At 40.6% G+C, this 46,201-nt stretch carries 42 protein-coding genes, 1 pseudogene and 3 riboswitches (1 of these 46 cut by a window edge); of the genes and pseudogenes, 33 read left to right on the top strand and 10 right to left on the bottom strand.

Annotated elements, in window-relative coordinates; translation table 11 throughout:
• The 9 genes from AC1DVK_RS12310 to AC1DVK_RS12270 all read left to right on the top strand — a co-directional run.
• Positions 1–124: transposase (locus tag AC1DVK_RS12310; RefSeq protein ID WP_328151323.1), on the top strand; the 124-nt coding region annotated here is incomplete at its 5' end.
• A 464-nt stretch (positions 125–588) separates the two neighbouring features.
• The gene (desA, locus tag AC1DVK_RS12305) at positions 589–1,635 is read left to right on the top strand and encodes a Delta(5) desaturase DesA (protein WP_477626571.1); all 1,047 of its coding nucleotides are present in this window, start codon (positions 589–591) and stop codon (positions 1,633–1,635) included.
• A gap of 94 nt (positions 1,636–1,729) precedes the next feature.
• Positions 1,730–2,851: a sensor histidine kinase gene (locus AC1DVK_RS12300; RefSeq protein ID WP_089361922.1), complete on the top strand. Its 1,122-nt coding sequence runs from the start codon at positions 1,730–1,732 to the stop codon at positions 2,849–2,851.
• A 12-nt stretch (positions 2,852–2,863) separates the two neighbouring features.
• On the top strand, positions 2,864–3,472 hold the full coding sequence (locus tag AC1DVK_RS12295) for a response regulator (protein WP_410863958.1): 609 nt from the start codon (positions 2,864–2,866) through the stop codon (positions 3,470–3,472).
• A 124-nt stretch (positions 3,473–3,596) separates the two neighbouring features.
• The gene (msrA, locus tag AC1DVK_RS12290) at positions 3,597–4,118 is read left to right on the top strand and encodes a peptide-methionine (S)-S-oxide reductase MsrA (protein ID WP_477626570.1); all 522 of its coding nucleotides are present in this window, start codon (positions 3,597–3,599) and stop codon (positions 4,116–4,118) included.
• 456 nt (positions 4,119–4,574) lie between these two features.
• Positions 4,575–5,270: a response regulator transcription factor gene (locus AC1DVK_RS12285; RefSeq protein ID WP_089361920.1), complete on the top strand. Its 696-nt coding sequence runs from the start codon at positions 4,575–4,577 to the stop codon at positions 5,268–5,270.
• Positions 5,267–6,622 carry a sensor histidine kinase gene (locus tag AC1DVK_RS12280; protein ID WP_477626569.1) on the top strand — a complete coding sequence of 452 codons (1,356 nt, stop codon included), beginning with the start codon at positions 5,267–5,269 and terminating at the stop codon, positions 6,620–6,622. The genes AC1DVK_RS12285 and AC1DVK_RS12280 overlap by 4 nt, the downstream gene beginning before the upstream one ends.
• 64 nt (positions 6,623–6,686) lie before the next feature.
• Entirely contained in the window at positions 6,687–7,235 is a 549-nt protein-coding gene (locus AC1DVK_RS12275) for a PepSY domain-containing protein (protein ID WP_284469294.1), read from the top strand.
• A 215-nt stretch (positions 7,236–7,450) separates the two neighbouring features.
• Positions 7,451–7,939, top strand: coding sequence for a tetratricopeptide repeat protein (locus AC1DVK_RS12270; RefSeq protein ID WP_477626568.1), 489 nt, complete (start codon positions 7,451–7,453; stop codon positions 7,937–7,939).
• A 248-nt stretch (positions 7,940–8,187) separates the two neighbouring features.
• On the opposite strand, the gene shc is transcribed toward AC1DVK_RS12270, so the two are convergent.
• The 3 genes from shc to AC1DVK_RS12255 all read right to left on the bottom strand — a co-directional run bounded on the left by shc (position 8,188) and on the right by AC1DVK_RS12255 (position 12,676).
• Positions 8,188–10,083 carry a squalene--hopene cyclase gene (shc, locus tag AC1DVK_RS12265; RefSeq protein ID WP_477626567.1) on the bottom strand — a complete coding sequence of 632 codons (1,896 nt, stop codon included), beginning with the start codon at positions 10,081–10,083 and terminating at the stop codon, positions 8,188–8,190.
• A 174-nt stretch (positions 10,084–10,257) separates the two neighbouring features.
• The gene (locus AC1DVK_RS12260) at positions 10,258–11,913 is read right to left on the bottom strand and encodes a M14 family metallopeptidase (RefSeq protein ID WP_477626566.1); all 1,656 of its coding nucleotides are present in this window, start codon (positions 11,911–11,913) and stop codon (positions 10,258–10,260) included.
• A gap of 361 nt (positions 11,914–12,274) precedes the next feature.
• Positions 12,275–12,676: a DUF1450 domain-containing protein gene (locus AC1DVK_RS12255; protein WP_477626565.1), complete on the bottom strand. Its 402-nt coding sequence runs from the start codon at positions 12,674–12,676 to the stop codon at positions 12,275–12,277.
• A 191-nt stretch (positions 12,677–12,867) separates the two neighbouring features.
• Between AC1DVK_RS12255 and AC1DVK_RS12250 the strand changes: the two genes are divergently transcribed.
• The 5 genes from AC1DVK_RS12250 to ltaS all read left to right on the top strand — a co-directional run bounded on the left by AC1DVK_RS12250 (position 12,868) and on the right by ltaS (position 19,826).
• Complete coding sequence (locus AC1DVK_RS12250) at positions 12,868–13,818, top strand: ABC transporter permease (RefSeq protein ID WP_477626564.1); 951 nt, start codon at positions 12,868–12,870, stop codon at positions 13,816–13,818.
• The gene (locus AC1DVK_RS12245; RefSeq protein WP_125159746.1) at positions 13,811–14,758 is read left to right on the top strand and encodes an iron chelate uptake ABC transporter family permease subunit; all 948 of its coding nucleotides are present in this window, start codon (positions 13,811–13,813) and stop codon (positions 14,756–14,758) included. Before AC1DVK_RS12250 ends, AC1DVK_RS12245 begins: the two co-directional genes overlap by 8 nt.
• Positions 14,752–15,510 (top strand): iron ABC transporter ATP-binding protein, encoded by a 759-nt coding sequence (locus AC1DVK_RS12240; RefSeq protein WP_477626563.1) that lies wholly within the window; start codon positions 14,752–14,754, stop codon positions 15,508–15,510. Before AC1DVK_RS12245 ends, AC1DVK_RS12240 begins: the two co-directional genes overlap by 7 nt.
• A 213-nt stretch (positions 15,511–15,723) precedes the next feature.
• Positions 15,724–16,668 (top strand): siderophore ABC transporter substrate-binding protein, encoded by a 945-nt coding sequence (locus tag AC1DVK_RS12235; protein WP_477626576.1) that lies wholly within the window; start codon positions 15,724–15,726, stop codon positions 16,666–16,668.
• Positions 16,669–17,855: 1,187 nt separating this feature from the next.
• Complete coding sequence (ltaS, locus tag AC1DVK_RS12230) at positions 17,856–19,826, top strand: lipoteichoic acid synthase (RefSeq protein ID WP_410862043.1); 1,971 nt, start codon at positions 17,856–17,858, stop codon at positions 19,824–19,826.
• 56 nt (positions 19,827–19,882) lie between these two features.
• Here the strand turns inward: ltaS and AC1DVK_RS12225 are convergent, their stop codons facing one another.
• On the bottom strand, positions 19,883–20,503 hold the full coding sequence (locus AC1DVK_RS12225; protein ID WP_477626562.1) for an RraA family protein: 621 nt from the start codon (positions 20,501–20,503) through the stop codon (positions 19,883–19,885).
• Between the two features lie 362 nt (positions 20,504–20,865).
• The gene (locus tag AC1DVK_RS12220) at positions 20,866–21,045 is read right to left on the bottom strand and encodes a hypothetical protein (protein WP_061465512.1); all 180 of its coding nucleotides are present in this window, start codon (positions 21,043–21,045) and stop codon (positions 20,866–20,868) included.
• Between the two features lie 119 nt (positions 21,046–21,164).
• On the opposite strand from AC1DVK_RS12220, the gene AC1DVK_RS12215 reads away from it, so the two are divergent.
• The 6 genes from AC1DVK_RS12215 (at position 21,165) to AC1DVK_RS12190 (ending at position 28,205) form a co-directional block, all read left to right on the top strand.
• Entirely contained in the window at positions 21,165–21,494 is a 330-nt protein-coding gene (locus tag AC1DVK_RS12215; protein WP_318682446.1) for a DUF948 domain-containing protein, read from the top strand.
• A 486-nt stretch (positions 21,495–21,980) separates the two neighbouring features.
• Positions 21,981–22,502, top strand: coding sequence for a YhcN/YlaJ family sporulation lipoprotein (locus AC1DVK_RS12210; protein ID WP_410862047.1), 522 nt, complete (start codon positions 21,981–21,983; stop codon positions 22,500–22,502).
• A gap of 228 nt (positions 22,503–22,730) precedes the next feature.
• Complete coding sequence (locus AC1DVK_RS12205) at positions 22,731–24,239, top strand: spore germination protein (RefSeq protein WP_410862048.1); 1,509 nt, start codon at positions 22,731–22,733, stop codon at positions 24,237–24,239.
• Positions 24,240–24,262: 23 nt separating this feature from the next.
• Positions 24,263–25,363 (top strand): GerAB/ArcD/ProY family transporter, encoded by a 1,101-nt coding sequence (locus AC1DVK_RS12200; RefSeq protein ID WP_410862049.1) that lies wholly within the window; start codon positions 24,263–24,265, stop codon positions 25,361–25,363.
• Positions 25,360–26,442: a Ger(x)C family spore germination protein gene (locus AC1DVK_RS12195; protein WP_477626561.1), complete on the top strand. Its 1,083-nt coding sequence runs from the start codon at positions 25,360–25,362 to the stop codon at positions 26,440–26,442. Before AC1DVK_RS12200 ends, AC1DVK_RS12195 begins: the two co-directional genes overlap by 4 nt.
• An 83-nt stretch (positions 26,443–26,525) precedes the next feature.
• A complete protein-coding gene (locus AC1DVK_RS12190; RefSeq protein ID WP_089361906.1) occupies positions 26,526–28,205 on the top strand; it encodes a glycoside hydrolase family 13 protein in 1,680 nt (559 codons plus the stop codon).
• Positions 28,206–28,253: 48 nt separating this feature from the next.
• Here the strand turns inward: AC1DVK_RS12190 and AC1DVK_RS12185 are convergent, their stop codons facing one another.
• Positions 28,254–29,705, bottom strand: coding sequence for an amino acid permease (locus tag AC1DVK_RS12185; RefSeq protein WP_410862052.1), 1,452 nt, complete (start codon positions 29,703–29,705; stop codon positions 28,254–28,256).
• Between the two features lie 96 nt (positions 29,706–29,801).
• Positions 29,802–29,987: riboswitch (Lysine riboswitch) on the bottom strand.
• Between the two features lie 254 nt (positions 29,988–30,241).
• Complete coding sequence (locus tag AC1DVK_RS12180; protein WP_477626560.1) at positions 30,242–31,252, bottom strand: LacI family DNA-binding transcriptional regulator; 1,011 nt, start codon at positions 31,250–31,252, stop codon at positions 30,242–30,244.
• A 402-nt stretch (positions 31,253–31,654) separates the two neighbouring features.
• Between AC1DVK_RS12180 and AC1DVK_RS12175 the strand changes: the two are divergent.
• Both AC1DVK_RS12175 and rodA read left to right on the top strand, forming a co-directional pair.
• Positions 31,655–31,938, top strand: a pseudogene (locus tag AC1DVK_RS12175) (metal ABC transporter permease); the annotation flags it as partial.
• A gap of 116 nt (positions 31,939–32,054) precedes the next feature.
• Positions 32,055–33,227 carry a rod shape-determining protein RodA gene (gene rodA / locus AC1DVK_RS12170; RefSeq protein ID WP_089361904.1) on the top strand — a complete coding sequence of 391 codons (1,173 nt, stop codon included), beginning with the start codon at positions 32,055–32,057 and terminating at the stop codon, positions 33,225–33,227.
• 80 nt (positions 33,228–33,307) lie between these two features.
• On the opposite strand, the gene AC1DVK_RS12165 is transcribed toward rodA, so the two are convergent.
• The gene (locus AC1DVK_RS12165) at positions 33,308–33,643 is read right to left on the bottom strand and encodes a spore coat protein (protein ID WP_089361903.1); all 336 of its coding nucleotides are present in this window, start codon (positions 33,641–33,643) and stop codon (positions 33,308–33,310) included.
• A 13-nt stretch (positions 33,644–33,656) separates the two neighbouring features.
• Complete coding sequence (locus tag AC1DVK_RS12160; RefSeq protein WP_061465500.1) at positions 33,657–33,935, bottom strand: hypothetical protein; 279 nt, start codon at positions 33,933–33,935, stop codon at positions 33,657–33,659.
• 149 nt (positions 33,936–34,084) lie between these two features.
• On the opposite strand from AC1DVK_RS12160, the gene AC1DVK_RS12155 reads away from it, so the two are divergent.
• Positions 34,085–35,002, top strand: coding sequence for a proline dehydrogenase family protein (locus tag AC1DVK_RS12155; RefSeq protein ID WP_410862055.1), 918 nt, complete (start codon positions 34,085–34,087; stop codon positions 35,000–35,002).
• Between the two features lie 48 nt (positions 35,003–35,050).
• Here AC1DVK_RS12155 and AC1DVK_RS12150 read toward each other — a convergent pair whose 3' ends face one another.
• Entirely contained in the window at positions 35,051–35,182 is a 132-nt protein-coding gene (locus tag AC1DVK_RS12150; RefSeq protein WP_089361901.1) for a YuzL family protein, read from the bottom strand.
• A 209-nt stretch (positions 35,183–35,391) separates the two neighbouring features.
• On the opposite strand from AC1DVK_RS12150, the gene AC1DVK_RS12145 reads away from it, so the two are divergent.
• The 10 genes from AC1DVK_RS12145 to AC1DVK_RS12100 all read left to right on the top strand — a co-directional run.
• Complete coding sequence (locus AC1DVK_RS12145) at positions 35,392–37,776, top strand: 3-hydroxyacyl-CoA dehydrogenase/enoyl-CoA hydratase family protein (protein ID WP_477626559.1); 2,385 nt, start codon at positions 35,392–35,394, stop codon at positions 37,774–37,776.
• A gap of 70 nt (positions 37,777–37,846) precedes the next feature.
• Entirely contained in the window at positions 37,847–39,025 is a 1,179-nt protein-coding gene (locus AC1DVK_RS12140; RefSeq protein WP_289336868.1) for an acetyl-CoA C-acetyltransferase, read from the top strand.
• Positions 39,026–39,096: 71 nt separating this feature from the next.
• Positions 39,097–40,884: an acyl-CoA dehydrogenase family protein gene (locus AC1DVK_RS12135; protein WP_477626558.1), complete on the top strand. Its 1,788-nt coding sequence runs from the start codon at positions 39,097–39,099 to the stop codon at positions 40,882–40,884.
• Positions 40,885–41,025: 141 nt separating this feature from the next.
• Complete coding sequence (locus tag AC1DVK_RS12130; protein ID WP_089361897.1) at positions 41,026–41,382, top strand: arsenate reductase family protein; 357 nt, start codon at positions 41,026–41,028, stop codon at positions 41,380–41,382.
• A 95-nt stretch (positions 41,383–41,477) separates the two neighbouring features.
• Positions 41,478–41,861: a glycine cleavage system protein GcvH gene (gene gcvH, locus AC1DVK_RS12125; protein ID WP_061465494.1), complete on the top strand. Its 384-nt coding sequence runs from the start codon at positions 41,478–41,480 to the stop codon at positions 41,859–41,861.
• Positions 41,862–41,953: 92 nt separating this feature from the next.
• A complete protein-coding gene (locus AC1DVK_RS12120) occupies positions 41,954–42,319 on the top strand; it encodes a toprim domain-containing protein (protein ID WP_061465493.1) in 366 nt (121 codons plus the stop codon).
• Between the two features lie 3 nt (positions 42,320–42,322).
• Complete coding sequence (locus AC1DVK_RS12115) at positions 42,323–42,631, top strand: thioredoxin family protein (protein WP_061466285.1); 309 nt, start codon at positions 42,323–42,325, stop codon at positions 42,629–42,631.
• Between the two features lie 148 nt (positions 42,632–42,779).
• Positions 42,780–42,885, top strand: a riboswitch (SAM riboswitch).
• 99 nt (positions 42,886–42,984) lie between these two features.
• On the top strand, positions 42,985–44,295 hold the full coding sequence (locus AC1DVK_RS12110) for an O-acetylhomoserine aminocarboxypropyltransferase/cysteine synthase family protein (RefSeq protein ID WP_477626557.1): 1,311 nt from the start codon (positions 42,985–42,987) through the stop codon (positions 44,293–44,295).
• 118 nt (positions 44,296–44,413) lie between these two features.
• Positions 44,414–44,525, top strand: a riboswitch (SAM riboswitch).
• Between the two features lie 164 nt (positions 44,526–44,689).
• Entirely contained in the window at positions 44,690–45,724 is a 1,035-nt protein-coding gene (locus AC1DVK_RS12105; protein ID WP_410862060.1) for a methionine ABC transporter ATP-binding protein, read from the top strand.
• On the top strand, positions 45,717–46,201 hold the 5' portion of the coding sequence (locus AC1DVK_RS12100) for a methionine ABC transporter permease (protein ID WP_477626556.1). Its footprint extends 184 nt past the window's final position; the window shows 485 of its 669 coding nt (coding positions 1–485); it begins with the start codon at positions 45,717–45,719; its stop codon lies beyond the right edge, outside the window. Before AC1DVK_RS12105 ends, AC1DVK_RS12100 begins: the two co-directional genes overlap by 8 nt.

Below are 46,201 nucleotides of genomic sequence, written 5' to 3'. Positions count from 1 at the left end.
TGGTATGCGTTGGACAACTTTAAGGGGACTTAAAAAATTGTCGATGCAGGCGATGCTTACTTTCGCTGCCATTAATTTAAAGAAGATGGCCAATTGGACATGGCGAGGTCCAAAAATGGCCTAACATAGTGGGCTCGTAGAGCCCCAATCTCCTAACTTCAGGCAAAAATTCAAAGGGAATCTCAAAAAGGGGTTCGGAATTTTTAATTCCGAACCCCTTTTGTCTACAAACTGGGATTCGCCAGATGGCGGATCTTTTTTTTGATCGAATATTTACTGCTTATTTATTTGGAATCAGGAATTTATGTGTGGATTGATTGATGGGACTTTGAGTGAATTTATCATTTTTTTAAGGGTGAAAATGATAATTAAGGAAAAAATACGTGTGAAAAGTGATGAAGTAGACAAGTATATGACATTTGTAATGCCAGCCAATTGACGTTTATGACTATAGAAGATCAATGATTATTCCTATACTTAAATAGAGAGTAAGATGTTAAACACCAATTATGGTATTCGAAATATGTAAGCTGAACCAATCCATTTAAACACTCCATGTTTCTATATAAAATTTATGAGGAGGAAATCATGAGTAATCAAAAACAATTAAGAAAAGATGTTGCCCCTTTTGAAAAATCCAATACTAAATCAAGTGTGAAGCAGCTTATAAATACATTTCCGCCATTTTTCCTGTTATGGTTTTTAGCTTATCAAAGCTTAACCATCTCATATTGGCTGACCCTTGCATTGGCCGTTTTGGCTGCAGGATTCGTAGTCAGGATTTTCATCATTTTCCATGATTGCTGTCATCAATCGTTCTTCAAAAGCAGAAAAGCGAATAACGTCCTGGGTACAATCAGCGGAATCGTCACATTATTTCCGTATGAGCAATGGAAGCATAGTCATTCCATACATCATGCAACAAGCAGTAATTTAAACAAACGCGGTACAGGAGATATCTGGATCATGACCGTTGATGAATATGTAGCCGCTTCATTCTGGGGACGTCTGGCTTACCGTTTATATAGAAATCCGATCGTCATGTTTGGATTAGGTCCATTCTATCTATTCCTTGTTTCGAATCGTCTGAATAAAAAAGGCGCAAAAAAGAAGGAACGCATGAATACGTATTTGACAAATGCCGCAATCGTGGTGATTTATGGTTTGTTATGCTTGGCTATCGGATGGCAGGCATTCCTGATGATTCAGGTACCGCTTCTTTTTGTAACTGGATCCCTGGGCATCTGGCTGTTTTATGTACAGCATCAGTTCGAAGATTCTTATTTCGAAGAGGAATCGGAATGGGATTATGTGAAGGCTGCCATTGATGGAAGTTCTTATTATAAACTTCCGAAGGTTTTACAATGGGTAACTGGTAATATCGGTTTTCACCACGTGCATCATCTTAGTCCAAGAGTGCCGAACTATAATCTGGAAAAAGTCCATGATTCCACCCTGCCTTTGCAGCAGGCAACGACAATCACCCTTAGTTCAAGTTTAAAATCACTTCGATTCCGCCTTTATGATGGGGAAAACAAGACGTTTGTAAGTTTTAAAGAGATAAAGGAACGTCTAAATGAGAAAAAATCAAAGTTGGAAATGAATAATAAACGTCCAAGTCTTCAAGGGAAATAAATAGTTAATCAAAAAACCATTCAATTTCCATTGGATGGTTTTTTGATTAAACACCTTAGTATATACTAGGAGAAAAAGAAATAGAGGCGGCGCCATGCAAAGTTGGTATCATATCTTTCCTAAGAACACAGGGCTGAGCCCTTATGTCTGGATCATTTTTTGTATCCTTCCTTTTTACTTCATTTTCAAATCTTCATCGATGTTGGAGACTGTCTTTGGAATCGTCATGATCATTTTGTTTTTCATATCATATGGTCTCTCATTCGTTTCGAAGGGATGGCCCGTATACGTATGGACGGCTATACAAATAGTCATATCCATATCCATGACCATATTTTTCAGCTACATTTACTTTTCACTCTTTTTAGCATTCTTTATTGGGAATGTTCAAAATAAGGTTGGCTTTTTCGTATTATATTCGATCCAGCTATTAGCCACCATCGTATCTGTCAATATTGGATTCATCATGAAAGACCCTACCTTCTTTTCGCAATTTCCCTTTATGCTCATTTGTGTAGTGGGCGTGATCCTTCTCCCATTCAACACATATAATCGGAATAAACGTGATAGGCTGGAAGAACAATTGGAAGATGCACATAAAAGAATTTCCGAGCTTGGCAAAATGGAAGAACGCCAGCGGATTGCCCGTGATCTACATGATACACTTGGACAAAAACTTTCTTTGATTGGCTTGAAAAGTGACCTTGCAGGGAAATTGATTGATTTAAAACCGGAGTCGGCTAAGAAGGAAATCAAGGATATCCGTCAAACGGCGAGGACGGCACTCAAGGAAGTACGGGAAATGGTGTCGGAAATGCGTGGGGCCAAGCTATGCGATGAAATCATCCGGGTCAAGCAAATATTGAAAGCGGCAGAGATAGACTTCAATTTGGAAGGCACAACGGAATTGCAAGATACTCCATTGCTTGTTGAAACGGTTTTAAGCATGTGCTTGAAAGAAGCTGTGACAAATATCGTCAAACATAGCTGTGCCGACTCATGTAATATCGTCATTGAAGAATTACAGACAGGAGTGACGATGAAAGTCCAAGATAATGGAGTGGGACTTTCACATAAATCAGAATTTTTTAAAGGCAATGGACTTCAAGGAATGAAAGAAAGGCTTGAATTCGTTAATGGCAGCCTGGATATTAAATCAACAGATGGAACTGCACTTTATATAAGGGTTCCGAATGCTATAAAAAATAATGGATAGGTGGGATTAACATTGATTAAAATCGTAATTGCTGAAGACCAAAGGATGCTGCTTGGCGCTCTAGGTTCTATCCTTGATCTGGAAGAGGATATGGAAGTTGTCGGAAAAGCGAGCAATGGGGAAGAAGCAATGAATCTCGTTAATCGTCTAAAGCCAGATATCTGCATTACGGATATTGAAATGCCAGTTAAAACCGGGCTTGATGTAGCGGAAGAGATCAAGGATCAGGGCCACCAATGCAAAGTCATCATTTTAACCACGTTTGCACGCCCTGGTTATTTTGAACGAGCCAGAAAGGCCGAGGTGGGTGGATATCTGCTGAAGGATAGTCCAAGTGAGGAACTGGCGAACTCGATCCGTGTCATCATGGACGGTCGGCGCATATATGCTCCTGAGCTGGTGGATATGGCTTTTGAAGAAGAAAACCCTTTGACTGAAAGAGAGTGTCAAGTGCTCCAATTAATTGCAGATGGTAAGAATACAAAGGAAATTGCCAGCCAGCTTTATCTGACCAATGGAACGGTCCGTAATTATATTTCGGTCATTCTTGATAAATTGGATGTAAGCAATCGCGTTGAAGCTATTGTAAGATTCAAGGAAAAGGGCTGGTCAAAAGATTGATCAAAGGGTACATCCCTTTTGGAGCGATTGGCTTGGAGGCTTCGTAAATCAAAAGACACAGTGTTAAGATTAGGATATGGTATATTAGATTTTATTACATATGTACAGGAAGGTGTTGACCATTATGCAAAAAGCTACATTTGCAGGAGGCTGTTTTTGGTGCATGGTGACACCATTTGAAGAACAACCCGGGATTGGGGGAATCATATCCGGTTATACAGGGGGACATGCTGAAAACCCTACTTACGAGGAAGTGAAGACGGGAACTACGGGACATTATGAAGTCGTCGAGATCACTTTCGATCCCCTGTTATTTCCTTATGAAAGACTGCTTGAACTATATTGGCAGCAAATCGATCCAACCGACGATGGCGGTCAATTCCATGACAGGGGAAGCCAGTATCGAACGGCCATCTTTTATCATGACGAAGCTCAAGAGAAACTGGCCATTGAAGCGAAAGAAAAGGTTGCAGCCAGCGGGAAATTCCGGAAACCCATCGTAACGGAAGTCCTTCCTGCCCAAACCTTTTATCCTGCCGAAGAATACCATCAAGGCTTTCATAAAAAAAACAAAGATGATTATAAAGCGGACCGTGCGAAATCAGGACGCGATGAATTCATTGACCAGCATTGGAACGGTGAATGAACTGGATCATTATTAAACGATCCAGTTCATTGACCAGCATTGGAACGGTGAATGAACTGGATCATTATTAAACGATCCAGTTGATTACAGGTATCGGCTCTCTTTCCGCTGACTGTCTGCCAAGCTTCCTCGCCGCAAGCGGCAGTGTGGTCTCGGCAAGCCAGTTATTCGGGATGAGGCCGTTCCGAACCCCATTTTGTCGACAAACTGTGACTATGGAAATATTCCATAGTCTTTTTATTATGGTTAGCCATTGATACTTAGGCTTAGCTATGGAGAAATTTTTAATGATTGTGAGGGTATGGTGTCTGTAAAGAACAACTTGGACTTTTCACATCCGATTCTTTTTTTTGACCTTTTAAAGTAATTATTTCATGGGATTTTTATGCAGAGTGTTCAATTTCTCATGATATTTTCATTTTTATTCAGTACACTAAGAGGTGGGTGGTGGTAATCATGAATAAAAGGATTTTAATAATAGAAGATGAAGAAAAAATCGCGAGGATCCTCCAGCTGGAACTTAATCATGAGGGTTATCTAACTGAATCGGCTTTTACCGGAAAGACAGGTCTGCAAAGGGCAGAATCCGAAGAGTGGGATTTAATCTTATTGGATGTGATGCTACCCGAGTTGAATGGCATAGAAGTACTTAGACGTTACCGGAAAAAGAATGGATCTACACCAGTCATTCTTCTAACCGCAAGGGATGCTGTACCAGACAAGGTGAATGGCCTGGACCATGGTGCGAATGATTATGTAACGAAACCGTTTGAGATAGAAGAGCTGCTGGCCCGGATCCGTGCTTGTTTTCGTACAAATGTACGTGAGAGCCAATCAGAAGGGAAAGCGGATGAACTTAAGGTCCATGATCTGCAATTGAGCCTTGGTACAAGGGACCTTCTCAGGCAAGGCAACAGGATCGAGCTGACTTCCCGCGAGTTCGATTTGCTGGTATATCTATTGCAAAATAAAAATCAAGTACTCTCAAGGGAGCAAATACTTACACATGTATGGGGATATGACTTTGCAGGGGATACGAATGTGGTTGATGTGTATATCCGTTATTTACGAAAAAAAATAGATTACCCCTTTGATTTGCAGCTCATACATACTTACCGCGGGGTAGGGTATAGCTTGAAGGAGCCGGTATGAAGATTCGGACGAAAATCCAATCGTACTCCAGTCTTTTTTTAAGCGTCATGCTTATATTGTTGAGTATCATCGTTTTAATCGCCTTTCTCTTGATATCTGTTGAGAGGGAAAGGGATCTGCTCGAAGATAAAGCTTCATTAATTGAAGAAAATATCCTGACGAAAGATTTGATTTCCGGTGATCCCGATTTAATGGAGCCGTATACCCCTGATGATGGAATGGTGCGGATATTTGGCACAGATGGAAGGTTGGTAAAATCGTTTACGGATGAAGAGGACCTTGAGGGGCTAGCGGTTAAATCCATTAATGAGAAAGGATTTGATTTTAGCAAAGCTGATGGGGATTACGTGTTGACCTACCGTTACGCATATCCCGAAGAAGGGAAGAAGCTAGGAATGATCGAGGTGACACAGCCGCAGGATACCCTCCTTGAAAATTTATCGACTCTTGCCCTCGTATTAGGTGGTGCATCCCTTTTTGTCATTCTTCTATCCATTTTTGCCGGTAAATGGCTGGCCAATCTAATCCTCAAACCCATATCGATCATGAGCGGGACAATGATGGAGATTGAGAAAAGCGGAGAATTCAAAAGGATACCGCTTTCGGATCAATCAAAGGACGAGCTACAGGTAATGGGGGTGTCATTCAACAGGATGATAGAAAGGCTTGAGCGGAATTATAACCGACAGCAGCAATTCCTTTCAGATGCTTCACATGAATTGAAAACACCGATTACGGTCATAGAAAGCTACTCCTCACTATTGAAACGCTGGGGAATGAAGGATGAGGCGATTCTGGAAGAGGCGGTGGAGGCAATCCATCATGAAGCCATCCGGATGAAACAGCTGACGGAACATCTACTTCAATCCGCTTCCCAAAGTGAACCTTCAAAGGATATTGAAGGAAAAGTCGAACTTATTTCGTTTTGTGAACAGATTGCCCAAACATTTAGAAGGACGGCAAACCGTGAAATAAAGATACAATCCGAGTTTAAGGAAATATATGCAATGGCCATTTCCAGCAAGCTTGAACAGGTGCTTGTCATCCTATTGGACAATGCCATGAAATATAGTGAATCGGATATACAAATCCTGATAAAACGGAGGGCTAATGAAATTTTCATTGGTGTTAAAGATCAAGGGGCAGGGATATCACCAGAACATCTACCGCATGTATTTGAACGTTTTTATCGCGTGGATTCATCAAGGGCAAGGAAAACGGGAGGCAATGGACTCGGGCTTTCCATCGCTCGAACACTTGTCGAGTCATTCGGAGGTAAACTGGAAATTCAAAGCGAAGTGGGAGAGGGGACGTTGGTGACTATTACTCTTTCTCATCAAATTCTAATCTAGCGCTCATGTTCGTTTCATGAATGATGTTTATTATTAAGGTAACAACTCAAAGGAGGAATTATTCATGAAAAAGCAGTGGGCTACGATAAAAGAAGGTATCATTCAAAAGAAAAAGGTAATCTTGACGGTTTCCATAGCTTCTGTATTGCTTTTCGGCGGTGCCGCTGGAACTGCGGTATATGCAGTCAATAAGAGTGCGTTATCTGAGGATGAGGCTATCAAAATGATTTCAGAAAAACTGGGCGGTAAGGTTACTCAATTTGAAAAGGATTGGGACCAGCCGATGACCTATGAGATGACCGTTAAAACGAATGAAGGCTATCAAGATGTAGAGGTCGATGCTGAAAAAGGAGAGATTCTTTCTCGGGAGATGGAAGACGAAGACGATGAGGATATGAGCACACAACAAGCAGTGGAAATTGCAAAAATCAGCATGGATCAAGCTGAAAAGATTGCCTTGAAAGAGGTGGAGGGTCAAGTGACGGATGCAGAGCTTGATTCAGAGAATGGCATACTTGTGTACGAGTTGGAGATAAACCAGGGACAAAAGGAATATGATGTAGTGATAGATGCCACTACGGGGAAAGTATTGAAAAACCAGTTGGATGATTAATCAATATCTAGAACTGAAATGTGTGAAGGATTTGCCAAGTGGCAGATCCTTTTTTATTCACAATGGCAATCTGATTGAAAAGTGAGGCCGATCCAGACTCCCATTTTCCTACATATAAATTTTGAATTACTCTTTCTCAGCCGATCTAAGAAGGTATTAAATGGGGGACTCGCGAATAGGGGCAATAAGGAATTTTATTCAATGGAGGAATGGCGATGGAGAGTTTAGAAAGGGCACTGATATTAAGGGGCAGGAAAGAATTCAAAAAATCCAATCAATTATTGATGGATTTGGCAAAGCAAAATCCAGAGGATGCAGTCATACAGTATCAGTGTGCCTGGAGTTTGGATATTCTAGGACTAGAGGTAAAGGCGGTGCTCCATTATGAAGCTGCCCTCAAACTAGGTTTGCCGGATGAGGACGCAAAAGGAGCCTACCTAGGGCTGGGGAGCACATATCGCACCATTGGGGAATATGAAAAATTAAAACGGACATTGGAAGCGGGGCTGGCAAAGTTTCCTGAGGATAGGGCTTTATTGGTATTCAGGGCCATGTCATTTTATAATTTGGGCCGACATGATCTAGCGATGGAATCCTTATTGAAAATAATTGCGGAAACCTCTAATGATCGAGAAATACAATCTTATGTAAAGGCCATAGAATTCTATAGTGATAAACTGGATAAAGTTTTCTTGGAATCGTAATCATTCATCCCCAAACTATCCACAAAGCGTGCATAAACAAGTCATTAATACATATTCGAAATGAATTAATCAACAAAATTCAACAAAAATGAAGGGAAATGTTTATCGATGACTTGTTTTTAGTCATTTTACAGGCAAAATAATGTGGATAACCTCGGGTTGTGGATAACTTTTCGTTGTTATTCACCCCTTTTCCACAGGTAATCCACATATTCACCTTTATATGATAAAAATCACTGAAAAAGCGATTAAGCATCCATGAATTTGTTTCTGTAGTGACTTAAGGCAAGTAGCGGGTAAATATAGCGATAGCTGTGATAATGGGTATACAAAACGCTTGCCATGAGCTGGCCTGCAGGATAGTCATTGGTCCAGTTTTCTTTTTGAGCTTCGCGGGTGAGATAGGTGATGCCCTTTTCAATTTCAGGTGTGGGTTTGTCAGATGTTGCAATCAACGCATCCACAGCCCAAGCCGTATGTGTCAGGGTACTGGTCCCGAGAGGCATATAATGCTGCTTGATGTCACTATAACAAGATTCACCCCAGCCGCCATCTTTATTTTGGATTTTCTTTAACCAGGAGATGGCCTTTTTGATGGCAGGATGTTCAGAGGAATGCCCTACGGCCTTCATGCCAGTCAGTGCCGACCATGTGCCATATAGGTAACATATTCCCCAGCGTCCGTACCAGGAGCCGTCCTGCTCCTGATTTTTCAAGAGCCAATCTACGGCCTTTTTGCTGACTTTCCCAGGTTTCTTCAAATTTGTATAGTTCCCTAGAAATTCAAGCGTCCTGCCTGTTAAATCAGCTGTCGACGGATCAGTCAAGATGTAATTTGATCCTTCGAAAGGAATGAGATGTACCCATTTAGGATCGCTTTCTCGTTCAAATGCGGGAAATCCTCCATCGTCATTTTGCATGGAAATTGTAAAGGCGACACCACGCTGCCAGCTGTCCAGATTATCAGGTCTTGTTTGCATTTGACCTGCAAGCGCCCGTAATGATGCCGTCGTATCATCTACATCTGGATTCATTGTATTCAAATCAGAGAAACCCCAGCCACCTGGGACCGCGTCAGGATTATGAATTAACCAATCTCCATACATATAATGCTGGCGTGACAGTAAATACTGATTGGCGGACTTTACAGTTTCATCTTTTGATGGCAGTCCGGCTTCTTGCAGGGCATAACTGATTAAGGATGTATTCCAAACATGTGCTGTTGTAAGTTGGATATGTGTGTGACCATCAACGGAACAGGACATTCCCTTCAAACCGGAAACAGCTTTTAGGATTACAGGATCTTTTTTCGAGTAGCCGGTTGAAAGTAGGGCAAAAATCATGAAAAAGGTAGGCCCAAAATAATTATACAACGTTCCGTCGGGTTCTAGCCGGTCGAGCATAAATCGTTTTGTGGTTTCTAGGGCCAAGGAATGAAGATAATCTGGATAACCAATTAAAGTTTTGACACCTGTTTGAAGTTTGGAAAAGAAGGAGCGGTATTCGTCGGTTCGATATTCCTTCCACACTTGCTCTTCAGACCGTTCCTCCCTTGTTTGATATAAATCTTTTAAACTAGGTGTGTTTGGGGACATGATCTGGAACCTTTTATGTCCTAGTAAAAGCAAAGGGACCATGGTGACACGGCCATATACGGATAGGTCATAAATGCTGAAGAAGAAGGTTGGCGGCAGTAATATAGCTTCGAGCGGGATCGGGAATAGGAGTGGCCATTTATATTGTCCAGTGATGGTGAGCATCATTTTAGTTAACATTTTGGCCTGTTTAATTCCACCCTTGGAAAGAATGAATTGTTTGGCTTTCCTCATATGAGGATCTTGTTTTTTTCGCAGTCCGCTATAAAGGAGACCATAATAAGCTTCAATAGTGACTGAAAGATTACCGTCTTTTTCATCATGGAAAAGTCTCCAAGAGCCGTTTTCCGTTTGTCTGCTTTCAATCCTTTTTACTAATGCCTCTATTAAAGAGGCATCTTCTATTTCTAAAACTTTAAGTAAAATAATCATATAGGCATCAGCTGTTATCCCAGTGTCAAAGGGATAATTCCAAGATCCATCTGCTGATTGGTCTTGTTTTAAGCGATGAATAAGGCGGTTCATTTCCAATTGCACATGCTGGTTCAAAGTCGTTCCCCCTCTTAAACACATCGTCCGTTTATATATATATTCAAAGACTCTCAACACATTCAAAAAATAAAGTCCGCCAATAGGCTTAAAAGTGAATTAAATAGGAGTTCAAAAATAAAACGCTTCAGCAACGAAAGCTGCTAAAGCGTTTTAGAAAGTAATCGAAATGCATTATTTAACTGGTAATGCTGATTGTTTCATGTAGCGGTAAATAGGTAATTCTCCGCCCTTAACAGCGGGAATGAAATTGAATGTCACGTAGCTGTCCATGCCTTCTGGTTCGAGGGCCAGGGAAATGAAGTTAGCGTCAGGTTGGTCCATGTTAAATACATAGGTTCCTTTTGGAAAAACCCGAGTTTTTGAAGTAACGGTGGTCGTGACTTCCCTTGTGGAATGTCCGCTTTCCAGTTCAGCGGAAACTTTTAGATCCTTGACCCTATAGTTTTCAACAGCTACTTTCATAGGTCTTTTTAGTTTTTTGACTTCTACTCCCAATAGCTGAAGTTTCTTGGCAATATCTTTATATTCGGGTGGAAGGATATAGGCTGTCGGACGATCTCTAACCAGCGTAGGGTAGGCAGCGGTAGAATCCAGCCAATCGATGGTGGTATCTACCTTTTTGGCTTTCGCTATATCGACCACTGTTAACCTTTGATTTTTCATTAATTTATTTTGGCTGGTGATGACAATTTTGTCATTATCATTTGCTTTTCTCCCTTTTTTCACCACTTCATTTTCCGCCTGCTTGACCACCTTTTTTACTTCATTGGCCTGATCAGCCGTCGTTTTAATGAAGGCAGCCTGAGCTGAAGCTTGTGCATAAACACGACGTTTGAAGTCAGTACGGCCGATATTGATACCCCTTGTTTCAATTAAATAGGTCATTGTATTTTTCAATCCGAGAGCGTTGCGACCGATGCGGGCTTCTGTGCTTCCTTCAGTAGCGGTAAGAATTCCAGTATCAGAAGTATCGAGTGTATAGTAATCATGATAGGAAAGCTTTTCTTTTTCCAATGCTTTGAAAACATTAGGTAAAAGCAGTTCATCGGATGCTTTTCGAAGCTGTTCCGGAATATTTAAATTCTTTGCAGATGAAATGAGCAGATCATAGGAAGCGATGGATCCATTTGCGCCTACCTTTTTAAGGGGAGCGGGGTTCACTGTATATTCATGTACATCAAGAATGACTTCAGGCCCATAATCATTGATGGTTTGATGAATAGTCTGTACTTCAGGATACTCCACTTTTAAATAGTCCCTATTCGCATCCATGTCATTTGCGGTAAAACGTTTGAAGTAATAGGAGCCATCTGGATTTACGCGTGGAACGATGGCAATGTTCACTTTATCGAGGACGTCACCAAGTTTTCCTTCGGCAAGCCATTGTGCAATGACTAATGTTGATTCACCTGAGGCGGGTTCATTGCCATGGATCTGACCTTGTATCCAAATCAATGGTTTACGGGAATCCTTATTGAGTTTTTTTGAATCCTTGCTGAAAAGAAGCATGGGGATGTCGCGTCCTTCTATTGATTTACCTATCGTCTTGACTTGGATGTTCTTATTTTTATGGGAGAGGGAATTGATATGACCAATCATTTCTTCTTGGCTCGTAAAAGCGATCTTGCCTTGTATAAAGGCAGGGGTCTTGAAAGAAACATTAGGTTCAGGGAAAAGGTAGGAGAGGTTATCAGGTTGAATATAGCTTGGACCATTTCCATAATAAGGGGTGAATTCTTCTGTCATTGCGATGGGGTTCTGGCTAGGCAATCCAGTGACAAGACCTAGGGTTACGAAAGAAACGATGGTAGGAATGATTTTTTTCACGGACGTCCTCCTATATATCTTTTTCCATAAATTATCATATATTAAGCTATATATACAGTATAACCGTAGGAACTAGAGAAAAACAGGAAGTATCTACTAGATCAATAAAGGCATTCCATGGCTTGCAGCCCAGTAAAACTCTCTCTGTCAAAAAAAGAGTGTGGATGTTTTTCGATTACATAAGGGAATGACTCTGATGCATAAACTTCCCAAGGGATTATCTTTCTAAGGGGAATGGTGGCAGAAAAAAAGTTAGTAATTACTTTTCGTAGTTATTCATCCCCTGGATTCTGTATACATAGAGGTAGATAGTTGAAATTTCCATAATAAAATACGGTTCAAGCAATTTGCTTGGCCCGTATCATTTCAATTCATCATATAACTGATTTAAAAGATTCCGTGCATCCTTGGCGTTCATTATCTGGCCATTCACTTTCGCATAGGGGGTTTGCTTACAAAGTTTACACTCACTTAAACATTCATATTCCTTATATTGAATCCTTGGATTCGCTAAGAATTTACCATAATCAGCAACCGTTTGTTCATCAAGGAAGCGGTCAAGATTATTTTGGCAAAATTCAATCTGGATTTTCCCTTTTTTTGTGAACACTTTAGATAGGAAGTTTTTCATCACATCGCTTCTTTCATTAGAAGAGTAAATATTTGTTATTATGATTTTATCACTTCCTGCAGCGAAATGCATGAGTGGTTCTTCCATTATCCGGAGTTTATCAAAGTAATTCCCTTGTATTTGTTGACACATGTCAAAGAAATGGTAGAATAAGAATGAATGATAATGATAATGAATCTCATTATCATGAATGTGAGAACCCTGTAACTATTGTCTCATGAACCTCATTTCAATAGGGGATTGTACAATAGTCTTTATTCATAAATTTTTAATTAAAAATATTATCGCTGTATTTACTGAGATAGGAAGAGTAGGAAATGTAGATGAAGATAAGATATTTAGTCATGTCGTTAATCGTTTTATCATTTACCTCATTATTCATTGGTGTAAAAGATATTACCCCCCTGGATATATTGGATCTAAGTGATGATAAAGTGCAAATCATGCTGCAAAGCCGTTTCCCCAGAATGATGACCATAATCATTGCCGGCGTGGTGATGAGTATAAGCGGTCTGATCATGCAGCAATTGAGCCGCAATAAATTTGTATCCCCTACGACTGCCGGTACCATGGATTCTGCAAGGCTTGGACTTCTTCTTGCCATTATCATTTTTCCATCGGCAGCACTTATTGAGAAAATGGCATTCGCTTTCATATTCGCTTTGGCAGGTACATTCTTGTTCATGAAAATTCTTGATCAAGTGAAATATAAGGATACGATTTTCATTCCATTGGTTGGTTTGATGTTTGGTAATATCGTCGGTTCCATCTCGACATTCTTTGCTTATAAGTATGATTTGATTCAAAGCCTCAACACATGGATGAATGGTGATTTCTCGATGATCATGTCGGGAAGGTACGAACTAATATATGTAAGTATCCCTTTAGTCATTCTCGCATACTTCTTTGCCAATAAATTCACTGTGGCAGGGATGGGTGAGGAGTTTGCTATTAATCTAGGGCTGAATTATAAACTTATAGTCAATTTTGGGCTGATCATCGTGGCATTATCCTCCACTGTTGTCCTGTTAACGGTGGGAACGATTCCTTTCATAGGATTGATCGTACCAAATATTGTATCCCTTTACCTTGGTGATAATTTGAAAAAGAGTCTTTCTCATACAGCGTTGCTAGGGGCAGTATTCCTATTGATCTGCGATATCCTGGGCAGGATCATCATATATCCATTTGAAATTCCGATTGGACTCGTGGTTGGTGTGATAGGAAGCGCCGTATTTATCTATCTGATAATGAGGAGAAAGGCATATGAATAATAAAAGTAAGATCATTATATTAGCTGTTCTGGCAGCAGCTTTAACGGCAGGTTACATATTTTGGGACCTTGGCCCGAATTGGGATTATGCACTGCCGAGAAGGGTCATAAAAATCATTGCCATCATCGTGGTAGGTTGTGCGATAGCCTTTTCAACAGTGATTTTCCAAACGGTTACGAATAATAAAATCCTGACACCAAGCATTTTGGGACTGGACTCCATGTATATGCTGATCCAAACTGGAGTGATTTTCCTCTTCGGTTCAACGCATATCATGATCATGAATAAAAATCTCAATTTCCTGGTTACACTTACGGCCATGCTTATTTTTTCCAGCCTGCTGTTCAAGTTCATGTTCAAGAAAAACCGAAATATTTACTTTCTATTGTTGATCGGTATCATATTCGGGACCTTATTCGGCAGCATGTCTTCCTTTATGCAGGTATTGATTGACCCGAATGAATTTCAAATGATACAAAATAAAATGTTTGCCAGTTTCAATAATGTCAACACTGACCTGTTAACATTAGCGATTATCCTCATGATAGCGGCAATGATATATTTTATGAGATTTTTGAAGTATTTAGATGTCATGTCACTAGGGAGGGACCAAGCCATAAACTTGGGTGTGGATTACGATTTTGTAACGAAACGGGTTTTAATCGTCGTCACGATTTTAATTTCCATTTCAACTGCCCTGATCGGTCCAATCACGTTCCTCGGATTACTTGTTGCAAATGTGGCTTATCAATTCATTAAGTCCTATCAGCATAAACATATCATCCCGGGTGCAATGCTGATTAGTGTGATTGCCTTGGTCGGCGGTCAATTCATTGTAGAGAGGATCTTTACGTTCTCTACCACCTTGAGTGTCATTATCAACTTTGTCGGCGGTGTCTATTTCATCTATCTTCTATTAAAGGAGAATAAATCATGGTAGAAGTGAAAAATTTATTCAAAAAATATAATAGTAAAACGGTTGTCGAGGATGTTTCCATTGAAATAACGAAAGGGAAAATCACATCTTTCATCGGTCCTAATGGAGCGGGGAAAAGTACAGTCCTTTCAATGATCAGCCGGCTCATTACCCGGGATTCAGGGGAAGTCCTGATTGAGGGGAAGGATATGGGGAAATTCAATAGCAATGAACTTGCTAAAAAGATTGCCATCTTAAAGCAGGCTAACCACATCAATATCCGTTTAACGATTCGTGAACTTGTCGCCTTTGGCCGTTTTCCTTATTCACAAGGTAAACTGACTAAAGAGGATTGGAAGTATGTCGATGAAGCGATTGAATATATGGAACTTGGCGAAATGCAGGATAAGTTTCTTGACCAGCTTAGCGGCGGGCAACAGCAGCGGGCATTCATTGCCATGGTTATTGCTCAGAATACGGAGTATGTACTTCTTGATGAGCCTCTGAACAATCTTGATATGAAGCATTCCGTCCAAATCATGAAGGTATTGAGGAGATTGGCCGATGAATTAGGGAAAACGGTCATAATCGTCATTCATGACATTAATTTTGCATCCTGTTATTCCGACTATATTGTCGCATTGAAGGATGGCAAGGTTGTTCATAATGGACCTACCGAACAAGTGATCAGCTCCGAAGTATTAAAGGAAATCTATGATATGGATATTGAAATCCAAAATATCAATGACAATAAGATCTGTGTGTACTTCACGTAAGAAAAAGCCATTTGGTTTTAAATTACTTCAGTATTCGTAGCCGTCTCAGATTCACTTCATACGCTCATTAGGCTGTTAAAAGTTGGCGGGCGCCCAAGGTTTTTAGCCGCCTCCTGTTTATATCCAGGGAAAGCGATGCAGGTGAATTCTGTGAAGGTGAGGATTCAATCTGTAATTTTAAATAAAAAAATACTTTTCGAGGTGACCATGATGATTAAGAAGTTATCTTTACTGCTTTTAGTTGCAATGCTGGCTGTAGTGGCTGTAGCTTGCGGATCAGTTAAGGAAAAAGAAGAATCAGGTACGAAAAAAGAAAGTGCTAAAAGCGAAGAATTTACGGTTAAGCACCTACTAGGCGAAACGAAAGTAAAAACAAACCCTAAAAAAGTTGTTGTATTCGATATGGGTGCTCTTGATACTCTAGATAAATTGGGTGTGAAAGTAGCAGCTGTTCCTCATGATGGCCTTCCAAAATATCTTTCTAAATATAAAGGTACAACTGAAAATGCCGGCGGTTTAAAAGAACCTGACTTCGAAAAGATCAACGAGATGGCTCCTGACTTAATACTGATTTCTGGCCGTCAAACTGAAGCATATAAAGAATTAAGTAAAATTGCCCCTACTGTTTATGTAGGTGTAGATACTGCAAATTATATGGAATCCTTTAAAGAAAATGTAACACTTTTGGGTAAAATCTTCGATAAAAAAGACGAAGCGGCTAAAGAATTAGCACGTGTTGATGAAAACATTAATGCTTTGAAAGAAAAAGCTCCGAAGGATAAAACTGGTTTAATCGTTCTTGCTAGCGGTGGAAAAGTAAGTGCTTATGGACCGGATTCAAGATTTGGAATTATCCATGATGTATTCGGTGTACCTGCTGTAGATGATAAATTGGAGGTATCTACACATGGTCAAAGTATTTCATTCGAATACATTGCTGAAAAGAATCCAGACTATCTATTCGTTGTAGATAGAGATGCGGTTGCCGGTGATGGAGCTGCAGCAAAAAAAACTGTTGAAAATGACATTGTAAAAAATACAAAGGCTTTTAAAGAAGGAAACATCATTTATCTTGATCCTAACTACTGGTACTTATCTGGCGGCGGTTTAGAATCTGTTGATGAAATGGTTAAAGAAGTTTCTAAAGGGCTTAAGTAATTAAATATAGTTTAAAAGCAAATCCTGCCCTCGATTTAGGACAGGATTTTTTTTATTTTTTATAATAAAGCTGAATGAAAGTATATATAATAACAAAGGGAAGAAAAGAAATCACTTAAGGAAACCAATAATGCCGGTTACAACAGCTTGTAAGGTCTTCACACTCAATAAAGGGAAAATGAATAGGACAAGGTTCATATTAGACCCTGTTGTAGCTGCTAGGGCTTATATGGGCGGCTACCGAAAGAAAATAACTCTTCAGCCAAACAAATAACAACGTAAAAAAAATAGTTTCTTCCTATTATAATGTCAACTGCATTGATGCTTGATGCAGTTTCTGGTTCCGGTCTGGTTTTAAATTGTAATTTAAGTGAACATTGGTAAATAGATTGGTAAATAATCTTAAAAACTAATACATGAACATTCATGAAAACTAAGAGTAATTGAATCTCCATCATACTAATTACTTCAAGTAATATAGGCAAATTTGGTGTCATTTACTATCAGGAGAAATTAATTCAATAAAAGTAGATCAACTGAAGTCAAGACGGGAATGATGTCGATATAACGCGAAATGAGTTTACGAAACAGGCCTCAAAAACTTTTGTTATTTTATGGGATTTTAACTTGAGAGGATGCAGTAAATGAACGGGTTAACTTAGCAGGCTTTTGGTTCTTACAGATGAATAGAAAGTGCGGGGGAGCGATGCATCAATGTAATCGTCAATCAAATTTCAGATGTCGAATTATCGGGAAAGAAATCCTCTAAACATCTAATAGCATTCAATGATTGAAGGTTTATATCTTTACATATTTTGTAATGTGCTGGTGTTTTTATAAAGAGTCGTTTATAATGATAAAAGCCTGAAGGAAGTTAAACTAAATAGTGACGGTGATCCACAGTAACCCAAAAAAGTTACGGTGATATTTATTGGATTAAGACATGGAATTCCTATATATTTGTTATAGAAAATCAAGACGGTCGAAACTCTGTTACTTTTTCAAAAGTTGTTCATAAGCTAAAGAAGTGTTCTGGATCATAAGGGTTATTGATGTGACAAAAGGTGGTTTGCACAGTCTTGACTATCTGATTGAAAGAATGCTATCATAAGGTTTCCGATTTTCCGTCTTTTGTAAGTATGTAAAAATTTATATAAATAAACCACTAGATTAATAGAGGTGAGAGCATGAATAATTTTCTTAAAAAAAGCCGGCATTTATTTGCAGATAACATACTAGGCTTTTTCTTTATTGCGGTAGTCTTGTTTTGGATAAAAACGTATATTGGATATCGAGTTGAATTCAACTTAGGTATTGAGAATGGACTACAACAGTTTTTGCTATTCATAAACCCGATTAGTTCAGCCATTTTATTCTTTGGGTTGGCATTACTGGCGAAAGGTAAAAAATCGTTTAAATGGATCATCGGATTGAACTTATTGATGTCCTTATGGCTATTCTTCAATATTGTTTACTACCGTTCATTTACCGATTTCATTACATTACCAACCTTGACACAAGTGCAAAATAATGCCGGGGATTTGGGACCGAGTATTTTAGAATTATTTAAATCCCATGATGTATTTTATTTCCTTGATACGGCACTTTTGATTGTGTTGTATAGTTTCAAAGACTTTAAAGTGGAAAACTTCAAAGTCAAACGCCGTACGGTTGGAATGATTTATCTTGCAGGGCTTGCAATTTTTGCTATTAATTTAGGACTTGCTGAAAAGGATCGTCCGCAATTATTGTCAAGAACATTCGACCGGAATTATATTGTCAAATATCTGGGTATGTTCAACTATACGGTATATGATGCCGTTCAGAATACTAAAACGTACGCTCAGCGTGCAACTGCAAATAGCACGGATATCGCGGAAGTGGTCAATTATACGAAGGCAACAAGCGCTGAACCGAACCCTAAGTATTTTGGTGCAGCAAAAGGTAAAAATGTCATATACCTGCATTTGGAATCCATGCAGAATTTCATGATCGATTATAAGTTGAACGGGGAAGAAGTAACTCCATTTCTAAACTCACTTGCACATGAGAAGTCAGATTTCATGTACTTTGATAACTTCTTCCATCAAGTAGGCCAAGGTAAAACGGCAGATGCTGAATTCATGCTTGAAAATTCCCTGTTCGGTTTACCACAGGGGGCAGCATTCACAAACCGAGCCCAAAATACGTATCAAGCGGCACCTGCGATTTTAGGAGAAAAAGGATACACATCTGCTGTTTTCCATGGTAATTACAAATCTTTCTGGAACCGAGACCAGATGTATAAGGCTCTTGGGTTCAATCAATTTTTCGATGCAAGCCATTATAATATGGAGAATAAAGAAGAAGTGCTAAGTTATGGTTTGATGGATAAACCTTTCTTTAAAGAATCGATTCCAATGTTAGAAACGCTTAAACAGCCTTTCTATACAAAATTCATAACGGTATCTAATCATTTCCCATATGCCATGGACCAGGACAAGGCAACAATCGGTAAGCAAACGACAGGTGATGCTTCCGTTGATAATTACTTCCAAACTGCACGCTACGCAGACGAAGCGCTTAGGGAGTTTTTCGTTTATCTGAAGAAATCCGGTCTGTATGATAACTCAGTAATCGTTATGTATGGCGATCACTATGGTATTTCGGAAAACCATAAAGAAGCCATGTCAAAAGTGCTTGGCAAGGATGTTGGCGCATTTGAGAACGCCCAATTGCAGCGTGTACCATTATTGATTCATGTTCCAGGTGTTAAAGGCGGGGAAATGCACCAATACGGAGGACAGATTGACCTTCTCCCGACTTTATTGCATTTGTTAGGAATTGAATCTAAAGATTATGTACAATTCGGTTCTGACTTATTGTCTAAAGATCATAATGAAGTTGTACCTTTCAGGAATGGTGATTTTGTAACACCAGATGTTACTTCCATTAAAGGAAAATACTTCGATACGAAAACAGGAGAACTGGTCAAGGAAAATGATGACATCCGCAATTATAAAAAGAGAGTTGAAAAGATGCTCAATTTATCCGACCAAGTGGTGAACGGTGACTTACTCCGTTTCTATACTCCAAAGGGTTTTAAGCCAATTAACCCTGCTGATTATGATTACACATATAATGAAGAAGGTTCAAAGGAATCCGATTCTGATAAATAAGCTGAAAAACAGGCAGGAAGCCATTGCTTCCTGCCTGTTTTTTTATATGCGTTAGATCATGCTTCATTGGTCATCATGGCAACATAATTTCTTATTTCTTCAGGCTTTCCCGCGTATTTTTCTGCACGCAGTTTATCTTTCATGATTTTATCCTTTGCTTTGATCAGGATTTCTTCACCCATGGATTGTGGCACGACAACGACTCCATCTATGTCCCCTATGATGATATCACCTGGAAACACTGTGACACCTCCACAGGAAATGGGGATATTAGTTTGCCCTACACCAGCCTTGCCACTTGAGGCAACCGTTGTCCCTTTACTGAAAACAGGGAAATTCATTTCTTTAATTGCTTCAAGATCACGAATGACTCCATCGACTACGAGACCGCCAATTTCCATGGTCTGCATCATGCCGACAACAAAGTCACCTGCTATTGCACGGTATGTATCACCTTTGCTGTCAACGACTATTATATCTCCAGGTCTTGCTTCGCCGATTGCTTTCAAGACGGCTGAATTATCACCGACGGGCATCTGTACGGTTAAAGCACGTCCGGCAAAATGAAACTTTTCTTTTAAGGGTTTAATCGCTGATTCCAGATTGTTCAATCCCTCCATTGCATCTGAAATGGCCGTGGTGGGCAAATTCCTAAACTGTTGAATGAGAGTATCCATGAATATGATTCCTCCTTGAAGGTTATGAATATAGTCTAATTATACACAAATTTCGTAATTTTCCATTTATTTTTGCTTATCGGTAAAATGGGAAATGTGATGAAGTTCTTCTGTCATAAGGGGGCAAGGCAAGTCAATGGTTTAATCAATCGATTGATTAAATTTTCATGTTCATGGAGTATCCTTTACACATCGCGTTTCCTACTTGTTCTGTATGTACTTCTATATAGCCTGTTTACTTCATTCGCCTATGTCATCAAGAGGGAAATATCTCAGTTATCCTGCCTCGAGCGACGGCGCAGTGAAGCGGTCCTTAAGTGGAACCGGTGTGAGGGAGATCACTAAAGAGTTTTCAGCAATCTTCAAAGCAGGAGCAAAACCAAGACGGAGGTTGCCAATGTAAGCCAAAGGGGGCTAAAAACTTCTGGATGAATGATCAAAAAAATGATTCCTGCTATAACGGCAGCCTGTTGTATGGTTATATGTCTAATGAAGTGTATTCCGGCTTTAAAACAGGCTTTAAGTAGAGGCATATGATTCATTTTCATTCCTCCTTTTTCTTTCAATAATATGACCAGGCATAAAAGAAAATACATGGGGATTCGTTTTCTGCTCAAGGATTACGGGTATAGTAAAGGTAAAATAAAAGGAGGAATCATAGGTGGTTATTGTATATATTAGTCTTGCCCTCTTTATCGGATCGATCATCTATTTCGCTTTTTTTGCTTTCAAAACATTTAAGGATTCCAAACCGACAATTGAAAGTGTGACTGAAACTGTTTCACGCATTCAGGCAAAAACGGATCAGATTAAATCAGAGACGGATCAACTCGCCATGACTCAGCAAGAAATCACAGAAGATGTTCAATATAAAAAAGAGGCTGTACAATATACGGTTGATGCCGCTAAAAAAACACCGGAACCTTTCAAAAATATTTGGTTTACCATAAAAGGCGACAAATGGAAGCTTAGAAATAAAAGTGATGCATAGGCGTTTGCCCGAATTTGGAAATGCACATGATATCGTAAAGTAATAAAAGATTTGTTGAAATTTTACCGGAATGGTTCAGGAGAAACGCGCAGGGATCTGCTTACACGGAGGGGAAAAAGCCCGAGAGGTTATGATTATGACCTATCGGGCTTTTTTTGTATTGGGAGAGGAAAAAGAGATGGCTTTGATTCAATTGTGATTGCGTGAATATTTAATATAGGCGATGAGTTTAAAATATAATGATTGCTGGCATGGTTATTAGTTTTTTTATCATCGGCGATAAAAATCATTGCATAGGGAACCCATTATGCCATTTGGACTCGAATAGGGGCTCCTGGGATCAGTTCTGGTAGGCATCATGTACGGTACGAGGTGCGTTTGGTGTTTTTTGGGTGAAGGTACTATCGGATTGAAAGTCACTTCTCATGAATAATCTATCCACTCCTCGTAAATAGTAATGTTAAACGTTTGAAAGGAGTGGAGAATATGAATTATAAGGCGATAGTATCAAGTGTGATGATGGTTTTAGTGATTACAGGTTGTTCTACTAATAATAAACAAGGTGCCAATGAAAATCTTGGCCTGAATCGTACGCATCAGGATAATGTAAAACATCCGACGAATGTAAGCGATACAAAGCGAAATATAAATAATGATAATGATAATAATGCAAACGATATGAGGGTCTCCGATGATATCTCAAATCGTGTTGAAGCCTTGAAGGAAGTAAAGGACGCCAGGGTCATCGTGACTGATAATAATGCATATGTTGGGGCAGTATTAAATGACGGCGGGGATAAAGATATCTCGAATGACCTTAAAGGCAGGATTGCAGATGCAGCAAGAGGAGCAGATCCATCGGTAGACAACGTTTATGTTTCGACAAACCCTGACTTTGTTCAAAGCATGCATAAGTATGCGAATGACATTCAGAATGGAAAACCCGTTGCAGGATTCGTTGATGAGTTCCGTAAACTTGTAACACGCGTTTTTCCAAGCCAAAAGTAATTGGCAAAGAGTTAAATGAATGAAGACGCAAAGGCTTATCCGTTAGATATCATGCTTTTTTAGGCATGGGATCCGGATAGGTCTTTTCCTATTTCAGGAAAAAACTAAAGGTAATCAGCAGCGAGTTGGTTTTTAGGATATCGGTGAATCATGACTAACTTTAAAGAGGGTGGTTACAATAATTGGGTAAACTAAAAAATTCAAGACAGGTAATGGGAGGCGGAATTAGTGAGGTTTTTTAAGGGAAGGAAGAAAACGGATGCAGCAGCCTTTCAGGTTACTTCCAAGGACTTTCAAGAACTTCTTAAAAAATTTGAAGCATCTAATGATTTTCTTACCTTCCAATTTCCGAATGAAGATGGCTATACCATCTCCTATTTCAGTTCACTGATTAGTGAACAACAGCTCCATGAACAAGTACTGGCTGTCATCTCTAATCAAACAAAGAAGGATCTTAAGCAATTAAAAAGCGATATTCCGATGGAAGATATGAAAGTGACGACTGATATAAACGTCATTCAAAGGTTGGTTTTGGCAGGATCGATCTTGATTCAATACAAGAAAGATGATGAAATGTGTTTGCTGATTCCTTGTGCTCACAGTGTGAAAAGGCAAACTTCCATACCCGAGTCGGAATATACAGTCGCTGGGCCTAAGGAGGCTTTTGTTGAATCGCTTGATACGAATTTGAATCTAATTCGCAATCGGTTACCCATTCCTGAATTGCAGTCCAAGGAATTTCGGGTTGGGAGCATCTCGCAAACCAGGTTAGTGGTGCTCTACATAGATGGGATTGTAAATCAACAGATCATCCATACAGTCATGCAGAGAATAGATGATATAGAGTATGATACGATCGTGGATATTTCGTTTGTAAACCAGATGATCACGGATAATCGGAATTCGATGTTTCCCCAACTGATTGATACGGAGCGGCCTGACCATCTGGCCAGTGTATTATCAGAGGGGAAAATAGGGATTATGCTGGATGGATCGCCTCATGCATTAGTTGGTCCCAACACCATCATTTCGTTCTTTTCTTCATTTGAGGATTATTTTCAAATTTGGAATCTTGGTACTTCATTCCGTTTGATTCGTCTTTTCGCAGTCCTGTTTTCCGTTTTATCTTCACCTCTGTATGTTGCCGTTTTAACCTATCATTATCTGGTGATCCCTACTGATTTGTTGCCAATCTTAATTTCATCAAGGGGAGTGATCCCTTTTCCGCCGATTTTGGAAGCGATCGTACTGGAAGGTACGATCGAATTGCTGAGGGAAGCAGCGGTTAGGCTGCCTGCTAAGGTGGGCTCTACCATCGGCATTGTTGGCGGTATAGTCATCGGTACAGCCGCTGTGGAAGCGGGATTTGTCAGTAATGTCCTATTGATGCTTGTCGCTTTGGCTGCCTTGGCTTCATTTACAGTGCCGATTTACCAAATCAGTAATACGATTCGCCTTATCCGCTTCCCTTTTCTAATTGCAGCGCAGTTATACGGACTGTTCGGATTAGCTTTATGCAGTGCATTCATTTTAAGTCATTTATTGAAATTGACTTCGCTTGGCAGTCCATACTTAGACCCTCTTTACCCGTTAAGGATTTATGACTTTAAAGATAGTCTAATTCGCCTCCCTTTTTCAAAGCAGACTAAACGCCCACAATTTCTGCGGACGGAAAAGCCACTAAGGATAAGGAGGAAGGAGGAAACTAATAACTCCCAAAGTGATATTGATGAATAAGGCGAAGAAAGCGGTGAAAATGTATGGAAGTCAAACCAAAGGAAACTAAACTAATATCTCCATTTTTTGTTTTTTTTCTCTTGCCAGGCATGCAGATCGGAGTAGGGGTATTGGGGTTTGAACGGATCATAGCGAAAGAGGCTGGTCAAGACGCTTGGATATCGGTCCTCATTTCAGGGTTAATCATAAATGTTCTGCTTTGGATGTGTTTCAAGCTTTTAGGCAGGGGCCCCCAAACACTGGATTTGGTTGCCATCCATAAAGATTTGTTTGGTAAATGGGTAGGAAATGCTTTCAACATTTTTTTCATCCTCTACTTTATAATGATCTCCATCATTCTTATCAGGACTTATTTGGAAGTCATTCAGGTTTGGATGTTCCCTGGTGTTAATGTCCTGATGCTATTAACCATCATTCTAATTCTCGTGTATAGTTTTGTGGTGGGAGGGTTTAGGGCCGTTACTGGTTTTTGTATAATCGGACTTATTATTGGATCGCCGTTATTACTTTTGAATTATTTCCCATTAAAGCACGCCCACTTTGAGAATTTGGGTCCTTTACTTGATCATTCCTTTTTGGAAATCATGAAGGCCTGTAAGAGAATGACCCTGAATTACCTTGGTTTTGAATTACTCCTGATCTATTACCCATTCATTAAAAAGCGTGAAGACTCTCAAAAGTGGGCCCACTTAGGTGCGTTGTTTACCATGTCGATATATTTAGTCTTCATTATTGTCTCGTTAGCCTACTATCATCAAGATCAGCTGAAAGATGTAATTTGGGCTACATTGACTTTATGGAAAATTGTGGACCTTCCATTCGTTGAGAGGTTTGAATATATAGGGATTTCCGTTTGGCTGTTCATGGTGCTGCCGAATGTTTGCCTAGGGGTTTGGGCAGCGAGCAGAACAGTAAAAAGAGTGTTTGGATTTAGACAGAAAAAGGTGTTAGTTTACATCCTGCTTATCATTTTAGTTTCTTGCTGTTTTTTGGATAACCGCTATAGAATCGATAGGTTTAACACAATCAGTTCGGAAATAGGTTTTTATATCGTTTATTTGTACCTTCCTCTCTTATTCATATGGCAGTCGATTGTCTATAAAGTTAGGAGTCTTAATCCATGAAAATCAAACTTCTCTTGATTACATTATGTTGTTTCATGATGACAGCGTGCGGGGTGGAGAAGCAAATATTAGAAGATATTTTAATTGCTGAAGTCGTAGGTTATGATGATGCCGGAGACAAAAAAGTGAAAGGAACGGTCGCTGTCAGCGTTCCTCAGCCTGGGGAAGAAGCAAAACTAAGTAGAGAAGTATATGAAGCGACCTCCCATAATATAAAGACTGGCCGCCAGCAAGAAAATGCAAAAACACCATTCCCGATTGTCGGCGGGAGACTGACAGTCATTCTCTATGGTGAACAATTGGCAGGTAAGGGCTTGAATGATTATATTGATACATATAGGCGTGACCCAATGGTGGGAAGGGATTTATATTTAGCGATCGTTCATGGCAAAGCGGAGGATGTAGTTAAAATGGAGCCGAGGTTGATTAAAACTCCAGGAGTCCAAGTGAAAGAGCTGATCGAACAGAATATCAGGACTAATTTGCCTGATGTAGATTTGCATAGGTATTTATATGCGTGTCATGGTAAAGGAATCGATCCGGTCATGCCCCTATTGGAAACTGCAGGAGACCATATACGGGTAAAGGGTATCGCCCTGTTTAAAAGGGACAAGTATATCGGTAAATATATCCCTTATCAGGACGGATTTTTATTCAAAGTCCTTAGTGAAAATTTTAAGCTGGGGAGTTATGAAATCAAATGGAAGGAAAATGACTTTTCAGATATCAATAACGTGGAATCACGTGTCCATTATGATATCAGGAATGCAAATCAAGACCCCGAAGTCAGGATTGAAGTGAAATTAAAAGCGAGTCTGCTTGAGGTCCAAGGTTATGACTTGGGTAAATCAGTCGACCTGAATAAAATAGAGGCCAAAGCAGAACATGTCATTGGTGAAAAATTAGATGAAATGGTAACCATGTTTCAGGAAAACAACATAGATCCGATTGCACTCGGTGATATCGCTAAAAGTAAAACAAGAAATTTCAATCAGAAACATTGGGAGGAGGCCTATCCTCATATTCCAATCGAGGTGGATTTGGATATTGAAATGATTCAAACGGGAATAGTAGAATAAAAGAAGAATATTCTGAAGTTTCGCCCTTTATAATAGGGGTATTGGTGTAATTATATCAATGCGGCTAAAGAGGGGGGAAAGGCATGGACAAAGCATGGTGGAAAGAGGCAGTTGTATATCAAGTGTATCCAAGGAGTTTCATGGATAGTGATGGAGATGGGGTAGGGGATTTAAACGGGATCTTTATGAAACTTGATTATTTACAGGAGCTGGGTGTGAACGTGATATGGCTATCCCCTGTTTATCAATCTCCCAATGATGACAATGGGTACGATATCAGTGATTATCAATCAATCATGACTGAATTCGGGACCATGGCTGATTTTGACAGGTTGCTGAAGGCGTTGCATGAACGTGGAATGAAGATGATGATGGACCTGGTGGTCAACCATTCTTCAGATGAACATTCGTGGTTCAAGGAATCCCGATCCTCTATAGACAATCCAAAGCGTGATTATTATATTTGGAAACCTGGAAGGCATGGGAAAGAACCAAATAATTGGGAGTCCATTTTTAAAGGTTCGGCATGGGAATATGATGAAGGAACAGATGAATATTATTTACACTTATTCAGCAAGAAACAACCGGATTTAAACTGGGAGAACCCTAAGCTCCGTGAAGAAATCTACAGCATGATGACTTGGTGGCTGGATAAGGGTGTCGATGGTTTTCGGATGGATGTCATCAACTTCCTATCAAAAGATCAGAGCTATTCAGATGGATCCATTCAGCATGGGAAGCAGTTTGGTGATGGAAGCCCCTTTTTCTTGAATGGCCCGCGGATACATGAGTTTTTACAGGAAATCAATCAACGGGCACTTTCAGGATATGACGTGATTACCGTTGGGGAGATGCCGGGAGTCACCCCAGAGGAAGCGCAATTGTTCACAGGGAAAGATCGTGGTGAATTACATATGGTCTTTCAATTCGAACATATGGATTTGGGGGGCGGACCAGAAGGGAAATGGAGTAACGAAAAGTGGAACCTAAGCGATTTAAAACGAATTCTTTCCAAGTGGCAGACTGGTTTGGAGGAGGATGGCTGGAACAGTTTATATTGGAACAATCATGATCAGTCCCGGATTGTCTCAAGGTTTGGAAATGATGGAGAGTATCGTATTGAAAGCGCAAAGATGCTTGCCGCCTGTCTTCATATGCTTCAAGGTACACCTTATATATATCAAGGGGAAGAGCTGGGAATGACCAATGTTGCATTTGAAAGCATTGATGAATATCGGGATATTGAAACGTTGAATTCATATGACGAACTCGTCAATTCGCATGGCTGGTCAAAAGAGCGGATGATGTCAGCCATTCACGCCCGAAGCAGGGATAATGCGAGGACACCGGTTCAGTGGAATGACTCCCGGAACGCAGGATTCACGAAAGGGACTCCTTGGATTAAGGTCAATCCCAATTTTCCCGAGATTAATGCAGAAAAAGCCTACAATGATCCAAATTCCATTTTTCATTTTTATAAAAGGCTTATCCAATTACGCAAAAAACATGAAATTGTCGTTTATGGCCGTTTTGAACTTCTCTGTCCAGATGATGAACGAATATTTGCCTATACGAGAACGTTGGAAGATGAAAAGCTGTTAGTGCTATGCAACTTTAAGGAGGAGCATGCCGCATATTCTTTGCCTGAAGAGCTAAATTCATATTCTGCTACAAGGCTGATCGGTAATTATGAACAGGGGGAAAAAGGAATCTCGAGAATGCCTCTGCGTCCATATGAATGTCGTGTGTATCATTTGAAATGAAAAAGGACCTGGTTTTCTCCGTTGGAGAAGACCAGGTCCTTTTTAGTATTATTTTGATTTAAGGTCACATTCCTCAAGAGGAATGACTTTCGTTTTATGTTTAATTTTATAGCCGAACCATAGGACGAAAAATAGAATTAAGCCAATGTAGGAAACGAACATTGAATTCCAGTCGATCCCATTACTGCTGAAAGCTTGATAGCCTTGTCCGATGATAATGATAATACATAGGACAAGGGCGAATATTGGCCCGAATGGGAAGCCTTTGGCCCGGTATGGTAAAGCATTCATATCAAGGCCTTGAGCTGCGTAGGCTTTGCGGAATCGATAATGGGCGATCGCAATCCCGACCCAGGTGACGAATCCTGCCATGCCTGAAGCATTCAATAACCAAATATAAACGACACCATCTCCGAAAAATGATGCTAAGAATGCAACGCAGCCAACTAAAGAAGTCACGATAAGTGCATTCACGGGTACTCCTCTTTTATCTAACTTGCCAAGGAATTTAGGTGCTTTCCCATCACGTGCCAAGTCCCAGAGCATACGGGTTGAAGCGTACATGCCTGAGTTACCGGCGGAAAGTACGGATGATAAAATGATCGCGTTCATGATGGATGCAGCAAATGCAAGGCCAGCCCGTTCAAATACGAGCGTGAAGGGACTTACGGCAACATCTTCACTCAATAAACGTGAATCCGTAAACGGAATGATCATTCCAATTACGAAAATGGCAAGGATATAGAATAAGATGATGCGCCAGAAAACGGATCTGATCGCCTTAGGGATATTCTTTTCTGGATCTTCACTTTCACCAGCCGTCACTCCAAGCAATTCTGTTCCTTGGAATGAAAAGCCGGCAGCCATGAATACACCTAGAATCGTGAAGAACCCTCCATTAAAGGGACCTTCGCCCATTGTGAAATTGGAAAAACCAATAGGGTCTTTTCCACCCATGATTCCGAGAATGATCAGGACACCAGTGATCAAGAAAATGACGACTGTCACGACTTTGATCATGGCAAACCAGAATTCTGCTTCCCCAAAACCTTTAACGGACATGTAATTGATAAGAAACATAGTGATTAACGCAATAGCACTCCAGATGAAGGAGGGAGTATCAGGAAACCAGAACTTCATAATTAAGACAACGGCTGCTAATTCAGCGGCAATGGTGATTGCCCAGTTATACCAGTAGTTCCATCCGATCGCAAAACCGAAAGACGGATCGACGAATTTGGATGCATAGACACGGAACGAACCGGCCACTGGCATGAATGCTGCCATTTCTGCAAGACTTGTCATTAAGTAATAAACCATGATGCCGATGACCGCGTATGCCACCAAGGCACCGCCGGGTCCGGCTGAATGGATGGCACCGCCACTTGCTAAAAATAAACCTGTTCCAATCGTTCCACCTAATGAAATCATCATTAAGTGCCGCGCTTTCAGGCTCCTTTTTAATTCAGTGGGGCTTGATGCTGATTGTGAATTTGGCAATTGATGTTACACTCCTTTTTATTGGAAGGGAACGAAATATAAAAAAACAGCAGTCGAAAAAGATCGACGGCTGTTTATAATAAACCCGTTTATCCTTCCGAAGATAGCTCCCCACGCTTTTTTGAAAAAACGTGACAGTGATGTTCCTGTTCGGTGACACCGCCAGCGAGAATATACATGGAATATACCCTAACTTCGGCAACTTATCCTTTCAAACGGAGTCTTGAATTTTCCAGAATCTCGTCCGTTCTACTTTTATAAGCTGCAGCCTCTAACTCATCGGTAAATGAGGAAGTATTCAATTTTCTTAAATCGTAACGCCAGCTTGTAATTGGCCGTACGATGGTACTCATGAAAAATTATGCAATCGCAAATAGAATGCTAGTAACTGAGTAAACTTTACTATATCAAAATTATAAAATAACTTCTGGGATATCGCAATGATTATTTTATGTGGTTATTTTTCCCTAGTTCTCGAAAGATTGGAAGAGGAAACGATATATAAAAGTAAAGCCATTCTGATAACAATACCGTTATTAAACGGTCCTTCTTTTTATAAGGGCGTAGTCCAATTTTACATGTTGGACCGATTCGGGATTCTCAAATAGATCCACTGCCATTTTTCCAATCCATTCCAGAGGCAAGGAAATGGTCGTGATGTCCAGCATCTCACTCAGGCCATCATTATTGAAGCCCAGAATGGCCACCTCTTCAGGTACCCTCATACCCGATTTCTTAGCGGTGAGCATGAATCCAGCAGCCGTGTCATCATTAGTGATGATGATGGCTTCAGGTTTGTTTATCATCGAATGCCAATCCTCAAACAACTTTACACCGTCTTTGATGTGATAACTGCCTTCAAACAACCATTCTTTATTGTTTATAAGTTGATGTTTACTCATGATATCGTTAAAGGCCTTTGTTCGCAGAGAACTGTTCCTGCTCTTTTTACGGCCGAGGCTGTATCCAATTTTCTTATATCCTTTAGAAATCACGTATTCAAGGGCACAGGAGAATGCTGCATAATGATCAATGCTGATGGATGAGAATTCAGCCTGGGCTGTATCCTCACATAAGATAATAGGTCCGTATTTTTGATAATCCAAGAGGATTTTCATTTCCGAAATTCTTGAACAAACGATAATGCCATCGAGTTGCTTCATTTGCAGCATATTCAAAGCCTGGATTTCTTTCTCTCTTTCATAATGGGTTTGAAAGATCACGATATGACACCCAATTGCATTTGCCTGTTTAGTAATTCCGTTAACGATTGCCCCGTAATATGGGTGATTGGTGAAGGGGATGATGATGCCGATAAGATTTGTTTTGCCTTTTGAAAGATGAATGGCGTTGATATTTCTCGAATAATTCAAGCGATCAATGGCTTGTAAAACGCTCTCTCTCTTATTAGGGCTTACATATGGATGATTATTCAATACACGAGATACTGTTGAGACAGATACACCAGCACATTGAGCAATTTCTTTAATGTTTGTCATGGGATCACCATTTTTTCTTTTTTTTATATTGTACCGTATGAAACCCATTTCAGAGCAAGAGAACAGAGCATGGCTGCTGAAGATTTCTTCAAATAAGGTCTTGTTCTGGTATGGGTTTCATCCTTTAAGATTGGTTTAAGTCTTAGAGGAGGAGGAGATCAGGATGTTCCAAACTTTAATCAGCCTGTTTGTACTTTGCGGAATCGAATTGGGATTGGCGTACTTGGCAGTTTCTTTAAAGCCGGAAAAATGATTGGCAATGCACATGGAATGCCAGATGCCCGTCGAGAAATCCGCGTTTACTCTTGAAATACACACGTTTACTCGTGAATTTCACGTCGTCCCATCATAAACATTAGAAAAAGCTCCCCTAGTTTATATTCACCATAAAAACTCTACAATATAAATTAACTTCATCATTACGTTTTATGTACTGAAGGAAAAGCACTCTCCATTTTAGTAGTTGGAATGTTCATCATACCTGCCGCAACGGCTTATCTGCTGACAGATCGGTTAAGTAGAATGATATTTTCAGTATAATGGTCGGGGTGTTAAATTAAGTCATCGGTTATAATTCAGCTGCCATTTTGGATGCCTCGATATCCGGTTGCATGGTTGGATTGGCCTTTCTCTTTTCCCCAAGCCATGGATTGGTCAGAAGTGTGCTGAAATTGGAGAAAATCAAAGGAGGCACATGCTTAAATTCCCCCTTTCTGCAGGCTCCATGCAGATAACTTCATGAAGCTTGTAAACTATTCTTCGATATAGTTGTGATTTTATTTGTTTAAAGTATAATGAATAAGTGTATTTAAAGATGTATCGCAGGAGCCTTTTTAAGGGAGAGTTAAGTATGGAAGAACAAAATAAATTTTCATCTCGAATAGATTTTTCTTTGGTCACAATATTGCTGTTATTATGCGTAGGAAGTTGCTTAGCAATCTATAGTGCCCAAACGACTGGACAGTACGCGGAAAACTTCTTAATCAAACAAATCTTTTGGTATATAGTGGGGATTGGAATCGTATTAGGGTTTATCACCCTTGATTCGGATCAACTGAAAAAAATTTCCTGGTATGCCTATGGATTCGGATTATTTTTGCTTTTATTGCTGATCCTAATGCCAGAAAGTGTAGTACCTAAAATAAATGGTGCAAGAAGCTGGTACAAAATTCCAGGAGTCGGTTCGATTCAGCCATCGGAATTCATGAAGGTTTTCCTGATCCTGGCATTAGCAAATCTTATATCAAACCATCATCTCAAAAACACGCTGAAAACGATTCAAACGGATATCTGGCTGCTTATTAAAATCGGTCTCGTTACAGGTGCCCCGCTAATGTTAATCATGCAACAGCCGGATTTAGGCACCGGGCTTGTCATCTTGTCAATCATGCTAGGAATGGTTTTCATATCAGGTATATCATGGAAGATTCTGCTGCCTATCATTTCGGGAGGAATCGCCGTGGCTTCCACGGTCCTATACTTCGTCCTTTGGAAGCCGGAGATCCTGGAAAAATACTTAGGGGTAAAAACCTATCAATTCGGCCGTATCTATTCTTGGCTTGATCCATATAATTATGCGAGCTCCGAGGGGTACCACTTAACCAGATCCTTACTGGCCATCGGCTCCGGCCAGACCACAGGTAAGGGGATAGGTGAGAGGGTAGTGTATCTCCCAGAGAGTCATTCGGATTTCATTTTCAGCATCATCGGTGAAGAATTCGGTTTCATCGGATCAAGCATCTTGATTTCCTTGTTTTTCCTATTGATTTACCACATAACAAAAACGGGAATGGACACGAAAAATAACTTCTATACATATATCTGTGTTGGCGTTATAAGCATGTTGACGTTTCACGTTTTTCAAAATATCGGCATGACGGTAGGCCTTTTACCGATTACGGGGATTCCACTTCCATTTATCAGTTATGGAGGAAGCTCGCTAATGGGGAACATGATGGCCATGGGCTTAATATTCAGCATTCGGTATCACTATAAGAAGTATATGTTTTCTACGGATATCTAAACATAAAGCCGGCCTCCCGTGGCCGGCTTTACTTGTGCAAAAAAAACAAAGGGAAGCAGAATCTCCCCCTGAATGTTTGCTTATTGAATGTTCGATCCAGGTGGGAACTGATTTTTATATCCGGAAAATTGTTGATACGATTGGCTTAGGCTCGGAGCCTGCGCCTTTTCTAAACTATACCAGCCTTTTTCGAACATAAGGTTATAGAGCTCACGCTGCATCTCCTGATTTTCTTTCGAAACGGAGAAAATGTCTTGGAATAATGCTTGGTTACTCATTTCATGCAAGGCAACGGAAAAGGAGTTACAAAAGTACTTTTCAGTTGTGAGCATATCATTTATAAAATCCCTGTCATTCATTTGAGGAGTCTTTGCTACAGGAGATTCTGGATTTTGGACTTTGTTTTCATTGGGCATCAAGAACCCTCCTTTACTGGTATTGTTGTTGAACCTGGTTTTGATCCGGATTCAAATGTTTCAAAATGGTATCGTAATGGCGTTGATGCATGAGTCCGCACCGATTTAACGCATCAATGATTTGTGGGTCCTTGCATTGAGTGGCAAAAAAATGTGCTTTTTTAATCGCATTCAGATTCCATGCAAGCATATCGGTTAAGTATAAGCTGTCTTTTACCGAAACCATTTCCGGTGGCTGTTTCATATAGCCGGTGGACTGCTGTTGGCTGTTAAACGAATTTTGCTGTTCCATCATTCTACCTCCTTCAGTGTTCTTTAAACGTATTTAAGTTCCCCTTCAAGAAATTTTTTTATTCTTGATTCTAAATTTCTGAAAATTGAATTAAATGGTAAAATAATCTTGTGCATCTATTTTCCGAAATGATTTGGAGGGGAATGCAGATGGAAAGAATATTGAGAAGTCTATTTCTTTTTTTATCAACGAACAAAAGCATGACAATGGCAGCGAAAAAATACGGATTACGGTTTGGGGCCTCGCGTTTCGTGGCAGGAGAAACATTGGATTTGGCCTCTGTTGTGATTGCAGACCTAAATAGGAAAGGGCTTGCTGTTACCATTGATTATTTAGGCGAATTCATAGAAGAGGAACAAGAAGCAAGGAAGATGGCAGATGAATGTATAGAAGCGATTCGCATGATTGGCAGAAATGAACTGGATTCACAGTTATCTCTGAAGCTAACCTCGATGGGCTTGGATGTATCCGAACGAGTCGCAATGAACAACATGCGGAGGATTTTAGCGGAAGCCAAAGCCCATAAGGTTTTCGTGACGCTTGACATGGAAGATTTTCCGCGCTGTCAGCCAACTTTGGATGTATTCAAAAACTTAAAGGCTGAATATAATGAATTGGGGACTGTCATCCAAGCATATCTGTATCGGACCGAAAAGGATATTGAGGAGCTGAATGAATACCATCCGAATCTAAGACTTGTTAAAGGAGCATATAAAGAATCAAGGGAAGTGGCTTTTTCCGAGAAAAAAGACGTCGATGAAAATTTCAAGAAAATTATCAAGAAGCATTTGCTGAATGGCAATTATACAGCCGTTGCCACACATGATGATAAAATCATTGATTATACGAGGGACTTGGTCAAAGGGGAGGGAATTCCCCAGGATCAATTTGAATTTCAAATGTTGTATGGCATACGTAATGAGAAGCAGCTTGAACTTGCTAAAGAAGGATATAAGGTTAGGGTGTATGTTCCTTATGGTACGGATTGGTATGGGTATTTCATGCGCCGCCTTGCGGAGAGACCGGCCAATATTGCTTTCGTTTTAAAAGGCCTTTTCAAGAAATAGAAAGCGAGAGCCGCCCCGGATAAGGGACGGCTGCTCTAATAGAAGGCTTTATTTTTTGAATTGATTGTTCTGGCTGTTCACTTTATTGATTCCATGTTGACGTTCACCGCCAGGTCCGGCATTGCCTTTTACGCTTGCTGCACTTACAGCTGCTTTAGAAGGATTATTTTTACTCTTCATTTTATAATTCACCTCCTGCCCGGTTATTTTTTACTGAACAGAGGAGAAATAACCAAAGTAATTTGGAGGAAAAAATATTTTTTTCCTGTTTAATCATTGCGGAATTTCCAAATTTATTCTATATTAATAATAAGAAAAAATATTCAAAATTTTTTGGATTAAAAATGAATGAGTATTCATTCAATATATTGCGTAAGGGGGATATAAACTTGGTTCGACAAATACGAAAGGCTGCTGTTCTAGGGTCAGGAGTTATGGGATCAGGGATTGCCGCACACCTTGCTAACATTGGCATTCCGACTTTATTATTGGATATTGTACCTCGTGAGCTCACAGAGGATGAAAAGAAAAAGGGTTTGACATTAGATAATGAACAAGTGCGTAACCGCATCAGCCAAACTGCGATTACTAAACTTTTAAAACAGAAACCAGCTCCGCTTTCTGCTAAGGGAAATATTGCATTGATCGAGGCAGGAAACCTGGAAGATGATATAAGTCGCTTAAAGGATGTCGATTGGGTCATTGAAGTGGTCGTTGAAAAACTTGAGGTTAAGCAAAGTGTATTTGCCCAGGTTGATCAGCATCGTAAACCAGGAAGCATCATTTCATCGAATACATCCGGAATCTCAATCGAAGCGATGGCAGAAGGCCGTTCGGAGGATTTTCAAAAGCACTTCCTGGGAACCCACTTCTTCAATCCACCGCGTTATCTTAAATTGTTGGAAATCATCCCTACTAAAGCTACTTCACCAGAAGTGCTCGAATACATGAAACGATTCGGAGAAGATGTACTGGGAAAAGGTGTCGTCGAAGCCAAGGATACGCCAAATTTCATCGCAAACCGCATTGGCACTTATGGTTTATTGGTCACTCTCCGGGAAATGCAAAAAGGCGGATACAGTGTCGGAGAAGTCGACTCGGTTACAGGACCGTTGATCGGAAGGGCAACTAGCGCGACTTTCCGGACACTTGATGTAGTTGGATTGGATACCTTTGCACATGTTGCCAAAAACGTATATGACCAGGTGGATGGGGAAGAAAAAGAAGTTTTCAAAATACCTGATTTCATGAATGAAATGCTTAAGAATGGGTGGCTTGGAAGCAAGTCAGGCCAAGGGTTTTTCCTGAAAAGGGGCAAGGAAATCCTTGAACTGAATCCCGGAACCCTTGAATATGCTGAACGAAAAAAATTAAAAACGCCTTCCATCGAAATGGCTAAACAGGCCAAGGGCTTGGAAAATAAACTGAAAGCGCTTGTTTATAGTGAAGACCGTGCTGGCCAATTGCTTTGGAACGTGCTGAATCCGGTGATTGTATATTCTGCCCAACTGCTTGGTGACATCGCGGATGACATAGTGGCAATCGACCAAGCGATGAAATGGGGCTTCGGCTGGTCCACTGGTCCTTTTGAAACCTGGGATGCGATAGGTGTAGAGAAATCGGTAGCCCGCATGGAAGCGGATGGCCTCACAGTTCCGCAATGGGTGAAGGATATGCTCGCCAAGGGCATCACTTCTTTCTATAAAGAAGAAAATGGCATTGTCCACTATTATGATAATGGTGAATATAAAGAGCTTATCGAAAATCCTAAAGTGATCAATCTTAAAGCAATCAAGAAGCAAAAAGGCGTAATCAAGAAAAACAGCGGTGCAAGCTTGATAGATATCGGCGATGGAGTGGCTCTTCTTGAATTCACTTCACCGAATAATGCAATCGGTCTGGATATCATGCAAATGATCAATGCGGCGGTCGACGAAGCGGAAGCGAATTTTAAAGGCCTGGTCATCGGTAACCAAGGCAAGAATTTCTGTGTTGGCGCTAATATTGCAATGATGTTGATGGAAGCGCAAGATGACAATATTCTCGAACTTGATATGGTCATCAGCCAATTCCAAAAGGCGATGCTTAAAATTAAGTACAGTGCGGTCCCGGTAGTGGTAGCCCCGTTTAATATGACACTTGGCGGTGGTGCTGAAGTATCCCTTCCGGCTGCGCGCATCCAGGCAACGACTGAAACGTATATGGGACTAGTGGAAGCTGGTGTAGGTTTGATCCCAGGCGGCGGCGGTACTAAAGAACTTTATGTGAAGACATTGAGGAATATGCCGAAGGGTGTCGACTTTGATTTACAGAAAGTGGCCAACAAAGTATTTGAAACGGTCGCCATGGCAAAAGTTTCAACCTCTGCTGAGGAAGCACGCGGGGATAATTTCCTTAATTCAACTGATGGAATAAGCGTGAATGCGGATCATCAACTATATGATGCGAAGCAGGCAGTCATCTCCATGTATGAACAAGGTTATACTGCTCCAACCTGCACAAAGATTCCTGTAGTAGGTGAAACGGGTTATGCCACACTGCTATTGGGGGCGGAATCCATGCGCCTTTCAGGATTCTTATCCGATCATGACCTTGTCATAGCCAAAGAGCTTGCATACGTCTTGGCAGGGGGGAAACTCCCATTTGGCACGAAAGTGGATGAACAGTATATCTTGAACCTAGAAAAACAAGCGTTCCTAAAACTGATTTCAACTCCAAAATCACAAGCAAGGATGCAGCACATGCTTGTTAAAGGGAAACCACTCCGTAACTGATAATAGATGAAGATATGGCCAAACGAAGGTTAATAGATTGATAGCTTAAAAATGAGTAAGGGGGATCCTCATGAAAGAAGCGGTAATAGTAGCTGGAGCAAGGACTCCGGTAGGAAGAGCGAAAAAAGGTTCTCTTGCTAATGTACGCCCGGATGATTTAGGGGCTCTTGTTGTAAAGGAAACGTTAAAGCGTGCAGGGAATTATGAAGGCACCATCGATGATCTGATTATCGGTTGTGCGATGCCTGAAGCTGAGCAAGGATTGAACATGGCGCGTAACATTGGAGCATTGGCAGGATTGCCTTATACAGTGCCAGCCATAACCATTAACCGTTACTGTTCAAGCGGATTACAAAGTATCGCTTATGGAGCGGAGAGAATCATGCTTGGCCAAAGTGATACAGTCATTGCAGGCGGAGCGGAATCCATGAGCCTTCTGCCGATGATGGGCCATGTAACACGTCCGAACGCGCAACTTGCGGAAAAAGCCCCGGAATATTATATGGGTATGGGTCATACTGCTGAAGCCGTTGCAAAAAAGTACGAAATTTCCCGAGCCGATCAAGATGCATTTGCTGTACAAAGTCATCAAAGGGCGGCTAAGGCCATTGCAGAAGGAAAGTTTTCGGATGAAATCGTGCCGGTTGACGTAACCCTCCGCTCAGTGGGGCCTGATCTTAAATTAAAGGAAAAGTCATTCACATTTGCGCAGGATGAGGGCGTTCGTCCAGGAACGACTGTTGAAGTGCTGAAAAAACTAAGACCTGCATTCTCTGTTACAGGATCCGTAACAGCAGGGAATTCATCACAAACGAGTGATGGAGCAGCCGCGGTCATGGTCATGGATGGGGAAAAGGCATCTTCATTAGGGATGAAACCGATTGGTAAGTTCCGCTCCTTTGCTGTAGCGGGGGTACCACCTGAAATTATGGGCATCGGACCGATTGCAGCCATTCCTAAAGCTTTAAAACTAGCAGGCCTTGAGTTATCCGATATTGGTTTATTTGAATTGAATGAAGCCTTCGCTTCCCAATCCATTCAAATCATTCGTGAGCTGGGATTGAATGAAGAGATTGTCAATGTGAATGGTGGAGCCATTGCCTTGGGCCATCCCCTAGGATGTTCAGGAGCAAAATTGACATTAAGCCTGCTTCATGAAATGAAGCGCAGAAACCAACAATTCGGAGTCGTGACAATGTGTATCGGCGGCGGAATGGGAGCTGCCGGAGTATTTGAATTATTAGCGTGACCCACCCTTTCCAGAAGCTGTCAACATGCTTCCGGCGGGTTTACTATCATTAACATTTAGGAGGAAATAACATGTCGAATCAAACTAAAGATAACCTCATTAAAGGCGGAGCCTTTTTAGTAGAGGATATTACGTATGATCAAGTGTTTACACCTGAAGATTATTCCGATGAGCATAAAATGATTGCCAAAACTTCTGAGGATTTCGTAGTGAATGAAATTCTGCCGCAGGTTGAACATTTAGAGAACCATGAATTTGACCGTTCTGTTAAATTACTGAAGCATGCAGGTGAAATCGGTTTACTTGGTGCTGACGTTCCTGAGGAATACAGCGGATTGGGTCTTGATAAAATCAGTTCGGCATTAATTACAGAAAAAATGGCACTTGCAGGCGGCTTCGGTATTACGCATGGTGCACACGTAGGTATCGGATCTTTGCCAATCGTATTATTCGGGAATGAAGAACAAAAGAAAAAATATCTCCCTTTACTGGCAACGGGAGAGAAAATTGCTGCGTATGCATTGACGGAGCCCAGCTCAGGTTCAGATGCCTTAGGAGCAAAAACGACAGCGAAATTGAATGCAGAAGGAACCCACTATATTTTAAATGGTGAAAAACAATGGATTACGAATGCAGGTTTTGCAGATGTCTTCTGTGTTTACGCTAAAATCGACGGCGAACAATTCTCTGCTTTCATTGTTGAGCGAGATTATAAAGGCGTATCAACTGGTGCTGAAGAGAAGAAAATGGGGATCAAAAGCTCATCTACACGTACATTAATCCTTGAAGACGTTCTTGTACCAGTCGAAAATCTTTTGGGTGTAGCAGGAAAAGGGCATGTCATTGCATTCAATATCCTGAATATTGGCCGGTATAAGTTAGGCGTGGGTGCTGTCGGCGGATCTAAACGTGCCCTTGAGATTACAGCTGCTTATACGAATCAACGCCAACAGTTCAAAACGAAAATTTCCGATTTTAACTTGACGAAAGAAAAACTTGCAACAATGGCGGCAAAAATTTATGCTGCTGAAAGCTCTGTTTACCGTACCGTTGGACTTTATGATCAAAGACAGAGCAAGTTGACGGATGAGCAAGTGAAAGATGGAAAATCAATGGCAGCTGCAATCGCTGAATATGCAATTGAGTGTTCAGTGAATAAATTCTTCGCCTCCGAAGTATTGGATTACGTTACGGATGAAGGCGTACAGCTTCATGGTGGTTATGGTTTCATGCAGGAGTATGAAATTGAAAAAGCATATCGTGATTCCCGTATTAACCGGATCTTTGAAGGTACAAATGAAATCAATCGATTGCTTGTTCCGGGAACTTTCCTGAAAAAAGCACTTAAAGGGGAATTGCCACTTCTTCAAAAGGCACAAAGCCTGCAAGAGGAATTAATGATGATGATGCCGGAAGAGCCTGGCGATGAGCCATTGGCACAAGAAAAAATGCTTGTTAGAAACGCTAAGAAAATCGGTATTTTGGCTAGTGGCCTTGCTGCCCAGAAATATGGGAAAAACCTTGATCAAGAACAAGAAATCCTCTCCAACATTGCTGATATAGCTTCCCTTGCCTATGCAGCTGAGTCCGTTGTGTTACGTACGGAAAAAGCAATTGCGTCTACGGGGCTGGAGAAGAACAAACAAAAAGTGCTTTATACGGAAATTTTCGTTCAGGAAGTTTTCAATGAAATAGAACAACATGCAAAGGAAACGTTAATTGCGGTGGAAACAGGCGACACTCTTCGCATCATGCTTGCTTCCCTTCGCAAGCTGACAAGACACACTCCAATCAATGTCATTGCGAAAAAACGTGAAGCTTCGGTAAAGGTAATCGAAACGGAAAAATATGCGCTATAAGCAATAAATCAGAATCTGTAAAGGGGATGCCCGTAAAGGCATTCCCTTTATTTCCTTTGATGAAATCTCATTGGGAATTCAAAGGATATTTCATTGTATTGCGTGGTGAAAACGGGTATTCTATTGATAGGTGGTGAAACGATGGGCTTAACATTATATTGGTACCCAAAATGCGGCACATGCCGTAATGCGAAAAAGTGGCTGGATAATCATGAACTGCAATATGAAGCAATCCATATAGCGGAAAACCCGCCTTCGCGAACTGAAATCGAACAATTATATAAAATCAGCAATTTAGAGTTGAAGAAGTTTTTCAATACTAGCGGTCAAAAATATCGGGAGCTGGGCTTAAAGGATAAGCTGAAAGAAGCTTCTGATGCAGAGATGCTTGATATATTGTCCACAGATGGCATGCTTCTGAAAAGGCCGATTGTTACGGATGGTACCAAAGTGACGGTAGGTTTCAAAGAAGAGCAATTCGATCAGGTTTGGAACTGAAATTTAACAAAATATTTGGTTAATTCCTTACTTAAACATAAGATCTGCCTTATAATGGAATAGATAAAATAAGATGTACATATGGAGGGTTAATAATGACAACAACACCAAAAGAACTTCGTTACACTAAAGAACATGAATGGGTCAAAACGGAAGATGGAACAGTGCGCATTGGAATTACTGCTTTCGCCCAGTCCGAGCTTGGGGACATCGTATTCGTTGAGCTTCCGGAAATCGGTGATGAACTGAAAGCGAACGAGCCATTTGGAAGTGTGGAATCCGTTAAGACGGTTTCTGAGCTTTATGCTCCAATTAGTGGCAAGGTTGTTGAAGTAAACGAAGATTTAAGTGACAACCCTGAATATGTAAATGAATCTCCTTTTGAAAAAGCATGGATGATCGTGCTTGAACCATCAAATAGCAGTGATATTGAAGATCTGATGAGCGCTGAAGAATATGAAAGTTTGATTAACGGTTAAAATAAAGGAGAGGGGGGCCTGGAAAGGCCTGCTCTCTTTTTCATTTTGTACAATTGCAGTTGCGCACATAATTCGTGAGATGGAGTGATGACATGGAATGGGGCGAGTTCGATAAAGTGATCATTGTAGAAGGCAGTTCCGATAGAAAAAAAGTTGCCTCCGTTTTAAATGAAGATGTGGATATAAGATGTACGAATGGGACCATATCATTAACTAAGCTCGATGAATTAGTGGATGAATTGATGGAACGTGATGTTTATCTCCTGTTTGACGCAGATGAATCAGGAGAAAAGCTGCGGAAGCAATTCCGAAGGGAAATGCCGGAAGCGAACCACCTGTATATTAATAAAATGTACAAAGAAGTGGAAAGCTCACCCGAACATCATATCGCAACTGTGCTTTTATCTGCCAATATGAATGTGAAAATGAAATTTTTAAGTCAAAGGATGAACGATTAATTGATGCAGGAATGGAAAGAAGAAGAGTGTAAGATTGCCGTTGAAAAAGGGGAAACCTTTTGTTTATATTTATATACGCCTTTATGCGGTACCTGTCAGGTGGCTTCCAAGATGCTGACGATATCCATGGAACTTTTCCCGGAATTGAAGGCAGGCAAAATGAATATGAACTATGTCCAAGCAATCGCCGAATCGTATGAAATTGAAAGTGTCCCTTGTTTATTGCTTTTCAAAAAAGGACAGCTGCACAAAAAAATATATGCCTTTCAATCCGTTCCTTATTTGTATGGATTGCTTAAGGAAATCAGCTAAGAAACCAATCAGAACCGGATTGGTTTTTTTATTGTGAACATTTTGCTCCCAAATTGAAATCAAAAAAAGAATATTCTAACAATTCATTGACTGATTAATTCTAAAATGCTATATTTTGAATTAAGTAAGTAACGGCTGAATTTAATAGTTCTTATCAAGAGTGGCGGAGGGACTGGCCCGACGAAGCCCGGCAACCGGTATAAATTTATATACGGTGCTAATTCCAGCAGAGTGTTGGCTCTGGAAGATGAGGTGTGTTTTAAAACCTCTTCTTGTGGAAGTGGTTTTTTTGTTTATGAAAGGCCAGGTTTTCATGAAATTCCAACTAAATCCATAGAAAAAGGTGAAATCATATGTCAGAGAAAAAGTTGCGTTTTGAAACATTGAGTGTTCATGGCGGTCTGCAAGCTGATGAAACAGGTGCCCGGGCAGTCCCTATCTACCAAAGCAATGCATACTTGTTCAAAGACACAGACCATGCAGCGAATTTATTTGGTTTAAAGGAGAATGGTTATATATATACACGACTCCATAATCCCACGGTCAGTGTTTTTGAGGAAAGAATGGCCTTATTGGAAGGCGGTATCGGCGGATTGGCAACTGCAAGCGGAATGGCAGCCATCTCACTGTCAATCCTGAATATTGCCGGTGCAGGGGATGAAATTGTTTCAGCCTCTACATTATATGGCGGCACGTATAATCTTTTTGAAAATACTCTTCCTAAATATGGGATTAAGGTGAAGTTCGTTTCACCTGATGACCCAGAAAGTTTCAAAAGGGCAATTACGCCAAGAACAAAAGCCATATTTGCTGAAACGATTGGAAATCCAAGTTTGAGGGTCCTTGATATAGAAGCGGTAGCGGACATCGCCCACGAAGCAGGGATACCTTTAATTATCGATAATACCTTCGCTACACCGTATCTATGCAGACCAATTGATTTTGGGGCGGATATTGTCATCCATTCCGCTACAAAATGGATTTTGGGAAATGGAACGACGTTAGGCGGTGTCATAGTGGATGGAGGGAAGTTCGACTGGAACTCGCCAAACTACCCTGGCTTTACGGAGCCTGATCCAAGCTACGACGGTCTTGTATACGCCGATGCAGTTGGACCTGCTGCTTTTATAACGAAAGCCCGAGTGCAGCTGCTTCGTGATTTAGGTCCTGCGCTAAGTGCCCAAAGTGCATTCCAGTTTACGCTTGGACTTGAAACGCTGCATGTAAGAATGAAAGAGCATCTTTCGAACACCAAGACTGTTATTCAATATTTGGAAAATCACCCTGCCGTGACATGGGTTTCACATCCCGGTAAAGAGGATCATCCAGATAAAGCCCTTGCGGACAAATACTTGCCTAAGGGAGCAGGATCTGTTGTGACTTTTGGAATACAGGGTGACCGCGAAGCCGGGGCAAAACTTATCAATTCGGTGGAATTATGGTCCCATGTAGCTAATGTAGGGGATGCTAAGAGTTTAATCATCCACCCTGCCAGTACGACCCACCAACAATTGAATGATGCAGGTCTGGCGAAAGCGGGAGTGCGTGCTGATCAGGTCCGTTTATCCATCGGGATTGAAAATGCAGAGGATTTAATAGAAGATTTAGAGCAGGCAATTGAAAAAGCGACGAATATCGTCTCCCTGACGTCTAAAACAGTTTAAGCAAAAAGTCCAGTTCATTCTTTTACTAGAAATAATATACATTGCACTCCTTTTTTATCTATGATAAAATTTCCCCATACTAAAGAACTTAATGTTGTACAAATATTCTATATATTAGCTCTTATCAAGAGAGGTGGAGGGATGTGCCCGATGAAACCCGGCAACCGACAAGGAGATTCCTTGGAAAGGTGCCAATTCACACAAAGTTTAATTACTTTGGAAGATGAGAGGAAGGCCAGCTTCTTCACCTGCCTTTCTGCTCATGCAGAAAGGTTTTTTCTATTTCATTTGGGAAAACCTTCATGAAAGGAAAAAATGGTATTAAAAACTGACTAATAATGTAGAGAAATCAACTAAGTTCATAGGTTTTATTGGATAAAAGAGGTGAGCATTAATGATTACATTGACGAAAGTAAGTAAGCTTTTCCGAACAGGAAAAGGAAACGGTGAGACTATTAAGGCAGTAAATAATGTGAATGTTGAAATAAATAACGGCGAGATTTTCGGTATTATTGGTTACAGCGGAGCGGGGAAAAGTACTTTGATCAGAATGCTCAATGGATTGGAAACACCTACAGAGGGATCCGTTGTGGTGGCTGGGAAGGAAGTTTCAAAAATTAAAGGGGCTCAGCTCCGTAAGGCACGTCAGGAAATCAGCATGATTTTTCAACATTTCAATCTATTATGGTCCAGGACCGTTCAGGAAAATATATCCTTCCCATTGGAAATTGCAGGAGTTTCAAAACTTGAACGCACCAGGCGTGTGAACGAATTGATCAAGTTAGTCGGATTGGAAGGCAGAGAAAAGGCATATCCTTCGCAATTAAGCGGAGGGCAAAAGCAAAGGGTGGGAATAGCCAGGGCCCTTGCAAATGATCCTAAGGTCCTGCTTTGTGATGAAGCGACTTCTGCCTTAGATCCACAGACTACCGATTCCATACTCGAATTGCTTGTTGACATCAATCAGCGCCTGGGGTTGACGATTGTTCTGATAACACATGAAATGCATGTAATACGTAAAATCTGTCATCGCGTGGCCGTGATGGAAAACGGGCAAGTCGTTGAAGAGGGACCTGTCCTGGATGTATTCAAGAATCCTAAAGAACAAATGACGAAGCGTTTCGTGCAACAGGTAACGGAACCAGAAGAAACGAAAGAAACGATGGACCATTTGCTTGAACGCTTTCCTGCAGGTAAAGTGATTCAATTGACTTTTGTAGGTGATCATGCAGAAAGCCCGTTGATCACCAAGCTCGTACGTAACTTCGAGTTGGATGTCAATATCGTTCAAGGTAAAATATCCCAAACAAGAAGCGGTTCATATGGAACGTTGTTTATCCACCTTGATGGTAATGAGGATGAAATGCTCCGCGCAATAGAATTCATAAAAGCACAGCAGGTAGGCGTGGAGGTGATTACTCATGCTTGAAGAATTATTGCCGAATGTAGATTGGGAATCCATTTTAGAAGCAACGAAAGAAACGCTTTATATGACAAGCATCTCTGTAGTGGCTACCTTCTTTATAGGCATACTATTAGGGCTGATCCTGTTCTTGACAGGGAAAGGGAATATATGGGAAAATCGGGCGGTCAATGCGGTCATTGGTGCTTTCGTTAATATATTCCGTTCCATTCCATTTCTTATTTTGATCGTGCTGCTCATTCCTTTCACTAAAGCGCTTGTCGGTTCTATGATTGGTGAGAATGCAGCATTGCCAGCACTTATTATCGGGGCGGCGCCATTTTATGCGCGTATGGTTGAAATTGGTCTCCGTGAGATCGATAAAGGTGTAATTGAAGCGGCTAAATCCATGGGGGCAAAAACGAGTACGATCATTTGGAAGGTCCTTCTTCCAGAGTCGATGCCGGCCCTTATTTCCGGGATTACGGTAACTTCGATTGCATT

It is taken from the genome of Peribacillus sp. P4_B1 (assembly GCF_056402395.1).
The sequence above is the reverse complement of the archived record's forward strand: the minus strand, read 5'-3'. Positions and strand labels throughout refer to the sequence as shown.

Excerpts from the sequence above, each read along its gene's own strand:
- desA (WP_477626571.1), top strand. The coding sequence starts at position 589 with ATGAGTAATCAAAAACAATTAAGAAAAGATGTTGCCCCTTTTGAAAAA.
- AC1DVK_RS12300 (WP_089361922.1), top strand. The coding sequence starts at position 1,730 with ATGCAAAGTTGGTATCATATCTTTCCTAAGAACACAGGGCTGAGCCCT.
- AC1DVK_RS12240 (WP_477626563.1), top strand. The coding sequence starts at position 14,752 with ATGGTAGAAGTGAAAAATTTATTCAAAAAATATAATAGTAAAACGGTT.
- AC1DVK_RS12140 (WP_289336868.1), top strand. The coding sequence starts at position 37,847 with ATGAAAGAAGCGGTAATAGTAGCTGGAGCAAGGACTCCGGTAGGAAGA.
- AC1DVK_RS12135 (WP_477626558.1), top strand. The coding sequence starts at position 39,097 with ATGTCGAATCAAACTAAAGATAACCTCATTAAAGGCGGAGCCTTTTTA.
- AC1DVK_RS12275 (WP_284469294.1), top strand. The coding sequence starts at position 6,687 with ATGAAAAAGCAGTGGGCTACGATAAAAGAAGGTATCATTCAAAAGAAA.
- ltaS (WP_410862043.1), top strand. The coding sequence starts at position 17,856 with ATGAATAATTTTCTTAAAAAAAGCCGGCATTTATTTGCAGATAACATA.
- AC1DVK_RS12200 (WP_410862049.1), top strand. The coding sequence starts at position 24,263 with ATGGAAGTCAAACCAAAGGAAACTAAACTAATATCTCCATTTTTTGTT.
- AC1DVK_RS12285 (WP_089361920.1), top strand. The coding sequence starts at position 4,575 with ATGAATAAAAGGATTTTAATAATAGAAGATGAAGAAAAAATCGCGAGG.
- AC1DVK_RS12160 (WP_061465500.1), bottom strand. The coding sequence starts at position 33,935 with ATGGAACAGCAAAATTCGTTTAACAGCCAACAGCAGTCCACCGGCTAT.
- AC1DVK_RS12110 (WP_477626557.1), top strand. The coding sequence starts at position 42,985 with ATGTCAGAGAAAAAGTTGCGTTTTGAAACATTGAGTGTTCATGGCGGT.
- AC1DVK_RS12115 (WP_061466285.1), top strand. The coding sequence starts at position 42,323 with ATGCAGGAATGGAAAGAAGAAGAGTGTAAGATTGCCGTTGAAAAAGGG.
- AC1DVK_RS12210 (WP_410862047.1), top strand. The coding sequence starts at position 21,981 with ATGAATTATAAGGCGATAGTATCAAGTGTGATGATGGTTTTAGTGATT.
- AC1DVK_RS12150 (WP_089361901.1), bottom strand. The coding sequence starts at position 35,182 with ATGAAGAGTAAAAATAATCCTTCTAAAGCAGCTGTAAGTGCAGCAAGC.
- gcvH (WP_061465494.1), top strand. The coding sequence starts at position 41,478 with ATGACAACAACACCAAAAGAACTTCGTTACACTAAAGAACATGAATGG.
- AC1DVK_RS12225 (WP_477626562.1), bottom strand. The coding sequence starts at position 20,503 with ATGGATACTCTCATTCAACAGTTTAGGAATTTGCCCACCACGGCCATT.
- AC1DVK_RS12270 (WP_477626568.1), top strand. The coding sequence starts at position 7,451 with ATGGAGAGTTTAGAAAGGGCACTGATATTAAGGGGCAGGAAAGAATTC.
- rodA (WP_089361904.1), top strand. The coding sequence starts at position 32,055 with ATGGAAGAACAAAATAAATTTTCATCTCGAATAGATTTTTCTTTGGTC.
- msrA (WP_477626570.1), top strand. The coding sequence starts at position 3,597 with ATGCAAAAAGCTACATTTGCAGGAGGCTGTTTTTGGTGCATGGTGACA.
- AC1DVK_RS12130 (WP_089361897.1), top strand. The coding sequence starts at position 41,026 with ATGGGCTTAACATTATATTGGTACCCAAAATGCGGCACATGCCGTAAT.
- AC1DVK_RS12220 (WP_061465512.1), bottom strand. The coding sequence starts at position 21,045 with ATGAATCATATGCCTCTACTTAAAGCCTGTTTTAAAGCCGGAATACAC.
- AC1DVK_RS12105 (WP_410862060.1), top strand. The coding sequence starts at position 44,690 with ATGATTACATTGACGAAAGTAAGTAAGCTTTTCCGAACAGGAAAAGGA.
- AC1DVK_RS12280 (WP_477626569.1), top strand. The coding sequence starts at position 5,267 with ATGAAGATTCGGACGAAAATCCAATCGTACTCCAGTCTTTTTTTAAGC.
- AC1DVK_RS12120 (WP_061465493.1), top strand. The coding sequence starts at position 41,954 with ATGGAATGGGGCGAGTTCGATAAAGTGATCATTGTAGAAGGCAGTTCC.
- AC1DVK_RS12155 (WP_410862055.1), top strand. The coding sequence starts at position 34,085 with ATGGAAAGAATATTGAGAAGTCTATTTCTTTTTTTATCAACGAACAAA.
- AC1DVK_RS12180 (WP_477626560.1), bottom strand. The coding sequence starts at position 31,252 with ATGGGTTTCATACGGTACAATATAAAAAAAAGAAAAAATGGTGATCCC.
- AC1DVK_RS12250 (WP_477626564.1), top strand. The coding sequence starts at position 12,868 with ATGAAGATAAGATATTTAGTCATGTCGTTAATCGTTTTATCATTTACC.
- AC1DVK_RS12245 (WP_125159746.1), top strand. The coding sequence starts at position 13,811 with ATGAATAATAAAAGTAAGATCATTATATTAGCTGTTCTGGCAGCAGCT.
- AC1DVK_RS12190 (WP_089361906.1), top strand. The coding sequence starts at position 26,526 with ATGGACAAAGCATGGTGGAAAGAGGCAGTTGTATATCAAGTGTATCCA.
- AC1DVK_RS12165 (WP_089361903.1), bottom strand. The coding sequence starts at position 33,643 with ATGCCCAATGAAAACAAAGTCCAAAATCCAGAATCTCCTGTAGCAAAG.
- AC1DVK_RS12195 (WP_477626561.1), top strand. The coding sequence starts at position 25,360 with ATGAAAATCAAACTTCTCTTGATTACATTATGTTGTTTCATGATGACA.
- AC1DVK_RS12255 (WP_477626565.1), bottom strand. The coding sequence starts at position 12,676 with ATGTGTCAACAAATACAAGGGAATTACTTTGATAAACTCCGGATAATG.